This window comes from Trichocoleus sp. DQ-A2, from assembly GCF_039961915.1.
Classification (GTDB): domain Bacteria; phylum Cyanobacteriota; class Cyanobacteriia; order Cyanobacteriales; family FACHB-T130; genus FACHB-T130.
Genome location: NZ_JAMPKD010000006.1, coordinates 230,686 through 280,207, shown reverse-complemented (window position 1 = coordinate 280,207; position 49,522 = coordinate 230,686). Strand labels below are relative to the sequence as shown.

Genomic DNA, 49,522 nt, shown 5'->3' with positions numbered 1-49,522 from the left:
AACTTAATTGAAATCTTATGGAAGTTTATGAAATATGAATGGATAGAGATAGAGGCTTATCGGGACTGGAAAAGTTTAGTAAAGTATGTCAAAAATGTGCTAAAAAAAGTCGGGACCGAATATGTAATTAATTTTGCTTAAGCACTTACATCAATTTCAATGTCTATGTAGTTAGGAGCTTGAGAAATATTGGCAGGAGGTAGGCTTCCACGTCTCATCATCAGATCGAAAGTTCCTTTCAATGCAGCCCGAACCTCCGGTGACTCAAGGTATTTCTGCGGTTGTTTGAAACGTACACCAATAAGTACACAACTCGCCTCTATGGCTCGTTGATATAAAGGGGCAACCGGAAAATTGAGTAGAACTCCACCATCTACTAGCTCCTGTCTCCGGTCAAGGCGTGGTATTGGTTTGAAGAGGCCAGGAATCGAAATCGAAGCCCGTACTGCAAATGAAACAGTCGTGTGTGGTTCTGTATCTTTATCAAAAACTACCGGGTCTCCTACTGAGTTGTTCAGGTCACAAGCAATAATAGCTAAGTAGATTTCCCGAAACTGATACAAATCAGCAAAGGTAATATCAGATGGCTTCCCTGGAACATTTTTACCTAGCTGATCTCGCAGCCATCCATGAAAACGCTTCCCGTCGCTGTATGCATCTTGCTCAATAACCAATTTCCACCACTTTTGACAATTCACATACTCAGACCAGTTGAGCTGATGAAAGAGATCAATGGTATGAGCTGGATTGAATCCAGCAGCACAGAGCGCAGAAACAATTGAACCAGCAGATGTTCCGGCTGTACCAATGATGTTGAACTGTTGCGATACCTCCTGCCATGCACCGAGATGTGCCATCCCAAGTGCGCCACCACCTTGAAACGCGATGTATGCTGACGGTTCATTTGATATATCTGTCATCATCTACCTGCTATTCACGTCGCGTACTATTATGGCTTAGTACTTGCCTCATTATGCAAGTAGTAGGTAGGGTGGACAAACTACAAACTTCATGAATGATTTTGCTTTCTGCCGCGTCACTCTATTGAATGAGAATTACTGCCTCTTCTGCCTTGGTATTTAGCGCTTTTTTCAATTCTTGCCCAACTTTCCCAATCAGTTCGTCAAAAGCTTCCTGATTCTCTGTTAGTTGTTGTCTGAAAACCTTCTCTAACTCAGGTTTCATCTGCTCGCAAGTAGAGTCGATCTTGCTATCGCTCAAAAGAAGAGAACGAGTCCAACTCGGAACATCTACCTTTGTCTTAATTGCTTCTTGGGTTTTGCTGCGGGTGATCTCCACTCCGGCGGCAAGAACTGAGGCACCGTAAATTAGCACGATGGGCCAGGTCAAATGTCCAGTTAAAATTAGAGCGATGATGCTACCAACAGTCCCTCCACCAATTACCACATTGACGATAAATCCTACCGTTTCGGCAAGAATAGTGTCGCCAATCGATAGGTCAGGACTAACGACATCAGGGTCGATACTTTCCTCAAACCTTAAGCTACTTCTGGGTATCTGAAACTTTTGGCAAATCGGGTCGGTTTCTTCAGCTAATTCAGGTTGGATCTTGCTGTTAAACCAAGTGGCGCATTGAGTATTGACGATTTGCCGAGCGCCAGGACTTTCAATCCACTGCTCCGCCTGCTTTTTCATAGACTCTTCCAAATCAGCCAAAGTGCGTATTTTGTTGTTTTGCCAGTTTTTCAAACTTGGTTGAATTGTGCTTTCAATCAGCCCCTCTGATAGTGGCTTAGCCAGCAATTCGATTAACTCTGGAATATGTTTTTTGACTAAGTCTTTTAACTTCTTGGAATCAAATAGTGTATTGACCTCTTCTTTAAAGGCAGCAGCACGCAGATCCCATCTTCCTACCCGCGCTAAACCCAAGGCAATGCATCGTTCGGGTTCTGGATCGGGGCGAACTTGAGTATCTGGTTCCGGGAAGATTTCCTCGCAAATCTGGCGCGTAAATTTCATCCGGGATGCACCCCCAGTCATCAGCAAAAGTTGCGGTACAAAGCCTTGTTGATCCAGCCTTTCTTTCGCCTCGTTTACTGCTTCCCGGAAGGAATGAAGCCAACTCTTGCCACCCAATTCTGGCAAAGGTTGGTTCAAGATTTCATCCATAATCGCTTTATTAACTTGAGGCACAAAGTAAATCTGTTCGTTGATCGACTCAAAGCCGCGTGCAAAGGATTGTGGATTGCTGTATACCTGTTCGTTAGAAAAGTAATCTTCCTTAGCTTTGCGGCAAGCAAGTTCGCAACGCGCTTGGTGATGGGGATATGCCTTAAATACTCTTTCCAGTAACGCTTTCTCCTCGTGGTTAGCGAGAGTCTGGGCAAAAATCGCTTTATCGATGAGAGAAGCTCCCAGCGCATTACTTCCAAAATCTATAGGGATTTCGTGCAAACTCTTAACCAGAGTAAAATCCGTAGTTGAAGAGCCGATATCAACAATTAGCACCGACGATTTAAGTTTGTCATAAGAAAGCTTTCCGGCTTCCTTTGCTTGCATGAAAGCCGCCCGCGACTCTGGGACAACACTGATTAAAGGAATACCAGATTCCTTTAGTAACTTTTGGTATTCTTCTCGTTCTTCAACAGACCATCCTGAAGGGCAACCAACATAAAATTGGCTGGTTTCTCCACCTTCAATCTGTTTGCTTTCTTTCAAAAGACGATAGTAAGTTTCTAGAAACTTGCTGATTGTTTCGCGATAAGTTGGGTCGGTATTTGGTTTTTGTTTAAAAGCGATTTTGAGCTGAGTAACGCCAGCTTGGATTAATGCTTGTTCTCCAATTAAATAACCGATATCGGGATGCCAAGCTAGGGCTGTGATTTGAACTTTTTTATTATTAACTTCAAGCATGCTTGGCGGCTCGATACTCTCCACTCTCGCCTGAGCGACAGCGGTTTCACCGTGCCCCAGATCGAATCCGATAGTTTCTAAAACTTCCATTTTTATACTTTCCGCTAATCAACCAGGTACAAATTTCTGAATAATTCCCCTATTTTTAAGGAGGCTAGAGGGAACTTCCATCGTTTGCTGAAATTTTTGCTCCCCCCAAACCCCTATGGAAAGGGGACTACGAAACAAGGGAAATACTGTCTAAATGAAGACTTTGCGACTACAAACAGCCACGATGACAAGACATCTTACTCTCTAGCCTCAGAGTACGCTGGCTCAATCACTCGACCGCGTCGGAGCAAGCGATCGCCTTTAAACAAAGCGGGAGTTATCGTTACAGACTCTTTCGCGGCAGGATCGATACTTGGCTCGAAATCAAAATACTCGCGATGCGTATCGTCCCCTTGGTAAATCTGAACCCGAATTCCCTGCTCCATTAAAATCTGTGGCAGCAATTTGGTGAGTTGAAGCGACATCTGGGGTTTCTCCAGAATTGACGCACCCATAAGTCTCTGAAGCAGATTCAACAGTTCTGGTAGCTCTTCTATTCCACTAGCATCCAGCGGTTTTTTGACTTCCTGAGTCCGGGCGACTGCCAAATCAATGGTGTTTAGCGCATCGGTCAGGTTGTCCAGAAAGACTTGGCTATCAACGCGAACGATCGGCTGGGGCGCTTCTACAGGTTGAAGAGAAACTGAACGATTGGCGCGATCGCGTTTATCGATTTGGAACACCACTTCTAGTCCAACCAGCAGAGACACCAGCAAGATATCCATCCAAGCTCCTGGCGCATCTGAAGCCAAGGAGAATAGAGAATCTAAAATGCCTATGCAGATGAGTCCCTGTAGCACTTTCAGGATTATGGTTTTGGGAGAAACCTTTCTGGCTGGGTTAGCACTCTGCTGAGGCTCTGGCTCCGAAATTGCCTCATTAGCAGCGGTGAGAGTCCCCAAGGACTGCCGCAAAGTGTCCAGGAATAAAGAAGCCAGACGTACCTGAGCGACGCTTAACTCGCCAACGTAACTGCTCTGAATATTATCGAGTCGCTTTTGAACCAGCTTAACGACCTGCTCCGGGCTAGTTGCCTTATCTATCTCTGTCTGAACTTCGCTCCGTTCTTTGGTAAAAAGTGTATATAGTGTTTTCATCGCAAATTAAGACTTCAGCTTTGCTTAAATATTGAACAATCGGTTATTTTACTAAAATTTTATATGAATGCTGAAGCTATTTTTACAAATTAATTTTTAGGAATTTTTTTTAAGTTTAACAAGCTAATCAAGATTTTTTTGAAGAAGTCATCTTTTGAGTTTACTTAAACAGTGGCAAATTTAATTTAAAACTTTCTGTTTATCTTGATACTTTATCTATAATAACTCGGTAATAGTGGCAAATTTAATTTAAAACTTTCTGTTTATCTTGATACTTTATCTATAATAACTCGGTAAGGGATACTTCTATTTTCCTTACCAGACAGAAGTTCTAAGAAGAGCTTCCTGTATGGTACTTAACTATAAAGATAACTTTTACGGCTGATTCCAACTTCTACCCTAAGGAACAGCGCGATCGCTAGTGGATTATCAATGGCATTCTAGCGATCGCGCTCAGGAGAATTAGAGCAGAAGCAGCGGAGCGATCGCCTTGATATAGTAACGTTGAGCAAAATTAGTTAACTTAATTAAGCTTTACTGTTAAAATAGCTGCTACATATTTTTATTTTGGCTGGAATTGCCAAGCAGAGTTTGATTGCATACTTCTGGGGCAAATTTTAGCGAACTGATGAGAATGCTAAATTCTACTTTAGAGTGAAACTAATAAAAAAGAAGTCGCTCTAAGGTACGGAAAAGAGAACTCGCTTTGGACGTATAACCGAACCTACTATTTTTTGAACTCCTGTTAAGCTCAAGCCACCTTTTGAGATTGAGCATCATGGGAAAAGTAGCTGGAATTAGTTTAGGTGCAACAAATTCTTGTATTGCAGTGATGGATGGTAAGCAACCCATCGTCATCACCAACGCTGAAGGATTTCGCCTGACTCCTTGTGTTGTAGCTTACACTAAGAACGGGAACAAATTGATTGGTAGGATTGCTAAACGTAACGCACTGATGCAGCCAGACAACAGCTTTTACGCTGTTAAACGCTTCATTGGACGCAAATACGATGAAGTTATCGACGCAGCAGATAAAGTTTCTTACCAAGTTCTACCCAATAGCAATGGCGGCATTAAAATCAACTGTCATCATATAGGCAAAGAATTTACCCCTGAAGAAATTTCTGCCCAAATTCTGCGTAAACTTGTCGATGATGCCAGCAAATATTTTGGGGAAGAAATAACTCAAGCGGTTCTTACTGTTCCTCCCTACTTCAATGATTTTCAACGTCAAGCCGTCAAAGAGGCTGGCAAATTAGCGAATTTAGAAATCCTCCGCGTCATCAACGAACCGAATGCTGCTTGCCTTGCCTACGAACTAGATAAGAAAAACAACGAAACTATTCTCGTCTTTGACTTAGGCGGTAGCACGTTAGATATTAGTGTTCTGGAAGTAGGTGATGGTGTATTTGAAGTTTTGGCTAGCAGCAGCGACCCTGACCTTGGTGGTGACAACTTCGACCAAAAAATTATCGATTGGCTGATTAACCAATTTCAAAGTCAAGAAGGTCTCGACTTACGCCAAAATATACAGGCTTCCCAGCGGCTTACAGAAGCAGCCGAAAAAGCAAAAATAGAGCTTTCCCTCCTTACGCAAACAGAAGTTGACCTACCCTTTATTACAGCCACCCCGGATGGGCCAAAACATCTCAATGCTACCCTCACTAGAACTGAACTTGAAAAAATGTGTTCTGAGCTTTTAGCTCGCTGTATCGTTAACATCGAACAAGCAATTAAACAGGCGAAACTAAGCCTTAGTGACATTAACGCTGTTGTCCTAGTTGGTGGTTCTAGCTGTATTCCGGCTGTCCAAGACTTAGTGCAAAAAGTGACAAATCAAGAACCCTTGAAAAGCATTAACCCGGACGAGGCTGTAGCGATTGGGGCTGCTATTCAGGGGAAAGTAGCCAGAAGGGACAATTCCATTTATTGCATGAGGGATGTCACTTCTTTATCTTTGGGAATCGAAACTATAGAGGGGACTATGACAAGAATCATCCCCCGTCATAGTACTATTCCTGTCATCAAATCTCAAAAATTTTATACTGCCACTTATGGACAAACCAGTGTAGAAATAAATATTTTAATGGGGGAACGAGAATTCGCTAAAGATAACAAAAAGTTAGGGATTCTTCGATTAGATGGGATTCCTCTAGAGAGAACAGAAGTTCAAGTAACTTTCGACATTGATATCAATGGTATTCTGAATGTTTATGCCAAAGAAATAAGCACGGGAAAAGAGCAATCAATTAGCATTATCGGCGCTTCCACTGTCCCTGCATCTGAAGTGGAGAGGATATTGAGAGATGCAGAACTCAATGTCGAAGCCGATCGCATACTTCGTCAAAAAATTGACATTGCGAACTTAATAGAAGCTCGTAAAAGTGAAGGACAAAAACTTAAAAGTTACGCATTGAAACTTACACCCAACATTGGCGCAGATTTTAGAACTGAAGATTCGACAAAGAGCAACGATGCTTATCGGGTTCTTTTTAATTTGACGAATCAACTGGTAGAGCAAGTGCTTGCTGCCCAGAAAAGGCAAATCGAAGGGTTGTTAAAGGATTTAGAGAAAGCGATCGCTCAAGGGAATTATGATCAGATCACTTCGCTTGGTAATGAATTGCAACAACTTATGATGCAGATAGGTGATGCTGCTTCGCCAAGAGCGATCGCGACTATTGACGATGAATTCTATGAAGTGATTTGAGATGTAAAGGGTAGAATATCTACCCTTCCTCAGAGCGATCGCATCTTAATATCGCTTTCTTTTTGTGATGTTACACATCAGATTCCTCAACCCCCGCTCAATGGCGGCAGTAAACGGCTTGGTTGCAGCCATATCAACTAATATTGTCTTTCCTCCCTTAGCTGAGTAACTGGAAATTTTAGAGCCGGGATTTTATTTGCCAGATCGTTTCAAAGCTTGAAGATTCCGTGTTATTTGAGACGCAGACTTTTGATTTTTGACGATTGCTCGAAAAGCTCTTTATTGAGCTATTGGCTAATTGGAACAGCAATAGCATTCAAAACTGGCAGTAGTTTAATGCCGTACTCTGCCTCAAAAACGTCTTTTTTATAATCTAAACTCCAGATTTCTAAGGCACAATCATCATCCGGTTGAGTTGGCTTCAGGTGAAGCTGAAGTTCTTTCGTTTCTGCGTTGTATTCGCACTGCACTTGCCGAATTGCACCAATTTGCCTCCGGTCAAGAGCAACTGCTAATCTGAGCAAGGCACTCAACTGAGCAACGATCTGTCGGTGCTGTTTAGTCGGCAGATTTTGATAGTTCTCGTGCTTTTTCCTCGGCGCACTCTTGCGGTGATAGCGGGCTAAATTCGCAATCACATCAATTTCGGCTTCCGTATAGCCTAAAAGTTCACCATTGCGAATTAAGTAAAAAGAGTGTTTGTGGTGGGAAGAATGACTGATATGGTGTCCGCAATTGTGTAAAATTGCGGCTGCCCAAAGTAGTTCCCGTTCTTCTGAACCCCAGTGGTGGAGGATGCCTTGGGTTTGGTCAAATAAGCTAAGGGCGAATTCTGCAACTCGCTGAGAGTATTCCAGGTTGACACCGTATTTGCGGGCGGTTTTGATTACATTACGCTCGCGTACAGAACTTTGGTAGCGCAGCTTGTCTTCGATTAAGCCGTGAGCGAGCATCCAATCGACGATGACCCCTTCCCGGAGACTTCGTTCGCAGACTCTGAGCGATTCAAGGCCCAGCAGCGTCATCGCTTCTTGTAAAATAACCGCTCCGGCAACAATGATTTCTGACCGCCGCTCTGACATTCCTGGTATGGCGGCACGTTCTAAATAATTGAGCCTTCGCAAGCGATTAATCAAATCTCTGAGGTCATTGAGACTCAGCTGGTAGCCATTTAGCGAGAAGGGGTTGCTACCCAGTTTTTCTCGCGCGTGTATCGTCACCAGCGTCTCAATCGTCCCAGATGTTCCCACTAAACGCGGCTGTTCCCCCGGTTGGAGAACTGCCCTCAATTCATCAACGGCTCGTTCTAGCTGTCCGCGCACATAAGCTTGTAGGTACTGAAATTCGCCGTTGCTGATGGGGTCAGTGGTAATGAATTCTGCGGTTAGTCGGACTGCACCGACTTTGGTGCTGCTGAGCGATCGCGGTTCGTGACTATCCCCTAAAATTAACTCCGTCGAACCGCCGCCAATGTCAATAATGATGTGGGGTTGGTTGTTCAATTCCATGCCCGACAGCACGCCTAAGTAGATTCTCCGGGCTTCTTCTTGACCGGAAATTAGATTGACAGATAAGCCTAAATCTGATTCTACTTGTTTCAAAAAGTCTCGCCCGTTGGGGGCTTCTCTTACCGCACTGGTTGCCACGGCGAGAATCTGTTCGGCGTTGAGACTTTGGGCAATTCCCTGGAAGCGCTTTAGCGCCGCGATCGCTCGTTCCATTGCCGCTGGCGTCAGATTGCCCGTCTTTTTATCGCGATCGCCCAGTCTCACCGTGTCTTTTTCTCTGGCAATAATCGAAAAAGCAGGCAGCTTGGGTTGAATTTGCACAATCACCATGTGCAGGGAATTGGTACCTAAGTCAATCGCAGCGAGAATCCGATCTCGATCCACGCTAGGAGTTGAAACACCCGCAGAATTATCTTTAGCGTTGGCAACTAAATTGACCATTTCGATGTATCCAGGGTTGCAGAACCAGCCGAGATTTGATGAATAAGGATATTCTATAGGGGATAAAGATGTGATTAATGATATTTCTGGATACTCATTTTTCTAGACCATGCTGACCCAGCAAGAACACAACCAAACAGAACCTACCTGGCTGACAGTCGTCCGGCTTTTGAGATGGGATAAGCCAGCAGGACGCCTGATATTGATGATTCCGGCACTATGGGCGGTCTTTCTGGCAGCAGCAGGAAAGCCACCGTTGCCGCTGGTAGGCGTGATTGTACTGGGTACTTTAGCGACCAGTGCTGCCGGGTGTGTTGTCAATGATTTGTGGGATCGGGATATCGATCCGCAAGTAGAAAGAACGCGATCGCGTCCCCTCGCCTCTCGCGCTTTGTCGGTCAAAACTGGCATCGTCGTTGCCTTGGTAGCGATGAGTTGCGCTGGGGTTCTCGCACTCTACCTTAATTCCCTTACTTTCTGGTTGTGCGTGGCGGCAGTTCCCGTAATTATTTTCTATCCCACCGCCAAGCGCGTCTTTCCAGTGCCTCAGCTAGTGCTGTCGATTGCTTGGGGTTTTGGCGTGCTGATTAGCTGGACTGCTGTAACTGCCAAGCTAGAAGAACCCACCTGGATTTTATGGGGCGCGACGGTACTCTGGACACTTGGATTTGACACCGTTTATGCCATGTCAGATCGGGAAGATGATCGGCGGATTGGCATTAATTCCAGCGCTTTATTTTTTGGCAATTATGCGGCTGAAGCTGTTGGTGTCTTCTTTACTGGCACGGTTATTTTGCTTGAATGGTTGGGAATTGTGATGGATCTAAAGCTTAGCTTTTGGATCGCTTTGAGTTTGGCAACCTTAGCTTGGATTTGGCAATATTCTCGACTCAGCCAGAAAGATATCCCAACGCCAGTATATGGGGAAACTTTTCGCCAAAATGTTTGGATTGGTTTTGTTTTACTGGCTGGAATGATTGCTGGTTCTCTGTAGTCTTGAGTGAGTTTTTTGAACATAAAGAACGCAAAGATACGCTGAGGAAAATGCTAATTCATTGCACTTTTATTACTTTGCCTACCTTTGCGTAAAACTCTGCGTACCTCGGCGTTAAAAATTTCAACGCTTAGGAGTAAGGTCAGCTTGCCATGAAAAAAACCCTAATTGGCGTTATGGGACCAGGAGCCAACGCCACAGAAACTGACTTAGAAAATGCTTATAAACTCGGTCAATTCATTGCCCAAGAAGGATGGGTTTTGCTGACTGGCGGCAGAAATGCTGGTGTGATGGATGCGGCGAGTAAAGGGGCAAAATTTGCTAATGGTTTAACAATTGGCGTTCTTCCCACTAACGATACCAGCGCGGTTTCTGATGCCGTAGATATTGCAATTGTTACCGATATGGGAAATGCGAGAAATAATATTAATGTCCTTTCTTCTGATGTTGTGATTGCCTGCGGCATGGGTGCAGGAACCGCTTCGGAAATTGCCTTAGCTTTGAAGAACCATAAAAAAGTGATTTTATTAACGAATCATCCAGAAAGTAAAGCTTTTTTCCAAAGCTTGTCTGAAGACTCTATTTTGATTGCCAATACTCCAGCAGCAGCAATCGAAATGGTTAGAGGAGTTTTGAGCGATCGCCATTAATTATCCCTTTGGGTAGATGCAACAGGGAGAAATTAGTGGGGAGTCCTGCCTAAATTGGCACATAGCGTTGATTTTGGCTGTCTCTCGACTTTTAAGGTACAATCCAGTGGTTAAGTTTTATATCGCTAGCGATCGCAACCTCGATCGGACGAGACTTAGATCCTTAAGAAGAAAAAACTTCTCCCTTAGTTTTAAGCTAGAAAGCAGTTAGCAGAGGATTGAACACAATGGCATTTGAATTACCCCCTTTACCTTACGATCAAGACGCTTTAGAGTCGTCAGGTATGTCGGCGCGGACACTTGAGTTCCATTACGGCAAGCATCACGCTGCTTACGTGAACACTCTCAACAATCTAGTTAAGGACACAGAACTAGCCGACAAGTCGCTTGAAGAAATCATCAAGGCAACCTACAAAGCATCAGACAAAGCTGCTGTATTCAACAACGCTGCTCAGGTATGGAATCATACCTTCTATTGGAATGGCATCAAGCCAAATGGAGGCGGCAATCCGAGTGGCGAACTAGCGGAAAAAATTAACGCCAGCTTCGGTAGCCTTGACAAATTCAAAGAAGAGTTTAAAAATGCCGGAGGCACTCAATTCGGTAGTGGTTGGGCTTGGCTAATCAAGGATGGCGATACCCTAAAAGTAACTAAGTCTCCGAACGCAGAAAACCCGATTGCCTACGGACAAACTCCCTTGCTAACAATGGATGTTTGGGAACATGCCTACTATCTGGATTACCAGAATAGCCGCCCCAACTTCATGCAGAACTTTGTTGACCACTTGATCAACTGGGACTTTGTTGCCCAGAATTTAACGGCATCTGCTTAAATAACGGCTGATGTTTCAGCTACGTCAAATTTAATCATCTGGAAAACAGCCACGTTAGTAGTGGCTGTTTTTTTATTATCTGTAAACTTCGGCTGCCTGTATCTTTAAAGAAGATAAATTCCCACCAGATAAATCATGGATAGCAAAGAACTAGCCCAATACATTGAAGCCACAGATAGCATTTCCAAGCCTTGGCTATTAGTGCAATTGCGGCTAAAAAAACTCCAAGAACGCCGCCCGACTATCTCACCAGAGGAATATGTTCAAGAATTAGCAGATATTCATCAGGACTTGATGAATCTGGGTGAGTGGTGGCGGGGAAGGGAAGATGAGGTATTTGGTTAATAAAACTCATCGAATCGCTATCGTCAGCTGGGCAGAGGCTTGGCAAGGCGTGCGGGTGAAGTATCCAGTTAAAGGAGGGAGTAGCGATCGCTCGCCCGGAGCCTGCCTTGAGAGCATAAACCTATCGCTTTTGCATGAGGTCATGATATTTAACGCCTTTCTGTAGATAGGTTTTGGGTCATCTAAGTCAGGATACGATGAATTAATAACACAGCCAGAATTAAGATAAGCGCATTTTAAAAATGAGTGCTAAAACAATCAGCGCGAATCTGCGATCAATTCAGATGGAATTCACTGGTTGGTGTTGCAAGTAACAATGAATACCTGCCAGCCTGACTGCCATTAGAATTATGTCAAAAGCGAAAAAGACCGCAGCAACACACCATAATATTGACCTAAACCATCCGCAGTACTATTTCAACCGCGAACTCAGCTGGTTGGAGTTTAACAATCGAGTTTTGCATGAAGCGATCGATCCTCGGACGCCGCTGCTAGAACGCCTGAAATTCATGGGGATTTTTAGTGCCAACTTCGACGAATACTTCATGGTGCGCGTTGCTGCTCTTAAGCAACAGGTGGAAGCAAAAGTGAGCCAGCTGACGCCCGATGGTCGGACGCCAAGCGACCAGCTAGAAGAGATTAGCTTGGCAGCGCGACCTCTGGTAGCACAACAGCATCAACACTTTGAGAAAGCATTGCGACCCTTGATGACCGCGCAAGGCATTCATCTTCTAGACTACGTGGATCTGAACCAGGAACAGCGGGCTTACCTGCAAAACTATTTTGAAGAGCAAATTTTCCCAGTTCTGACCCCCTTAGCCGTCGATCCCAGCCATCCTTTTCCCTATATGTCTAACCTCAGTCTGAATCTGGCTGTGGTGGTGAAAGACCCAGACACGGGGGAAGAACTGTTTGCTAGAGTGAAAGTCCCAAAAGTTTTACCTCGATTTTTGCCCTTACGGTTGGAGTCCGGGCTGGGAAGTCGGTCGTCTGGACTCGAAGAGGAACGATTCCGGAATGAACGCCTGATTTGGATGGGTGTGCCCCTAGAACAGGTGATTGCTCATAATCTAGAGTCACTGTTTCCGGGGATGAATATCCAGGAATATCACCCCTTCCGAATCACTCGCAATGCAGATTTGGAGGTGGAAGAAGATGAAGCCGACGATCTGATGCTGGCGATTGAGCAAGAACTGCGGAAACGTCGGGTGGGTGGTTCGGCGGTACGGATGGAAATTCAAGCTTCAATGCCCGAATCCATGAAAGGGATGCTGATGCGAGAACTGGGGCTGTTGGAGCGGGATGTTTACGAGGTGGACGGGCTATTGGGGCTGGCAGACTTGATGTACTTCATGCAATTGCCACTCCCGGAACTGAAAGACCCTGTGTGGACGCCAGGGATACCCCCACGCCTGCGGCGGCTCAGTGAAGGAGATTTGGATGAGGGAGAAGATATTTTCTCGGTCATTCGCACCGCAGATTTGATGGTTCACCATCCTTATCAATCTTTTGGAGGAACGGTACAGCGCTTCATTACCCAAGCGGCAATCGATCCAAATGTGCTGGCGATTAAAATGACTCTCTACCGAACATCTGGGGACTCGCCGATTCTCAATGCCCTAATTACAGCGGCTGAGCATGGCAAGCAAGTAGCGGTTCTGGTGGAACTAAAAGCCCGTTTTGATGAAGAGAACAATATTAACTGGGCACGCAAGTTAGAACAAGCGGGCGTTCATGTGGTCTATGGGTTGGTGGGTTTAAAGACGCATACCAAAGTGGTTTTGGTGGTACGCCGAGAAGAAAACCAAATTCGCCGGTATGTCCACATCGGTACGGGGAACTATAATCCCAAAACCGCTCGAATTTATACAGATGTGGGGCTATTAAGCTGCCGTGAAGACTTGGGGGCGGATTTAACGGATTTGTTTAATTACTTGACGGGTTACTCGCGGCAACGGTCTTACCGCAAGTTGTTGGTGTCGCCGGTGAACTGCCGCGATCGCTTTTTGAGTTTGATCCGCCGCGAGATAGAACATTGCCATCATGGCAAAAGCGGTCGAATTGTCGCCAAGATGAATTCACTGACAGATCCCCAACTCATTGCCTCGCTTTACGAAGCTAGCATCGCTGGGGTAAAAATCGATTTGATTATCCGCGGAATTTGCTGTCTGCGACCCGGTGTGGAAGGAGTCAGTGAAAATATCCGGACGATTAGTGTTGTCGGGCGTTATCTAGAACACTCGCGGATTTTTTACTTTCAAAATGCTGGCAGTGAGGAAGTTTATATCGGCAGTGCTGATTGGATGCGCCGCAACTTGGATCGACGAGTAGAAGCGATCGCGCCAATAGAAGATCCCGAAATTTCTAAAGATTTACAAGAAATCTTAGGAATTATGCTCGCCGATAACCGTCACGCTTGGGATTTACAACCAGATGGTCGTTACATCCAACGCCACCCCGGTGACAAGGAAAGAGAACAAAGTGCCCAGAAAATTTTGATGGAAATGGCACAGCAATAGGGTAGTGGGAAATGAGCGTGTTGAGTTTTGAATTTTGAGTTTTGAATAAAAAAGAGTGCTTTAATTCAAAACTCAACACTGATTCCTTGAAACTTTTTCCGAATTATCCATAACCCCTAACATCGATTCCCCCTCCCCCCCTTGCCAACTGCTCCAGACCGTCCGACACTGGTTTTGGGAGTTGACTGGCAATCGAGAGGTTTGAAGTGAAAAAAGTTCTAAGCATTATTCTCGGAGGTGGCGCTGGCACCCGCCTTTACCCGCTGACCAAGTTGCGAGCGAAGCCAGCCGTGCCTCTGGCAGGAAAGTATCGCCTAATCGATATTCCGGTCAGTAATTGCATTAACTCAGAAATTTACAAAATCTACGTTCTGACCCAATTCAACTCAGCTTCCCTCAACCGCCATATTGCCCGCGCCTACAGTTTCGCAGGGTTCACAGAAGGGTTTGTGGAGGTGCTAGCCGCCCAGCAAACGCCAGAAAACCCCAACTGGTTCCAAGGCACTGCCGATGCTGTCCGTCAGTATCTCTGGCTGTTGGATGAGTGGGATGTTGATGAGTACCTGATTTTGTCAGGAGATCATCTCTACCGCATGGACTATCGCCAGTTCGTGCAACGCCACCGCGACACTAATGCCGATATCACCCTCTCCGTTGTGCCAATGGATGAGCGACGGGCGTCCGATTTCGGCTTAATGAAAATCGATGATACCGGACGGGTGATAGATTTCAGCGAAAAGCCTAAAGGCGATGCTCTCAAGGAGATGCAGGTCGATACGACAACGCTGGGATTGAGTGCGGAACAAGCGAAGAAAAATCCCTACATCGCCTCAATGGGGATTTATGTCTTCAAAAAAGACGTGCTGATGCATCTGCTGCAAACTAACCAAGAGCGAACCGATTTTGGTAAGGAGATTATCCCCGCTTCGGCGCAGGATTATAACGTTCAAGCTTATTTATTTAATGACTACTGGGAAGATATTGGAACGATGGAGTCGTTCTACGAGGCGAACTTGGCTCTCACCAGACAACCGCAGCCGCCTTTTAGTTTCTACGATGAGGATGCTCCGATTTACACTCGCGCTCGTTACTTACCGCCCAGTAAGCTGTTAGATTGCCAAATCACCGAGTCGATTATTGGGGAAGGCTGCATCCTGAAAGAATGCCGGATTGAGCATTCAGTTTTGGGAGTGCGATCGCGCATTGAATCGGGTTCCTTAATTGAAGACTCCCTCGTCATGGGTGCCGACTTATACCAACCCTTCGCCGAACGACAAGCTCACTGTGAAGACGGTAAAGTTCCCTTGGGAATTGGTTCGGACACCCGGATTCGCCGCGCTATCATTGACAAAAACGCGCACATTGGTTGCAATGTGCAAATTATTAACAAAGACAGGGTGGAAGAAGCCAACCGCGAAAGCGAAGGTTTCTACATCCGTAGCGGGATTGTTGTGGTACTGAAAAATGCCGTGATTCCCGATGGAACCGTCATTTAGGATGGAAATTAGTCCGGGGAGTTGCTAATTGGGAAAAAGTTGAAGTAGAGACGCGATTCTCGCGTTTGAATTTGGGTTTTGAATTAAAGAACTCTCTTTAACTCAAAACTCAAAACTCTGATTACTTACTCCCAACACCGAAACATGACTCGATTAATTCTCCTAATTGGGTTGCCCGGTAGCGGCAAATCTTCTCTGGCACAAAAGCTCGTAGCAGAATGCCCTCAGCATCGGCTGATTGCCACAGACGCAATCCGGGAACAACTGTTTGGGGATGAAGCAATTCAAGGGTCGTGGCTGTTAGTGTGGAGCGAAGTACAGCGCCAATTAAGCCAAGCAGTTGAGGAGAAAAGACAAGCGATTTTCGACGCGACGAATGCGGCTCGTAAACATCGCCGGGAAGCGATCGCGAGAAGTAGCGATCGCGGTTTTACCCACATTACCGGCTTGTGGCTGGATACGCCAGTGCAGGAATGTCTAGAAAGAAATCGATTAAGACTCCGCCAAGTTCCAGAAGAAGTTATTTTACAGATGCACCGCCAACTGGTAGACGCTCCGCCCACCCTAGCTGATGGACTCGATCGTTTAATCCGTTATTCAGCGACAAGTACGGAAATCGCGATCGCCTCAGTGCGGAAAAGCCGAACTTATATCCATTGACTGATTTGATACCCTATCTCTGAGAAGGTAAAAAATAAAACTTAAACTAAATATTTAGACGAGAGGAGGGAGGTTGATGGCTGCGACCGATTTTAAAGACTATTACGCCATCCTGGGAGTTACTAAAACCGCTAGTGCCGATGAAATCAAAAAAGTCTACCGGCGACTGGCACGAAAGTACCACCCCGACATGAACCCTGGCAACAAAGAAGCTGAAGCTCGCTTCAAGGAAGTCAGCGAAGCCTACGAAGTGCTATCCGACCCAGAAAAACGTAAAAAGTACGATCAGTTCGGACAGTATTGGAAACAAGTCGGGGAAGGATCGTCGCCCTATCCAGGCGGAGTGAACGTTGATTTTGGCGGCTTTGACTTTAGTCAGTACGGCAGTTTTGATGAATTTGTCAACGATCTCCTGGGCGGTTTAGGGGGTGCCAGTGCCCGTTCTGGCAGCCGTGCTGGACGCCGCACGACTTATCGCACTTCTACAGGCCCCACTGGGTATACAGACTTTGGCGGGTATTCTGGCTTCGATCCGCAAGCCGCCGCAGCCGCCGATCGAGAAGCGGTCATCAAACTCAGCCTATCCGAGGCTTTTCATGGCGTCCAGAAGCGTTTAGATTTAGGCAATGAAGCCATTGACGTTCGGATTCCTCCGGGTACAAAACAAGGCAGTCGAATTCGCGTCAAAGGCAAAGGTTCAGTCAGCCCCTATACTCAGCAGCGGGGTGACTTATACTTAACCGTGGAGCTGCTGCCCCACTCGTTCTTCCAATTCGATGGTGATAATCTCGTCTGCGAAGTGCCGGTAACGCCAGATGAGGCCGTGTTGGGGGCACCCGTGGAAGTGCCGACGCCGGATGGTTCTGTCACTGTCAACGTTCCCTCTGGTGTCCGTTCGGGACAATCTCTGCGGTTGCGCGGTAAAGGTTGGCCCAATCCCAAAGGCGGACGTTCCGATCAGCTGGTAAAGATTTTGATTGTGACGCCGAAAGAACTCAGTGCTACGGAACGAGAATATTACGAGAAAATCCGGGAGAGCCGCACCTTCAATCCCCGCAGCAATTTGCCGCAGGTACGGCTGTAGACGTTATCCGAGCTTTTCATCTGAACCCCACCCCTTACTCTCCCCCAAAGAGGTAAGGGGTTTCATTTAGGGGGAAGGAGTGGTTGTTTGTGCCGGTTCAGGAGAAGCAGTGGTCGTTTCAGCCGGTTCAGGTGAGGGAGCCGGAGGGTTTTCCACGCCGATATCAAGTTGATAATCAACGGGCTGGGAAGCTTCGGAAACAACGATGAATTCGTAGTAGCCTGATTGAGGCAAGGTTCCCGACCAAGTTTTTTCGGTGGAGTCTTCGAGGATTGGGGGAAATGTACTCGTTGGGGGGTAAAGGGAAAGCCGCAGTTTTGAACTCCCCGTAAAGTTAACTGCTAATAATTGATTTTGGGCAAAGTTGCCGATGTAGGCTTTTCCTTCTCCTGGTTGGAGGGTGCCGCTGACTCGTTTGCCCACTGCCCCTGGAGCAAAGCGAATTGTTTCCAGCGCCTCTTGAGATTGCACTGCTTTGACTTTCTCCCCAGCGATCGCGTGCCAGATTTGACCGACTGGCTGATTGAGAAAATCTCTGCCCCGCTGTTCTGGAAATACTTGGAAAAATGCCACATCTGCGAGATCGTAGAGGGCGCGACTGCTCAGGTTTCGCTGGTTGACTTGCCCTTTCCAGCGATCGCGATCCGCTGCACCATAGCTTCCCAAACGCTGTCTGGCTGCGCCCGGTAATTTCGCTTGATCTAGCTTATCGAGCAATTCAGTTGCGATCCGATCCCATTGCTCTCGTAATTGCTCATTTTCTGGCCCATTCCCCAGCGTGCGCCCTCGTTGATTGGGGTTTTGAGTCCAGAAAACTTCATTCACCCAGTTGACATAGAAATTGTAGTTAACGCCGAGACTTTGACGGCGATCGCGCAGCTGTTGCTTGCGTGCCTGTTCCGCAGGCGAAAACTGCGAGGAAGGATTTTCTTGATCGACGGGCGGCGAAGAACTGGGTGAGGGTGTGGCATCGGAGGTTTCTTCCCCAGACTTCGATAGTGATTGTATCCAAAGATTGCCAGCCCACCAGCCGATTCCAGTCGCGCCCGTAATCAGCAGCGACACGACCAAAGTTTTTCCCACTAAACCGAGAAAGGGAGATTGCGGTTTGGGGGCTGGCGGCGGTAATGGATTGGGGGTTGGGATCGGCTGGGTAGCGTTGGCGATTGGCTGGGGTGAGTTGGCGATTGCCTGAGGGGGCGGGGGAATTTGGGCACGAGCCACCACCATTGTCGGTGCCATCGGGGGTTTGGTGGGTGGCTGAGTGGGAGGAAGATCGGGTGCTGGGGCAGGCGAATGGGCAGATGAAAGGCTCTGTAGCACGGCGCTGGCAGATTGATAGCGATCGCCCGGTCGTCGTGAAAGCATTTTATCCAACACCGCCCCCAGACCGGGGCTAAGGTTCACGTCCCGCCGCCAGTTCCACAAAAGCGTTCCATCGTCGATTAGCTCTTGCGGCTGTTTACCAGTGAGCAACACCAACATTGTTGCCGCCAAAGCATATAAATCGCTATGGGGAAACACAATTCCCCGTTGCATCTGTTCATCGGGGGCGTATCCGGGCTTACCTAACCGAGTATGGATGGTCGCTGTTTCCATCCCTGGTGTCTCGCTAAACTCCGATTCCACGGTGGCTGCGACTTCCTTGACGCCACCGAAGTCTATCAAGACGGGCAGTTGGTCAGAAGCTCGCGAAATCATGTTATCTGGAGCAATATCGCGGTGAATGACCCCCATCGAATGGATATATTCTAGAACTGGTAAAATTTGCAGCAGGATCTGCCGTACCTCTGGCTCGCTAAACCGCGCTCCTTGATGTTTCCGACTTTCGAGAAGCGCGCGATAAGTTTGACCTTCCACATAGTCTTGGACTAAAAACAGGCGTCCGTTCCCTCGCTGGTTTACCCGAAATAACTCTCGAAAGTTGGGAATTTGCGGGTGTTTCAGCTTGTAAAGGACACCCGCTTCCCGTTCAAATAGTTCGGAAGCTTTTTGCAAAGCGTAAGTGCCTTGAACCTTGGGGGCAAATTCCTTTAAAACACAGGGTTCGTTGAAGCGGTTGAGGTCTTCAGACAAATAAGTGCGTCCGAAGCCACCGTGCCCCAATTCGCGCACAATTCGATAGCGATCGCCCAGCGTCATCCCCGGCAAAACAGTATTACTCACCACAGCAGGTAGCGGTTCGCCACAATGCTGGCAAAAGCGACCATCGATGGGATTCTCGTGTCCTTTGGTGCAATAGAGGGGCATGATTAACTTGGGGCAATTCTGTGGAAGATCCAGTAACGGTATAACAAATTGACCGAGATTCTACCAAGTAATGCGATCGATGAAAGCGATCGAAAGCGATTGAAAGCGATCGCCTTCCCTACGTTAGCCTGATCTTAAATACAAAACTGAGAGGGGGGACAATGCTAGAAGAACAACGTCAACGGGTACTCACCGCTTTTCAATCGTTCCTGGGTACTCCCCTCCAGTGGCGGCTGCAACAGTATCGCAGCACCTCCCCAGAAACCGCTACGATGCAATTATTCCACGAGGTTGCTGCGAGTGTCCCCGCCTACCAAGCTTTTGTGAAGGAACAAGGTATCGATCCGGATTCGATACAAACTTTTGAAGATTTCCAAAAACTTCCCTTCATTACCAAAGAAAATTACCTGTTGCGTCATTCGCTTGCAGACTTGTGCCGCAACGGACAATTAGAAGCGTGCGATACGATTGCTGTTTCCTCCGGTTCAACGGGAAAGCCGACATTTTGGCCTCGTTTCCTCACGGATGAACTGCAAATCGCCATTCGCTTTGAACAGATATTTCATGATAGTTTTCAGGCTGATACCCGCCGCACCTTGGCTGTTATCTGCTTTACCTTAGGGACTTGGGTTGGGGGAATATACACAGCAAACTGCTGTCGCTATCTCGCCAGTAAAGGATACCCGATTACGGTGATTACTCCTGGCAATAATAAAGAAGAGATATTTCGAGTGGTGCAAGAACTGGGTTCTGCATTTGAGCAAGTGGTGCTGCTGGGATATCCACCATTTTTGAAGGATGTCATTGATAGTGGCATAGCGCGGGGTGTGGAGTGGCAGCAATATCACATCAAAATGGTGTTTGCGGGAGAAGTCTTTAGCGAAGAATGGCGCAATCTTGTCGGAGAAAGAGTCGGTTCTCAAAATCCTTGTTATGACTCTGCTTCGCTTTATGGGACAGCCGATGCAGGCGTTTTGGGCAACGAAACCCCGCTGAGTATCCGCATCCGTCGATTTCTGGCAGAACATCCAGATGCTGCTAAGGCATTATTTGGAGAATCTCGCTTGCCAACGCTGGTACAGTATGACCCACTGAGTCGCTTTTTCGAGGTTCACGAGGGCACATTGCTGTTTTCCGGCGATAACGGGATTCCGCTGATCCGCTATCATATCTCCGATACGGGAGGCTTAATCCCTTACGATGAAATGCTCCAGTTTTTAACAGAATGGGACTTCGATCCAGTCGCGGCGTTGCAAGGTGAAAGTGCCATTCCTCATCCCGAAACCTCCGGTTTAGGGCTACCCGAACTCAATCCGGCGGCGCGGGCTACCCAAAGAGGAATTCCTCCATTACCGTTTGTTTATGTGTTTGGACGGTCTAATTTCACGGTTTCCTATTTCGGCGCAAATATTTACCCGGAAAATGTGACGGTGGGGTTAGAACAACCCAGGATTCGAGAGTGGGTGACGGGTAAGTTTGTCATGCAGGTTCAGGAAGATGCAGATAAAAACCGCTTCCTGTCGGTGGTTGTGGAGTTAGCGCCCCAAGTGGAAGCCAGTGAAGACAAGCAGGAAGCGATCGCATCTTCAATTTTGTCCCAGCTACAACGCCTCAACAGCGAGTTTGCAAACTATGTCCCCCCAACCTACCAAATGCCGCAAGTTACCTTAACTCCCACCGGCGATCCAGAATATTTTCCGATTGGGGTGAAGCATCGCTATACTCGCCAATAATTTCTGCCAATAATTTCTATAATTGCGTGCCTAATTCGTGCATTGCCTGAATAATCGGTTTCAAACTTTCTCCTAAAGGGGTCAAAGAATATTCCACTTTTGGGGGAATCTGCGGATAAACCTGACGATGGATAATTCCGTCTTCTTCCATCTCTCTGAGTTGCTGTGTGAGCATCTTTTGAGTGATTCCCTCCAGCCCTCTTTGCAGTTCCCCAAACCGTTTAACGCCTGACCATAGTTCTGCCACAATCAAAAGCTTCCAGCGTCCGCTAATTGCTTTTAAGGTAGTTTCTGCTGGACAAGTCTTCCTTTCAAAATTCTCGCTTTTAGCTTCCATAGTATCTTTTTGGGTACTATCTTACTTTAAACTGCATACTTTACACTTTATGGTTACATTTTTTAAACTATAAATATACAAAAATAAGGCACCAAAGAAAGCCAAGGACAAGCAAAATGAGTGAACCCGTCATTGTAGATACAAAACCTATCATTCTTGCGCTTGAATTGGGTACTTAAATTTTGGTGTAGTTGCGGTCAATCTCACAATCAACCTTATGGCGATGGTTCCCATCAAAACACGGAATCCCCCCCTGTAAAGTTTGTAATGAAAGACAAAAAACACGTAGCAGTATGCCAGTGTGAGTAAACCAGAAATCCACCGTTTTGTGATGGTTTGTACAGTAAACTTTAGTATTATTCATGACAAAACCGTAGCCTGTCTAAATAAAGTTTACTTGTACCAACTGGCAACAGATCCCATTTTTTTAGTCTGCGAAGGGAGACGCAATAAATCGCCTTTCTACAACCAGGATAACTCTAGGCTCTAGCCGCTGGACATTCAAGTTAAATAGGAGATGAAAATGATTGCAATTCGGAAAGCAGAAGAACGCGGACATGCCGCTCATGGCTGGCTCAATTCCTATCACTCATTCTCTTTCGCCAACTATTACGATCCCCAGCACATGGGATTTAAAACTCTGCGCGTAATTAACGAAGATAGAGTGCAAGCGAACCAAGGCTTCGGGACACATTCTCATCGAGATATGGAAATTATTTCCTACGTACTAGAAGGTGCTTTGGAGCATAAAGATAGCATGGGAACTAGCTCTATTATTCTTCCGGGTGAAGTGCAAGTTATGAGCGCTGGTACAGGAGTTACGCACAGCGAATATAACCATTCTAAAACTGACTTAGTGCATTTTCTACAAATTTGGATTACGCCAAATCAAAAGGGATTAAAACCTAGATATGAACAGAAAATGTATTCAGCTGAAGAAAAGCACGGGAATCTCCGTTTAATTGCTTCTCAAGATGGTCGGGATGGTTCGGTTACTATCCACCAAGATGCCAATCTCTACGCAAGTTTGCTCGATGCAGGACAGCAGGTTAATTATCAAATCAACCCTAACCGCCATGCTTGGCTGCAAGTTATCAAAGGCGATATCAGTTTGAATGGTAAGCCACTGGCTGCTGGAGATGGCGCTGCAATCAGTGATGAAAACCAGATAGCCATAGAAGCCAAAAATAGCACGGAATTCCTGTTGTTCGATTTGGCATGACAGCCGAAGGTTTATATACCCTTTAGGCGAAGACGATGATTCCGGTCATGGTTTTTAAGTAAACAGTTCTTTAAGTAAGAGAAATCAAGCGATCGCTTGATTTCTCTTATTTATTTTTTGGTTCTAAGGAATTCGTTTACCTCCAGGTAAAAATGGTATGATTACAGGCAAAAGTATAACTAGCGATGCAGATTACTCAATGTCTCCATGCAGCCATTCTCGTTTCTGACTTGGAACGAGCCGAGCAATTTTATGGGAACGTGTTGGGATTATCGAAGGTGGATAGAGTGCTGAAATTTCCCGGCGCATGGTATCAAGTCGGCGAGTTTCAAATTCACCTGATTGTTGCCAACTCTATACCATCAGATTTAGTCAATTCTGAAAAATTAGGTCGGAATCGGCATTTAGCCTTCTTGGTCGCCAACTTAGACGCTGCTAAGGAGAAGCTTATGGCTCACAACTACCCCCTACAAATGAGCGCTTCTGGTCGCGCTGCGCTGTTTACTCAAGATCCTGATGGCAACATCATTGAGTTAGGTGAATGAGCTGTCAACCATGAATCCTAATCAGGGCACTTTGGGAGCATCCTGCGAATTGCGAAGACCTGTCTGCACGATAGAAGCGTGGGGCTACAGAAACGAAGCCTACCTACACAAGCTAAAATTAAACTCTTCAGGCTGCTCCTGGCAGCTTGGTACATAATTCTGCAATGAAAATCATTGCATATTCCTATACTGACCCGTTGCTTGAAGTTGCACCCGATCCCTTGATGTGGGGTTGGGAAATAGATAGCGTTTATCAAGATTTAGGGGAACGTCAACAACTACGACAGCTGTTAGAAGATTGTAAAGAAGAACCCGCTAATTATTTATTAATCCGACGACTGGCAGAATTGGGAAACTCGGTGGAAGAAGTATGCGATCGCATCCTCGATCTCGAATCCCTCGGCATTCAAATTATTACTACCGAGTCAGTCGCGTATCATCAAACACCCCTGCAACTCCTGCAAGAAATTCAGAATCGGCAGCGCAGCGATCGCATCCGTCAAGGACACGCTCAGCGGCGGCTCAAAGCCTCGCCAGCACCCGGAAAAGCTCCTTACGGCTACCGACGAGGTAAAGACCGTTATATCCTAGACCGCAGCGCCGCGCCAGTCGTCAAAGATTTTTTTGAACAATTTTTGCTGTATGGTTCTTTACGCGGTGCGGTGCGGTATCTAGAAAAGAAATACGCCAAGAAAATTTCCGCTTCTACTGGACAACGCTGGCTAACGAACCCAGTCTATCGGGGCGATACTGCGTATAAGAATGGTCAGGTTCTCTCTGATACCCATGCTGCCATCGTATCTAGGGAAGAAGCCGCGCAAATTGACCGCTTGCTGCGCCGTAACCGCCGTTTGCCTCCTCGCACCGCTAGTGCAAATCGTTCTCTAGCGGGATTAGTAGTTTGTGGGGAGTGCCAGTCGCCAATGACGATTACCCGCGTCACCGCTTCCCGCAAACAGGGAGAATATCTTTATCTGCGTCCAACCAAGTGCGTTAAACAGCCCAAATGTAAGGCTATTTCTTATCAGGAAGTATTGGAGCAAACGATTGAGAGAATCTGCCAGGATTTACCCCGCGCAGTAGCGGCGGTGAATGTTCCCAATATGGATGGAATTAAGGGCACGATTACCCATGAAATTGCCGCGAAGCAAGATATCTTAGCTCAGTTGCCGACGCTTACAGAGAATGGCATTCTAGATTCAGAAACTGCCCAGTTACGCGCCTACAAGCTACGCACAGAAATCTCTCAATTGCAATCGCGGATGGCGAGTCTGCCGCCAGTAGATTTACAAGCGATCGCGCAGGCTGTATCTATCTCACAATTTTGGCTAGATTTGTCAGAATCAGAGCGACGATTCTACTTTCGAGAATTTATTCGCCAGATTGAAATTAACCGCCAGGATTCATCTTGGGAGATCCAGCTAGTTTTCATCTTTTAGCGATTAACGATAAAGTGTTGCGATCGCAATTCTATTTGAGCTGTGAGCCAGCACTTCAGATACCCCGCTTCTCACAGCAGCCAGTTATCTCGCCTTGCCGAATCGTTAAAGAGTGCGCTCGCTCTTCACAAAGCCGCAACACGTACGCTAGCAACACTTACGCGAACAGAGTAAGTCGGCGTTACACTTGCATGGTGGCGATGCTAAATGTGCCGATAGATGACTAAAAAAACTTTCCGTATGACTCTCACTACTGGTATAAATTTTATAATTCGGAACGCAACGAGCGTCTAACCGCTGTAAAACTGAGTCTAAACGCTGCGAGTGTTTCCAACTCTGAGATTGTCCTACAGGGTTAGGACAGGCATGACGAGAGTTTTCCTCGGTCCCTTTAAGATAGAAAATCCGGCTTTATTCTATAGAGTTATGCAAACTTCATAAGGACATGGAAACTTACCTTGTGATTTTAGTCAGATGATTGAGTTAGATAAATCGCAGGGAATGAAGTTGGATTGCCGCTAAATACCACGGGCTTTGTTAAATATGGATCGTCAAACTTTTGCGTGGGGTCGTTCAAAAAAGAAGATTAGAGGAGCTGACAGATGGGTGGAAAGGCTGTGGGTCTTAGGGTTATTCCTAGCGGCTATCCTGCTATTTGGAATCAATCTGGGCGTACTGCCTTTACGGGATTGGGATGAGGGAACGGTTGCCCAGGTTGCTCGTGAGATTTGGCAGGCAAAGTTTGATTCTTTGAGATGGCTGTACCCGACGTTGGGAGGTACGGAGTATTTCAATAAACCGCCTTTAATGCATCTGCTGATTGCCGGTGCCTACGCAATCGGCGGTGTAAATGAGTGGACAACGCGCCTACCTGGGGCGCTGCTGAGTGCCGCTTGTGTGCCGCTTTTGTATGGCATTGGACGGGAACTATTCCGGCGACGCCTTCCAGCTCTTTTCTCGGCTTTGATTTACTTAACGCTACTACCCGTTGTGCGTCATGGGCGTCTGGCGATGCTGGATGGGGCAGTGCTGTGCTTTTTCCTGTTCATGATGTGGTGCGTGTTGCGATCGCGTCGAAACTTGCGCTACGCTCTCGGTGCCGGTATCGGGTTTGGGTTGATTTGCCTGACTAAAGGCATGATGGGATTATTACTTTTAAATATTGCCCTGGTATTTTTAGCTTGGGATACTCCCAGACTGTTAACTTCCCTCTATTTCTGGATTGGTTTGCTCTTGGGCAGTGTGCCAGTTGCCGCTTGGTATGGTGCCCAATTTCTCCACTACGGGCAGGCTTTCGTAAACACCGGCATCTTCAGTCAATCCTTGCAGCGGATTTGGGCACCCGTCGAGAATCACGCGGGTCCCCCCTGGTACTATCTGTTGGAAATCTTAAAGTACGGTTGGCCCTGGTTATTCTTATTGCCCCAAGGATTGCGCCTTGCTTGGGAAAATCGCAATATGAGCTGGGCAAAACTGGTACTGGTGTGGATGAGTGTTTATCTAGTAGCCATTTCGGTGATGGGAACAAAGCTTCCCTGGTATGTACTGCCGATTTACCCAGCAGTGGCTTTATTGGGAGGTGCCCAGCTTGCTGAAATTTGGAATGCGCCGAGTAAGAAATCCTATCCCCGCTCTTGGGTACCGCTTTTGACAGTCATGGGTTTAGCGGCGCTAAGCGGTAGTTTTTATTTTGCTGCGTTTGGCCCCCAACCGAACTGGAATTTGCAACTGGTGTTTGCATCGGCTGCTTTGACTTTATTGATAACGGCAGTTTTGATTTATCAAAAAGACCTGCAATTTATTCCACTGCTATTTTGGGGTACGTATGTAACGCTACTGCTACTCATGACATCGCCACACTGGAATTGGGAACTCGCAGAAGCCTATCCGGTTAAACCCGTTGCCGCGATGATTAAGCGCAAAACTCCCATCAATAAGCCAATCTACACATCCTACGATCATGGTCGTCCTTCTCTGAATTTTTATAGCGATCGCCAAGTCATCCCCGCAACGGATGCCGAACTCCAGCAACGTTGGAAAGGTGACGCTCAACCTTATTTTTTACTTGACCAACCCACCTTTAAGCAGCTGAATTTAAAGCCGGTAAAAGCGATTAATCAGGCGGAGGGTTGGCTGCTAATTACGAAGCCGACAGCCGTCAAACCAGCGAAGAGTCAGAAGCCACAGATTAAGGATTAGACATTACGGCATCTAATAGTGTGTCAGCACCAAAGCGGACTGGATCGGTGCAGGGACGCTTTGTTTCTGCCTGTATCTGCTCGATCGCTCGTTGTGCAGTATCAGCGTCAAGATGGGCGGTGTTGAGGGCGATCGCAACCACAGGCACTGGCGCAAATGCACCGGCTGCCGCTGCCACTGTCTCGTAAAGCTGTATGACTTCTGGCAGGGGCGGAATCGGAACGTGGGGATGATTGCGGATGGTTGCTTGTTGCGCTCGATGTACCAGCACCAGATGCGTCGGCTGAGTCCCGCGAATCAGTGGCAGCGTTGCAGTTGAACCGGGATGCAACAGGGAACCTTGCCCCTCAACAAACAGAATCTCATGCTCTTCGCCAAACAGCATCACCATTTGCTCGATAGCACCCGCAGCAAAGTCAACCCGCACGGCATCCAGGGGTATACCATCCCCCGCTATCATTAAACCGGCTTGACCTGTAGCTAGGAACTTGGAACGCAAACCGCGCTGCAATGCGGCTTTATTGAGTTCCAAACAGGTTGACATTTTGCCGATTGCCATATCTGTGCCGACAGCGAGAACCCGTTTGCAAGCGAGCGATCGCGCCTGTCCGCTTCCTATCTTTAATCCTGCGGGTTCCTGACGCACATCCCAAATCCACTGCCCATCTTTCAACAATGTCTGGATCTCCGGATGGAACGCCATTGGAGTATGCAGTCCATTGACGATAGACAACCCCGCTGCTATCCCTTGTTTTACTTCCTGCCACCATTCGGCTGGCAGGGCACCCCCAGGCGGTGCAATCCCAATCGCCAGGATATCGGGTGTATAAGCTAGCGCCTCTTCCAGAGAAGCGACAATCGGAACCTCGCGGGGGATACCTGTCAATTCTCGCAACGACTCTCCCGCACACTGGCGATCGATGACTGCCACTACTAGCGCTTCGCCATAGCGCAATAGCGCCAGTCCGGTCTTGCCGTGGATGCCGCGAATCCCTTCATGTAGCAGAATTGCGACTCGATGTTTAGATGTCAAATGCACAGCTTTTTAGAAAATAGGGAACAGAAATTTATCCAGCACTAAGGCGCTGCTTCGCTAATATTCTCCGTCCTTCTGATAACTCCCAATCCGGGTAAATCGTTGGGTAGCAATCGCCCATCTTGTATGGATGCGCCGCTAAAAGGATCGTCGATGAGATTCAGATGACTATCTAAATCTAGATAATCCGCTAGGGGGGAGAGTTGTGCCGCCGCCGTATTCGAGATGGCGCTGTCAGAATAGCAACCGAACATTACCTGCAATCCACAAGCTTTCGCTGTATGTACCATGCGAATCGCTTCCGTTAAGCCGCCACACTTCATTAGTTTGATATTAACGCCATGAACGCGGTCTGCCAGTTGCGGGATATCCTTGCGAGTAAAGCAACTTTCATCTACAAAAATGGGTAGAGGCGATCGCGTGTACAATTCCTTAAACGACGATTCCCCCATTATCCCGACTTCTGCTTCCCGTCCCAGCGGCTGTTCCACATACTTAACGCCCATCTTTGCCAGCCAACTGCACATCATCACAGCGTCTTCCAGATTCCAACCCCCATTGGCATCGACGCTTAGCTGAGCATCCGGTACTGTCTCCCGAATTGCCATCAGCATCGCTTGATCCGCTTCAATTCCTTCGGAACTACCCAATTTCACCTTCAAAACATTTGCCCCTGTCACCTGCCGCCAATCGCGCAATCGCTGTAAAGCACCAGATGGGGAATTAATTCCAATCGTCACAGAGGTGGGAACAATCCGATCTCGATCCAATCCCCACAGACGCCACAACGGTAATCCTAGCCGCTTTCCCTGCCAATCGTGCAACGCCATATCAATTGCCGCCCACGCCGCAGAAGGGATTTGCGCTGCTTGCAATACTTCCTCAATTTTCTGCTTTTCCCAAGGGCTATATGCCTCCAACAGCGGCGCGATGCCTTGCAATGCCTCCAAGAGAATCTCCGTGGTTTGCCGCGGTTCTCCCACCCCAATGGAAAAGGGCGAAGCTTCTCCCCAGCCTTCAATCCCCTCTGCGATCGCGCGTACCCACACATTCATGGTTTGCGCTGTCGTCCCGCGACTGATGGTTAAAGGAAATCGCTTGTTTACTGTAAAGGTTTCTACGCTAATCTGCATTGTTGTATGCTTTATGATTTTTGAATCTACTTTGGATTAGTTTATGAAAAACCTTAGCAAGTGGAAAATTTTAAATTCTAAAATTGTGATAAATAATCAATGGTGTAAAGTTAGGCAAGATGAAGTCGAATTACCCAACGGGCAAATCGTCGATGACTTTTTTGTAAATATTCGACCTGATATTGCTGTTATTTTACCAATCACTCAGCAAAAAGAAATTGTTTTTGTGCGGCAATATCGTCATGCCGTCGGAGCAATTTTATTAGAACTTCCTGCGGGTGCTTTTCATCCAGAGGAAGAGGATAGTGTTGTAGCCGCCGCCAGAGAATTAGAAGAAGAAACGGGATATATTGCCGAGCAACTCATTCAATTGGCAACTTTATATGATAATCCACCCAAAGATACAAATAATATTCATTTGTTTCTAGCTGAAAATGTGCGTCTAGCCAGTCAGCAAAGGCTAGATATCACCGAAGATATTGAAGTTATATTAATTCCTATCTCCAAAGTCAAAGAAACAATCGCTCAGGGTGAAATTTGTGTTTCTGGAACAATTGCTGCTATTTTCTTAGGATTAGATTTTTTATCCTGTCAAGCTGCTAAACAAGCAAATTAAAATACCCTGAAGCTTCAAGGGTGATAATAGTAAATGTTTTTTAAATAAATTTTTAATCAACTACGCCTATTTTAGACATATTCATATTTATATAAGGTTAACTTAATTGTATTCTCTAGATTTATAAGAAGAACATTCGTGGCAAGGGCCAAACGGGTTTACTGCACAACGGATATAAGCAGAATGAGCATTAAACTGACAAGTAATATCCCCAATTAAATAACCCACGCCTTCAATGTAATGTTGATCTGAAGGCATTTGCATTCTTTGCATTTGCCGAGCTTCTATCCTCCGCATCGCTGCTTGCAAACCCGCCATGTTTCGTGCTTCTATCCTGCGAACGTGCCACACTGAAAGCAGCCCTGGTATTAGACTAACAACAAAAATGAGGAGAATTTCTAACACACGCTTATCCCTTCATCTTATCCTTATACAATTCTACCCGATTCATATAAGTAGGTAGCCGTAAGTATTTGTAAAGTCAGTTTAGCTTATGCACTACCCATTGAAACTTTGCGAATAATGGGTTTCTCTATTGTTCAAGTTAAGGCTAAATTCGCTTTGCCGTTTAAGCATCTCGATTATAACTTTCCAGACATTCTCTAGGTTGAGTGGTCTGAAACGCCACATCCCTAATTGATGGAAGTTATTAATGTCTATTCTTTAGTCTTCAGTCTGCAAGTAGCGTACCGCTACACTAACCATTCTATTTTTAAGGTTAGCGTGATTTCCCTCTATCTCGAAAGAGAGCCAATGAAGCTTAAACTTATTCAACCAAAGGTATACAAATCTCTAGATCCAAGAGCCTATTCTAGGATCTAGAATGGAACACTGCATTCGGTGTAGTGAGAGAATATCCGTGCTGAACCTCGACTCCTTCTTCCCCCAAGAAATGACGACCGCGCCCGAACATACCCTAGCAGCAAATCGAGATTTGCCGATTTCGGGACAAAGCGCATCTAAGGAAAAAATTCGTCAGATCCAACAACGCGATCGCATTCCGGGAGTCGTCAAGCGGATAGTTTCCTTAGATGCGAATACTTTCTGGGAATACTGGTGGTGTGTTCCAGGGCGCATCTTGCTACCGGAAGATGTAGAACTTTTAAGAAGCGATCGCCTCCGTGTAGAATCGATCCTGTCAAAACTGGTTTGGCTGTTTGGCGGTTACTGCTTTGGAGACGATACTCCCCAGCAGGGAGAGCAAAAACCCGTCTATGATTGGCAGCAAATCATAGAATTTGCCCGACAGCATGGGTTTGAATCTTATGTGCTGGATATCGATTTTCTCCCCAGCGCCATTCAGCTTGATAACCGAAATTCCCAGCTAACTGAAAAGACTTCCTCTACTACTCATGTTGCGGTTGAACCCGCTCATTGGCATATTGAGTTTTTTCGACTGCAACCCGCCGAAGCTGAATTTTTTGAGATTCAGGAAGTAAAAAACCTCTGTAGCTGCCAAATCTGGACTGGCAAGCCGTTCCTCAAAAACCTACAGACTGGCGAAGCCGTAACCCGATACGACTTGTGGGTTTCCTATCCGGGTCATATCACAAATACTCCCTGGATGCAATAGACTCCAATACCAAAACCTGGGTGGAAATGTGGTACTTTAACCGTTCAACTCAACCCTGTCCTGCTATTAACTAATCCAATCCATCGCGTTTAGAGCCAATATTGTCATGAAAAAGCATACCCAAGAAAAAGCCAAGACTTTAGGAGACTGGGCATACCTAGCGATTGAAAAACACTTTCAAAAAACGATTAAGCACGAATCTGATGTTATCAAAGACAAAGATCCAGAAGCGTTACACCAGATGCGCGTGGGAATTCGTCGCCTGCGTTCGGCGGTAAAGGGCTTTGCACCCGCGCTGGATCTTCCCAAGTCAGCTCAAGAAAACAAGATTGGCAAAATTGGTCATCGTCTTGGCGGTTTGCGGGATTTAGACGTGCTTCAGGACGCCCTAAAAAATCGTTACCATCCGAATTTACCCTCTAAAGAACAGAAATCTTTAAAAGAGGCGATGAATGCTCTAGATAAACAGCGCCAGCACGCGCTAGAACAAGTCCGGGATACCCTAGAGCATCAGCAATACAACAAACTCAAGCAATCGTTGCAAGGGTGGTTGAAGCATCCGACTTATCAAGAAATTGCTCAGATGCCGGTAGAGCCGGTTCTGCCAGATTTACTGTTGCCAGAGATAAGTCAGTTATTGCTCCATCCAGGTTGGTTGCTAGGAGTTGAATTTAAAGCAGGACAGATTGAAGGCAAAGAACTAAAACAATCAGCTGTATCGCGACTTTTAGCAGATGAGGGAGAAGTTCTCCACAGCTTGCGAAAAGAAGCCAAGCGCGTGCGTTACCAAATGGAACTATTTTCTGACTTCTATGGCCCTGCTTATGCAGGTTATCTGCAAGACGTAAAGTCAGTTCAGGAAACTTTGGGAAAAATTCAAGACTGCGTTGTTTTAGTAGATGTGCTGAGTGATGTCTTGCACTCCAAGCTCAAACACCAACTACCGACGCTAACTGAACAGCTAGATCAAACTGTTTATGAAGCATGGCAAGAGTGGCAACCCCTACAAGAGCGTTACTTAAATTCCCAAACAAGACAAGCCTTTCACCTGGCATTGTTGCAGCCGCGCGATGAAAGTGATATTGACAATGAACCGAAAAATGAACACACAAACGAACACAAGAATCAACAAAGTGGCTTAAAAGATGGGACTAGCGGTATCGGTTTTGGCACATAGCTTTAGGGATGCAAAAGGAGCTTTTATTCTGTAAAACGATGGGCTAGCCTGAAAGTTGGAAAAAATATTCTGATTAACGGATGCAAAAGTTCATAAGCCGACTGCGCGTGCGATACCACGAGATGGACTCCTTGGGGCACGTTAACAACGCAGTCTATCAGCATTACCTAGAACATGCAGCAGTCGAACACGATGAACATCTCGGCTTTAACCAGAAAGTCTACCAGGAACTCGGCGGCGGCTTTGTAATGCGGCGGATCGAGATAGACTATTTGCGTTCTGCTGTTGCAGGCGATCGCTTAGAAATTACCACCTGGCTGCACCTAATTCAAGGAACCCGTGCCATCCGTCGCTATGAAATCCGCAAACAGGAAGAAGCTCCGCTATTAGTGACAGCAGAGGCGTTGTGGGTGTGGGTGGATCTTGCCGCAATGCGTCCGCGAGCCATCCCTAAGCAGATCCTAGATGCCTTTGGGCAATTGTTTGAGTCTGCGGTATCCGAATAAAAAATCCCTTGTCTAAGGCTAATTAAGTCATTAGTCACCAGTCCATCGTTATGGGTCATGCATTCTTTGTTACTGACCCATGACCTATGACTTGTAACAATCTTTAATTATTTTGACTCCTTGAATATATCTTGCGGCAGAAGGGTGCGCGATCGCCATACCCGTAGAATCTCTCTGGTCTAATCAATCGACCACTGGTTCTATAAATGACCTTGATGGTCAGCGATTCTCGCGTATTGCCAGATTCTACGAAATACAACAACAAGGAGAATTAAATAATGCAGCGCATTTTTTCAGCATTAGGGCAAGCATTTCGCAACAGTATTTTGATTCTGGTTACGGTGAGTTTGCTTAGCCTCTCCAATTTATTCATTTTTGCAAATCAGCCTGCTTATGCAGCGACAAGCTCAAGTGCAAATATTAACCGTACTTCAGACCCTACTGAAGACGCTAGTTTTCGAGAAGAAGCTTACGAAGAAGCCGCAGAACAGGCTCGGAATCCAGATAAGCAGGATGAGATTTACAACGAAAGTGTAAAAGCAAACAAAGGGCCACAGGCAGAGAATGGCTTAGTTGAAGGAGCCAAAGAACTGGTTGAGAAAGTAACAGGTCAAGGCGATAGCAAATAGCTATTTGGGTAATTGATTCGTGAGTCATTAGCCCTTGCTACGGATTAATGACTCATGACAAATGGCGTAATAATTAGGGATTAGACTTAGCGCAATTTGGAACGTCAGCACCAGCTTGTCTCTTTGATAAATTGACTTCCCATCCAGGTAAGTTCCACCAGACAACACGCTTTTGCGGCTGTATCCAAAAGTCTAGATGGTTGATATCGCCGTTTTTAAACACAAGCGTTGGAAATTTTGGATAGTCGCGATCGCTCGTTTCTGAGTAATTGCGTCCGAAATAATTCATGCAAACTCTTAAGCCCTGAGCAACGCCCAATTTTTCAACTCCAGTGCCTTTTAAGGTTGAATCATCGTAGCTAAGCGTTCCACTATATGATTGTCCGGCTAATGACCCTTGAGTCACATTAACCGTGAAGTCATAGGTAACGATAGACGCTTGGGCTTGACTGGTTGCGATCGCAGCAGTACCAAGAGCGACAATAGCGATCGCTACTGAAAAGTTGGGGGACAGGTTGAGCATGGCAGTGTTGATTGATGTTTTAGAGGTTAGTCGTGAGTATCACTCATGAGATGCAATAAACAGGACAATTTCAGCGATTCTTGAGTCCTGGTGGATAGGAATGCTTAATGGACAGTTGCCGAGGTACAGGGATTTAGATAACTATACAATTGCGTTATTGAACCTAAAAAGAGAATTTCACATTAGATTCCGTTAGAAAATTGCAGAAATTCTTTCTTTTGTACCACGTTTTTTATTGAGAATTTATTTCAATACATGAAATTTTGTTTGACATCGACCTCTAGATTAACCCTTGCACTTGTAATTCAGGAATTAGCATATTCATAATTAGCCGATGATCTTCGTGATCAGCATTCGGATTTACAACAGAGGTCGCATTGTTGCCAAACTTGTTATTTTGCCCTGCCCAAGCTGCAAGTGCCTGATCTTCAGCAGATAATACGTCTGCTGCTCCACCGCTTGTAAAAAGTACAGGTAAATTGGCTCCTCCTGCCAAACTCAATATCTTTTTAAGTTTTGCTTTCGTATCCATGTCGCCTGCTAAAGCTTGACCAATACGTGCCTCTACTTCATTGCTACCCTTCGCTTTTGCTGCTTTGTAGGTGCTTGGCATTGCCCGGTCTAAAATCAAAGCTTTCACGTTTTCGCCCCGACTCTTCATAACTCGCTTCACTAAAGTAGCAGCTACTGGACTACCTAACGAATAGCCATGAACAATGATGTCAGTTGATGGGACATTCAATGTATTTCTCACATAGTCATACATAGCTTCGGCATCTTCATAGAGTCCGGCTTCGCTTGGATCGCCCCCGCCGCCACCGGGTCCATTGACGGTCTTGTAACTGTCTCCAAACCCTCGATAGTTTATAGCTAAAACTTGTGCCCCAGCAGGAACATACTCACGAGCAATCTTTGTCATATAGTCCTCTGCTGAACTCCCACTTCCCGATAAAGTCAGAACTGTTGTGTTTGCTCCACCACCAACAGGTCTGTAGAGTTTTCCTGTAAGAGTATTTCCATTGGTGCTTTGAATCGAAACCGCTTGCGTAGCGATAGCGTTAGGATTTATTAATCCCCCACCCAAGGTATTACGACGAGCGGTCTCGTCCCCAAAAAGCTCATTCCGGGCTACACCAGCTACATCATTTGCTACTGTTTTCGCACGCTGGAGTGTAGGGCTATGATTCACATGAGTAACTAACTTTCCTTTAGGCTGTGGTTGTAACTGGCGCTGAATAGCTCCCCTATTTTGCTGTACAGTTTTTCCCAGTGAAGGTTGCAAGGTTGTTGGAGAATTTAAGCGATTGATTACTTGAGCCGCAACACGATCCGCTTCCTGCTCATACTTATCTCCTAGCTCCCCAATGGTCAACTTTGCCTGTATTGGTGGTTCTGACAACTGTTGCGAAGAGTTCAAGGGCGATCGCTTTCGCTTTCCCCCCAGTTGCACTCCAGGTGTCCCTAGCCGACCCATAGGCTGGATTTGTGGGGCAGCTTGTTCCCCAGGCAAAGTAACCGCAACCTTAGAAAAGTCAAATCCGCTTCGCGATGCCCTTTCCTGGTTCTGCTCCCAGTAATCATTCATTTTCGCTTGCAACAGACCTAACTGTTCCTGCTCGACAGGGGTGATGGTGCCACGCTCTTCCTTGAGCTGAAGTCCAAAAGCTTCAAACTTGTTCTGATTAAAAGCTTGATTCGCTAACTCTTCTGGTGTCTGTTGCTCCTTCGGCTTCATCTGTATGGGAGCCGCAAACGGGCGACTTCTCAACTGAATCGTCGGCTGTGATATGTAAGACTTCTGCTTTTGGAATGAATGCGTTCTCTCAAATCCCATATCAGCCTTTGCCTCTGGTAGTGCGTGTCAAGTGGTATCAGATGCCCTTGATTATCGGTACCGCTGCGATTTCTATATCATAAAACAAGCAACAAGATACTCTAAGATTAATAAACTTGATTGTAAGTTTTGAGTCAATCCTATAATTATAAATTCTAAAATTATGTCAGCTAAATGACAGTTTGTAAGACATCTATTTCAACTTGATGGTTCAACTTGATTGAACCTGGCTAAAATTCTTATTTGGCGTGTTCTATAATCTTTTTTCTATATCTGTTGCGATAATTATAAAGATGAGTGACGGGACAAATTTTCTTAAAAACTGGCAGAAGTGTTGAAAGATAACTCAACACTTCTGGGCAATTTGGTATTTTGTGCATTACTACAACGCATCATTACCTGTTTAGGACTACCAAATTAAGTTGCAATATTCAACGCAAAGGTACGCCAAGGACAACGCCAAGGTTTGCAAACGAATATTACTCACCGTCCAAATTTGAACTCAAAACTTTGTCCTTGGGTTGTTCAGCTTTCTTAGAAGTGCGTTTTTTTTGCTTAGTTTTCGGTTGAGTAACCTTGTCCAGTGGCTTTTCTTCGGGTGGTTTGGGTGGGGGTGCGGTGCCAAAGACAGGCGACCATTCTTCTCGCAGTTTCGCGATCGCTTCTTCCTTCAGTTTCGCTTCTATCTCAATCCAGGGAACGTTGCAGTAGGCACTGGGCATCACGGTGATAAAATCGCTATGATGCGGGTCGCCAAAGGATTCCCGCCCGTTGGAGATATGGACTAGCTGCCATTCTGGGACGGGCCAAGTCGTCCGTGCTGCTGCTTTCATCTGAGCGATGCTGGGGTGTTCGTAGCTGTCCAGCTTTTCGTGAATAACGTGGTGATGGGCGTCAAAGACCATTGGCACGCCAGCTTCCTGGCAAACAGCGAGAATTTCGGCTGCGCTATAGGCGTATTCGTCGTTTTCTAGGGCTAATCTTGAGCGAATTTCATCGGGTAAATCGCGGATGACTTGGATCAGTCGCTCAGCGCGATCGCCCTTACCACCATGTATCTCCATCATCGCCCAAGGCGATCGCGGTTGCCCCAATAAATCCATATTCCGGGCGTGCATTTGCAGAATTTTGATACTGTTCTCAATGACAGAGGGTGTATCTGAACTGAGGACAACAAACTGATCCGGGTGTACGACTAATCGGATGCCAAGAACCGTTGCGCGATCGCCTGTTGCGCGCACCTGTTCCGTAAACTCCTCCAGTACCGCCTCACCCAAATCGGTATCGGCAAAGGGAAATATCCCTGAGGGAAGTCGATAAAGCCGGAGATTATTTTCTACACAGAAATCCAGCGCATTATTCAGGCGTTGCAAATTGTCAGTATACAGCTCCCGCAACACTCGCTGCTGTTCCGCTGTTTCTAGTTGCAATAGTCGTTTGCGAGTGAGGGCGCGGTAACGCACTTTGTCAGACGTTGTGATGCACACTAACCCCAATTGGGGAGGTGATTTTGTGGAATTGGAATGCGCGTTTGTCTGGTTAGGCAGATTGCTTATCATCATTGTTTTATCCTTAGTCTTCGTTTGGTTTCAAAAATTTAGATCGCCAAAGCAGTTTGTTAAAAAATCTGACAAATTCAATTAAGGCTCAATCCAGTTTTATTCGTAAAAAGACGCGAGAGTTTTCGCTGCGTAGAGACGCGATGAATTGCGTCTCTACAATCTCGCTGTTTAACGAGCCATGTTATCCGAACCTTGCATTTACGCTCGCTAAATTAATTAGAAACCGGCACGCCTTTAAATGGCTGAGTATTGGGAATATAAATGTCTAAGGTATTGATTCCCTGCGGAACTTGTAGCCAAACATAGGCATCGGCTGAGGCACCTTGTCCAATGCTGCCAAAATCCACCGAAGGAGTCGCACGTTTAGGAGAAAGCGCCTTGTAAGTCTCGTTTGTATTCGGATTGCGGGCAGTTATTGCAGATGGCAGTAAAACGTCTATATCTGGATCGGTCGGACGGGCAACTCGTCGCATCCGAAATTGCATATTTACGACATTCCGCGATCCCGTTTCTGGATCGGCAACTCGCCTTACCGAAAGTAATTCTACTTGCGCCTTGCTGTTAAAAGCCGGTTGTACAAATTGCCCTGGTTGAATTTTGGCGTTGGTGTTGGTGGCGTTAGTCGGAGTAGGCACTGGAGAGGCGGCGCTAGTGGGGCTGACGGTGGGAGTGCTGTCTGCATCTGGTGTTGGGCTAGATGTTGGCTCTCCGATAGGCGTCGAACCGCTTTTTAAATTAGCGATCGCGTTGAGTTCCTCCCGCAGTTCAAAAACTTGATAGGCACTGAAGCCACTGCCAATAATCGCCAAAATTGAAAGTACAACTGCGATGCCAGATAAAAAATTGCTCATACCGTTTTGGTAAGGGGTAATGGATCGTGAGTCAGTAGCAACGAACTCAGAACAAATAACTAAAGACTCATGATTATGGACGAATAATGACTGACAAATCTCCACGATCCATTACCGATTCCCTCCTATTTAGAAATGGGCACATTCTTAAATGCCTGTACCTCCGGCACGTAGAGGTCAATAGAATTGACGTTTTCTGGCACCCTCAGCCAGACATAGGCATCTGCTGACGCTTGTGGGCGCAGCTGGAACAAAGAAACGGTTCCCGTCGAGCGATTAATCAAGTCAACGGCTTTGTAGGTTTCGCTCGTCTCTGGATTCCGCCCAGTGGTTCCGCCCACAGTAATGATGTCACCCCCAACCACTCGATCCGCTGACAGACGTCGGACGCGCATCTGCACGTTTACCACGTCGCGGTTTCTGGAATCGGGATCTTGAATTCGCTTCACAGACAGCAACTCTACTTGCCCCTTGGTGCCCAAAGCAGGCTGTACAAATTGACCGGGTTGAATGTCAGCACTGGGCACTGGCGCAGCTGGCGCAGTAGTCACGGGTGCCTGAGCTTGGGGCGATGGCGCGATGGTGGGTACTGGGGAAGCGGGGGCGGTTCCGCTCACTGGGCTGGTGTTCGCATCCGCAATCGGCACATTTTTAAACGCCTGCGTTTGATCGACATAGATATCGAGGGTGTTGACACCTGCGGGGACTTTTAGCACAACATAGCCTTCTTGCGGTTGCCCCAGGCGCATCTGATATAAAGAAACCGTTCCTGATGAACGCTTCAAGGGATCGAGTGCTTGATAAGTTTCGCTGGTGATCGGATTCCGGGCAGTTGTCCCACCGACATTAATCAGGTCTCCTCCCACCACATCGTCTGCTAGACGATTAATTCGCATATCCACGCTGACTTCATCAGGCGCACCGAGAATTCTGCGGACAGCGATTAATTCAACCTGCCCTTTGTTGCTTAAGGCAGGCTCAACAAATTGACCGGGTTGAATGCCAAGGCTGGGCGCTGGGGCGACTGGGGCGACGGGAGCAGTTGGGGCGACGGTGGGGCTAATGGTTGAGCTGACAGTAGGGCTAGCGGTCGTCACTGGAACTTCTGCGGGAGCGATCGCATTTTCTTGCTGCATTCGCTGATACAACCACCAACCAGCAGCAACTAAACCCAATGTCGAAAGTGCGCTTAATAGAGCAACCAAAAAATATTTACTTCCGTTGTTCCGACGGGGTGCCTCTGTATGGCGATTGCTTTTCTCAAAATCGCGCTCTTGAAGTGCCATGATTATAAGTACCTATTTTTTTCGGTTGTAAATACAAAAAAAGCTATGATTATTCTGTATTTTATTCACTTTTCAAGACTCAATAAGCTCTACCATTAGAAATATTTTTATTGCTAAACCAAATTGTGTTTTTGCACCTATCTAAGGTAATATTTTCAGTAACAAATCAGTTTTATTCGGAAAAATCTGAATGGTAAGTAGGTTGTCAAAAGAAAGTATCAGCTTATCCCAGCATAAAAAAATCTGTAGTTCCAAAAAAACAAGTTTATCTATTTTTAGGTTTTTCCCGCGCCCCTACTTATTCCTAAAAATTACTAAAATCAGTAAATGCCTGAGTTTCCTGTTGCTCCTAAACACACAATTGGTATCCTGGCAGGAAGCGGCAAGGGCAAATAATCCCGCTGTTTCTCCGAATTCTTCGATAAATTCAAGGCAAGTTTCTCAAGTAGGAAAACCCCAATCCCCTGCGTTGGTTTGTCCTGCCCAACTAGGAAACGCGATTGAAGCTGTCACCAACCGTCCGGAATTTTCCCGCACTCGTTGGGGAATTTTAATAGAACCATTATCGACAACTTCAAAATTTCCAGAACGCACCCTCTACAGCCGCGAACCAGACCGTTACTTTATCCCTGCATCGAATACAAAGCTGTTGACAACAGCAGCGGTTTTAAACAAATTAGGTTCTCAGTTTCGGATTCGCACCTCAGTTTATGGCACAAACGGGGGAGAATTGCGCGTTGTCGGACGAGGCGACCCCAGTTTTAGCGATACCCAGGTGAGAAGTTTGGCACAACAGCTAAAGCGCCAGGGAATTCGTCAGGTACAGCAGCTAATTGTCGAGGATGATTACTTTCAAGGACAGGCAGTAAATCCCAGTTGGGAATGGGGCGATCTACAGGCACCTTATGCGGTACCCGTTAATAGTTTAATTTTGAATCAAAATGCTACTGTGCTGACCCTATCACCGCGATCGCCTGGGCAACCGCTACAAACCGCTTGGATCGATCCAATTGCGCTGACGCAATGGCGAATTGAAAATAATACGGTGACATCCGAAGCGAAATCACCGGCAGCGATCGCCGTTAGCGCTGTACTGGGGAAACCCGTATTACAGATTAAAGGTCAGCTGCCTGCGGGTGCCGAACCTGCATCCTTGGGTGTGGCAGTTCTCGACCCCGCCCAGTATTTTTTGCAGCACTTCCGGCGAGCTTTAGTAATTGCGGGGATTCCTATCGCACAGTCGCAGGTGGGATCTGGCAGAGAAAGGGGGGACGAACGGGAAGTAGCTGCTGTGGAGTCGCCGCCGTTGGAGACTCTGTTGATGGAGACGAACCAGAACAGCAATAATCTCTACGCAGAAGCTTTATTGCGAACCCTGGGTGCCACCGGTAAAGGCGAGGAAACCACACTTTCAGAGAATTCGGCTGCAATGGGGTTAGCTGCTGTTAAACAAGCTTTAACGGAATTAGGCGTCGATCCCAATAGTTACGTGATGGCTGATGGTTCCGGGTTGTCTCGTCATAACTTAGTGAGTCCAAAAGCACTGGTGCAGACTCTCGAAGCGATCGCCCAAACCAAAGAAGCCGCAATTTACCGCGCCTCTCTCCCGGTTGCCGGTGTCAGCGGCACCCTAAAAAGTCGCTTTCAAAATACTCCAGCCCAAGGCATTGTGCAAGCGAAGACAGGAACGATGAGTGGAACGGTTTCCTTAGCCGGGTATATGAATCACCCAGAGTATCAAACGATTGTTTTTAGCATTCTCGCCAATCAATCCGACCAATCTGCCCCAACGATACGGCAGGCGATGGACGAAATTGTGCTGCTACTCACTCGCTTGCGTCGCTGTTGAGTGCGATACATCTGTAGGGGCATGGCAATCAAAAAGCCCCGACCAAGCCCAGTTCGCCGGGTCGGATTTGGAGATCCCCCAACCCCCTTAAAAAGGGGGCTATGAGCAATTTCCCTAATTTATCGAGAGTTTTAGTTGGGAAAAACTCGAACGCTATCACCGGCAATCGACAGCTGCACTCGCGTTCCTACCGGCAAGGCGGTATCAGTCATCGTGCGAGCGTGGAGTTCTTTACCAGAGGGAGTTTGGAGGCAATATCGGTACTCGCGCCCTAAAAAGCGCCGGGTTCGGATGACAACAGGTGCATCAGGAAATGGCTGTAAGATCAAGTCTTCCTGGCGAATCATGAGTTCGCCGGTGAGGCTAGAAATGGGGTCTTGCCGTCCGTTAAGGGCGACATCAAAACAACCGACTTCTGTCTCCCACAGATGACCTTGGCGTTGGGCGGAAAGGAAGTTGGCTTGGGTGACAAATTCGGCAACAAACCGCGAGGCGGGGTGGGTGTAGATATCTTCCGGTGTGCCCAATTGCTCTAAATGTCCTTGACGCATAACACCCACCCAATCAGAGATGGCAAGTGCTTCTTCCTGGTCGTGGGTGACAAAAATTGCTGAAGTGCCAATTGCCTTGAGAATCTCTCGCACTTCTTCGCGCAACCTCAAACGTACTTGGATATCGAGATTGCTCAGAGGTTCATCGAGGAGAACCAACTTGGGTCGCGGTGCTAAGGCACGGGCGAGGGCAACCCGTTGCTGCTGACCGCCAGAGAGTTCGTGAGGATAACGCTTCTCTAATCCTTGCAGACCGACAAGCGCGATCGCATCTTGCGTGCGTTCCTTGACCTGCTGTTTACTCAACTGTTGCAACCCAAAAGCAACATTCTCCGCCACACTCAGATGAGGAAACAGGGCATAGTCTTGAAAGACAATTCCCACGTCCCGATGCTCTGGCGGCACCCAACAACGGGAATCAGCAACCGTTCGCCCCGCAATCTCCACGCTTCCGCGGTAAGGTCGTTCAAAACCTGCAATCAGCCGCAACAGTGTAGTTTTACCGCAGCCAGATGGCCCCAGCAATCCTAACAAATCCCCTGGCTGCAAAGTCAACGTTACATCTTCAACAGCCGGAACTGTATTTTGGCTAAACTGCTTCGTTACATTCTGTAAGCGTAAAATTGCCGGTGGTTGCATAACTCAAAATTTAAAATAGGCGGCTTGATTAAATATCTCTTTGGCACAACAAATAATTTCAGGACTTACACAACTGTCACATGCGATAGCGAAGCGCTGCTGCGAAGCGCAGATTGCATCTCCACAATTAGGCCAAGGACATGGCTAACGCTGGACGCCTGAGTTGAGCAACTAATTTTCTCCTGAGAACCTGAATGTCAACCCTACGACAAATATTTGCAATGGTACGGGACCTGTAGTGGTAACAACAAGCTCTGGCAGGAATGCAAAGAAGAATAAAATTCCCTTTGGATTAGTGATACTGGTGACCAATCCAGTCCAGAAAAGTCTTCGGTAAACAATTGGAGTAACCGTTTTCGATGACTGAACCTGCTGCTTGCTCATCAACATTTGTACTCCTAAGAACAAATATATAGCACCAGCGAAGCGTATTAAATTAAACAGAAGCTCTGATGCCTGTAGCAATGCTGATAGCCCCAGCAGGGCAAAACCAATTTGTTAGGTTCTTGTAAGAAGTCGTCTTCGGTTGCTAAAGCTGAAACATCAACATTTCTTATTTTCAATCCTTGCTTCAAAGTTGCCATGACGCAAATTGCTGAACAGTCTCCAAATAAATTAGTTCTCCGCCAGAATTACGTGTCCTTCGGTCGTGTGTTCGGGGAAATTCTCGTGACCGGGATAGGAGTTGGATTCCTTCTTTGGACCGGGCCTGCAAAATTGAACTGCCAACGGATAGAACCGACGCAGGTTACGTGTCAGTTAAGCAAACCGGGCTGGTTGGGGTTGGGGGTGTGGCAGAACACACCCATTCGTAATTTGCAGGCTGTGGAGTTGACAACAAATGTAGATGATGGGGTATTTTACCAAGTTCTGTTACAAACCAGTGAAGGTGAAGTTCCTTTAAGGGAATATAAAACTTCTGGGTTGGATAATACACAGGAGAGTGTTGATCGCATCAACACCTTCCTAAAAGACCCTACAGCAAATCGCTTAAGCATTGCACAGGTGGACTGGTTGCAGTGGTCTGGGTTACTCCCTGGTATGTTCTTCCTTGTGGGAATCAACGCGCTGTATGTCAGTCTTTTGAGTATCCGCTCTAAATTAATCGAGTCTTATTGCATTGACCAAACCCAGAATCGACTGACTTACCAATATGGGAGTCTGTGGAGACAACGCCAGGAACATTATGATTTTTCAGATATTCATCGGGTTATTTTAGATGTAGACCCTTGGGCAAAGGTGCGGCTCTTTGTCGAAATGCGATCGGGCGAGTTACTGTGTCTGTGTGGGCAGGCTCACCCATCTGTAAAGTCTCCCTGGGAGGGAGCAGAGTGGCAACAAGTGCAGCCAATAGCAGATGAGGTCAGTCGTAGAGTTTACTGTCCCTGGCAATTGGCACTTGGATTTGGGCAAACCTGGATTGACAAATATGTGGTTCCAAACCCATACGCAAAAGTGACCGCACAGTGGTTGAAAGCGAACGTGCAATCATCTAAAGTTTGGGTCTTCGATCAGTTAGCTGACTGTATCGTTTCCCAGGACAGTAATACGGTCAAGACCTACACGCTGAGGGATTTTGTTGATGTTCAGGTTCAGCTGACTCCTAGTAGAAGACTAGTTCCAAAAGAAGATGGTGATGGTGACAAATTCTACGATGTCAACTATCAGATCGTTTTGGTGTTGACTTCCAAGAGACAGGTTGCAATTCAGCACTATTTCAGTCGCGAGTACAACTGGGAACCCGAAAGTGGCAAGCAGGCAACCGCACAAGTTCGGGCAGAAGAGACGGCTCAACGTATCCGTCAGTATGTCCGCAAAGATTAGCACAGCGATCGCCATCATCCATCAGGAAGGCTTGCGTGCATGAGGAGAAACGCCTTGCCATACGGGGCATAGCGTAGTTTTTCTGAGCGATCGCGGTTTCGTGGTGTTCTTATGGGATCTGCGCTTCGCAGCAGCGCTTCGCTATCGCAGTGCCAGTTGCGTAAGTCTTGAATTCGATAAAAACCATCTAGATAGCAATCTTAAGTAATTCTTGAAACTCTCTTCCTTGGCGTCCTATAGCGAAGAGAGCGCATCCCTCTAGCGCATCCGCGCCGCTTCGCGAACGCTAGCGCGTCCTTGGCGGTTCGTCAAAAAAATCTCCTACAAACCATTTCCGCCTACTTATAACTCCTCACGCGCTCTTGAGATAACAGTAATAAAGTCGAGCCAATCGAAACTAATAACATAAATAGAGAGCCAGTTGCTGCCTCAGCAAACTCAACATTTTCCGTCGCTTTCCAAATCTTTACAGCCAAGGTTTCGAATCCAATCGGTGCTAATAGCAAGGTAGCCGGTAATTCTTTAATTGCCGTCAGAAACACCAACATAGCTCCAGCAATAACACCTGGGCGCACCAGCGGAAGCGTAACTTCTCTGAGAGTTTGCCACGAACTTCTACCCAAACTCCGCGCCGATTCTTCCAGCTGCGGATTCACCTGTAAAAGCGAACCCCGCACGGTTCCCACCGACTGGGGTAGAAACAAGACAAGATAGGCAAACACCAACATCGGCAGGGTTTGATACAACTGTGGCAAGTAGTTTGCCCCAAAAAATACCAGCGACAGCGCCACCACAATTCCAGGCAAGCCAAAGCCAATGTAAGAACAGCGTTCAATTATTGAAGTAATTCGCCCAGGAAACCGCACCGCTAAAATTGCCACAGGTAAGGCAAAAAGAGTGGCGACACCCGCTGTAATTCCTGACGCCAAAATGGAATTGAGTGCAGCCGGTACCAGATTCGGCAGGCTGTAGCCATTATGGAGTCCGCGAATCAGCCAGAACACGGTAATGCCAATAGGAAGCACTAAAGCGATCGCTGTCACGACCGCACAAAAAGCTACCGCAGGCCACTTCCAACGACCTAGTAGCAAGACTTTAGGCGGTCGTTGGGAGGTGGAGCCGCGACTGTAGTATGCTGCACGCGATCGCGCTCGGTACTCTAACCACAAAATCAACAGTACCAGCCCCACCAATACCAACGCCAAAGCCGCTGCTGAATTGCGGTTAAAACTTGCCTTGTACTGCAAAAAAATTGCCCGTGTAAAGGCATCAAACCGCATTAACGACGGCGTCCCAAAGTCCCGCAGCGAGTACAACGCCACCAATAAACCCCCAGCCACCAATGACGGGCGCAACTGGGGCAAGATAACCCGAAAGAAAGTAGCTTGACCGCTTTGACCTAAACTGCGGGCGGCTTCCTCCAGGGTGGGGTCAATTCCTTGCAATCCAGAACGGACGCTCAACAGCAAATAAGGGTAGGTAAATAAGGTGAGTGCCAAAATCACCCCAGGCCAACCGTAGATGGAAGGTAATTCCTGTACCCCCAAAGGTTCCAGCAACAACTGCAACAAACTACCTCGTGGCCCAAAAGTGGCAATCAGCGTAAAACTCCCTACATAGCTAGGAACTGCCAAGGGTAAGGTCGTCGCTATTAGCCAAAATCGGCGTCCCGGTAAATCGGTTCGCACGGTTAAAAATGCCAGTGGTACGGCAATCAATGCCGAACACAGGGTCACGATTGCCGCCATTGCCGCACTGTTGAGCAAAATGGTGAGAGTTCGCGCACGGGAAACTAATTCCCAAAGCGCTTCCCCACCGACACCAGCCGTCCGGATGACCAAATAAGTCAGAGGCAGAGCGATCGCGATCGCTACTGCCGCTGCTGTTAAAGTCAGAAATAAAGGGGGTCGAGCTGCTTTCTCCAATCAGTTAATCGATATGGGGATTAACAACCAGCAATTCAACAAAATTGCGGAAATAACATCACTTTTGAAGGCTGGTAATGGGTAATAAGAGTTATCAGTACTTATTCCCCATTCCCACAAACGACTTAAATTACCTGTGTCTCCTGCAAAAGCTTCAACGTTGCATCCAAGTCGTTCAGATTGCTTAAGTCAATGGCAGTCGCTTGGCTGGGAATTCCGTTCAGTGCTTTTAAATTCCCCGCCGGAGCGATTCCCGAAGCTAGTGGATACTCATAAGTCTTGGTGGCAAAGTATTTCTGAGCATCCTGAGCCAACATGAAGTCCACAAACTTCTGAGCAATATTGGGATGTTTTGCACCCTCTAAAATTGCCACGCCTGCCACGTTGACTAAGGAACCCACATCATTGGTGAAGTGATGATCCACGGGAGCTTGGGGATTTTCTTGCTTGAACTTTTCCAAGTAATAGTGATTGACAAATCCGACCGCAATTTCCCCACGGGATAGCGCTTCTACAATTGCCGCATTTTTGGGGTAAGTTTTGGGATTGTTGGCTTTAATGCCTTCTAGCCATTGCTTAGCTTTCTCATCCCCTTGCGAGACGCGCAAAGCGGTGACAAAGGACTGGAAGGAGCCATTCGTAGGTGCCCAACCAATTTTTCCTTTCCACTTTGGATCGGTAAAGCCAGTGATAGATTCTGGTAAATCTGCTGCCTTAACTAACTTGGTGTTGTAGTCTACTGTCCGCACTCGACCCGTAATTCCAACCCACTTCCCATCCGGTGAGCGGTAGCGGCTTTCTACCCGATCGAGCAGTGAAGTTGGCAACTGCGATGCCCTACCTGCCTTTTGCATTGCTCCGAGTGCCCCGGCATCTTGAGCAAAGAAAACGTCAGCCGGACTATTTTTACCTTCTTCCAAAATGGCTGCTGCTAACTCAGCGGTGTCGCCATAGCGGACTTGTACTTTCGCCCCAGTTTCCTTTTCAAACTGTTTAATCAGGTCGCCAACCAGTTTCTCGTCCCGTCCTGAGTAGACCACGAGTTCTTTTTCCAATGGGCCGGTGGCGGCAACTGGGCTGGCAGATGGACTGGCGGCAGTCGTACTGGCAGGGCTGCTGGTTGGGGAGGTTGCATTGGGAGTCGTGGCACTCTGGTTGTCAGAGCAGGCGATCGCTAACCCACCGCTCGCAGTTGCCAGTCCCATTAAAAACACAAACTTTCGACGCTTCACCAGGTTACTCCTCAATAAAATCTTATATTGACAATGTTTTTTAACTAGGTAGCTAAGAACCGTTTGTTAAGTTACCACAAACAAATTCTCCACCCACTACCTGTACAAAGGGTTGCTTTTCTTTGAAGCCATCTTCTATAGCCTGTGTTATCAACTTTTAGTAACGTAATTGACAACCTTTGAATATAGCTGCAAAAAGAGTTATTGTCAATTATTATCATTAAGCTACAAAAATAGCGCTGTAGATGCATTGGGTTCCCAGGATCGGGAGCATCCCGATGAGAGCAAATTTCCCAGAGGCGGGAATCCGGCGAGACAAACGAAGTCCATCTAGCACTGCGAGAGCCACCTCGCGCTTCACAGCCTCAATTGAGCCTGCTAACTAAGGCTTCGAGCAACTAGGCTGGGATGACACTAACACAAAGAGTTTGCAAATAAATTTCCGGATTAAAGCTGAAGTAAGCTTTAACTTACTGGTCAGCCTTTAAACCCGTTTAAACGGGTTTAAGCTATTAGCCCAAACTTTAGTTTAGGGCTGAAATCAGCGGCATTCAACTAAGCTGATGCTTTCTCAAATCGCTGGTTTACTGCATTCCAATTAACGACGTTCCACCAAGCATCTAAATAATCAGCACGCTTATTTTGGTATTTCAAATAGTAAGCGTGTTCCCAGACATCATTGCCCATAATCGGATACATTCCTTCCATCAACGGACTATCTTGATTCGCCGTACTCATCACTTGCAACCTCCCATCCTTGCCGCGAACCAGCCAAGCCCAGCCGCTGCCAAAACGCTTGCTACCGGCTTCATTAAATTGCTTTTTGAAAGCGTCAAAACTGCCAAAGCTTTGATTAATCGCTTCGGCAATTCTTCCCGTCGGCGCTCCACCAGCATTGGGTGCCATGATTTCCCAAAACATCGTATGATTTACGTGACCGCCGCCGTTATTGCGTACTGTAGTACGAATATCTTCTGGCACGCTATTGATGTCACGAAGCAATTCTTCAGGACTCTTGCCTTTGAGTTGCGAGTATTTATTCACGGCTTCATTCAGGTTTTTGACGTAGGCGGCATGGTGTTTATCATGGTGAAACCGCATCGTCGCCTCATCAATATGGGGTTCCAGAGCATTGTAGGCATAAGGTAAAGGCGGCAGTGTAAAAGTATTTGCCGTTTGCCCCTGCTGTTGTGCTTGCGGTGTCTGCTGCTGTGCTTGCTGGTTTTCACTTTTTGGAGTTGTTTGAGCTGCACAAGCTGCGGGGAAAGCCCCAATGACGGCTGCTCCGGCAGTGCCACCTAGCAGAAACAGGAAATTTCGACGATAAAGAGCCATAATTCAATCAATTTCGGTAGAAAGTTGCGCTTTCATCAAAAATTACACCTGTCTAGCGGTATAAATACCTCTATCTCAAGGAGGTAATTTCGGGATGATGACAGGATTGCGTTAAGCGATCGCTCTGACAAAAAGCAGTAAAATTCTACTCTTACCCTATCCAATACCTATCCAAAATTTTTAAAAATTGGACTGTAAGCCAACTCGTAAAGTTAAACCGGGGTGATAGATTCGATTAGCTTTCTCGTACTTTACATCAGCCAAATTTTCTAAATTCACTGTAATCCCAAAATTTTTAGTAATCGGAATCCGACCGCTCAAATCTAGATTTAAGAAAGACGGGGAAAAATCTTTGTTACTCTCGCCAGGATTATTAAAGAAAGCTCTCCGTGCCCCGTCGTGGTAACTTGCATAT

The 49,522-nt window shown here is 46.8% G+C and carries 40 protein-coding genes and 1 pseudogene (1 of these 41 cut by a window edge); 22 read left to right on the top strand and 19 right to left on the bottom strand.

Features of this window, described 5'->3' with window-relative positions; translation table 11 throughout:
* A pseudogene (locus NC997_RS08190) lies at nt 1-141 on the top strand (IS630 family transposase); the annotation flags it as partial.
* Here the strand turns inward: NC997_RS08190 and NC997_RS08185 are convergent.
* From NC997_RS08185 to NC997_RS08175, 3 genes are all read right to left on the bottom strand, one after another.
* Nucleotides 138-923, bottom strand: coding sequence for a patatin-like phospholipase family protein (locus NC997_RS08185; protein WP_190530433.1), 786 nt, complete (start codon nt 921-923; stop codon nt 138-140). The pseudogene NC997_RS08190 and the gene NC997_RS08185 sit on opposite strands and share 4 nt — an antisense overlap.
* Nucleotides 924-1,041: 118 nt before the next feature.
* On the bottom strand, nt 1,042-2,964 hold the full coding sequence (locus NC997_RS08180) for a hypothetical protein (protein WP_190530431.1): 1,923 nt from the start codon (nt 2,962-2,964) through the stop codon (nt 1,042-1,044).
* Nucleotides 2,965-3,161: 197 nt separating this feature from the next.
* Entirely contained in the window at nt 3,162-4,061 is a 900-nt protein-coding gene (locus NC997_RS08175; protein ID WP_190530428.1) for a hypothetical protein, read from the bottom strand.
* Between the two features lie 778 nt (nt 4,062-4,839).
* Between NC997_RS08175 and dnaK the strand changes: the two genes are divergently transcribed.
* The gene (dnaK, locus tag NC997_RS08170) at nt 4,840-6,771 is read left to right on the top strand and encodes a molecular chaperone DnaK (RefSeq protein WP_190530426.1); all 1,932 of its coding nucleotides are present in this window, start codon (nt 4,840-4,842) and stop codon (nt 6,769-6,771) included.
* Nucleotides 6,772-7,058: 287 nt separating this feature from the next.
* Here dnaK and NC997_RS08165 read toward each other — a convergent pair whose 3' ends face one another.
* Entirely contained in the window at nt 7,059-8,720 is a 1,662-nt protein-coding gene (locus NC997_RS08165; protein WP_190530424.1) for a Ppx/GppA phosphatase family protein, read from the bottom strand.
* Between the two features lie 109 nt (nt 8,721-8,829).
* Here NC997_RS08165 and NC997_RS08160 point away from each other — a divergent pair, with 109 nt between their 5' ends.
* From NC997_RS08160 to NC997_RS08125, 8 genes are all read left to right on the top strand, one after another.
* Entirely contained in the window at nt 8,830-9,714 is an 885-nt protein-coding gene (locus NC997_RS08160; protein ID WP_190530422.1) for a 4-hydroxybenzoate solanesyltransferase, read from the top strand.
* A 152-nt stretch (nt 9,715-9,866) separates the two neighbouring features.
* Nucleotides 9,867-10,364, top strand: a complete 498-nt coding sequence (locus NC997_RS08155) for a TIGR00725 family protein (protein ID WP_190432751.1) — start codon at nt 9,867-9,869, stop codon at nt 10,362-10,364.
* 227 nt (nt 10,365-10,591) lie between these two features.
* Nucleotides 10,592-11,197, top strand: a complete 606-nt coding sequence (locus NC997_RS08150) for a superoxide dismutase (protein WP_190432752.1) — start codon at nt 10,592-10,594, stop codon at nt 11,195-11,197.
* A 135-nt stretch (nt 11,198-11,332) separates the two neighbouring features.
* Nucleotides 11,333-11,542 (top strand): hypothetical protein, encoded by a 210-nt coding sequence (locus tag NC997_RS08145; RefSeq protein ID WP_190432754.1) that lies wholly within the window; start codon nt 11,333-11,335, stop codon nt 11,540-11,542.
* A gap of 350 nt (nt 11,543-11,892) precedes the next feature.
* Nucleotides 11,893-14,061: a polyphosphate kinase 1 gene (gene ppk1, locus NC997_RS08140; protein ID WP_190530420.1), complete on the top strand. Its 2,169-nt coding sequence runs from the start codon at nt 11,893-11,895 to the stop codon at nt 14,059-14,061.
* A gap of 206 nt (nt 14,062-14,267) precedes the next feature.
* Nucleotides 14,268-15,557, top strand: coding sequence for a glucose-1-phosphate adenylyltransferase (locus tag NC997_RS08135; RefSeq protein ID WP_190410725.1), 1,290 nt, complete (start codon nt 14,268-14,270; stop codon nt 15,555-15,557).
* A gap of 144 nt (nt 15,558-15,701) precedes the next feature.
* Complete coding sequence (locus NC997_RS08130) at nt 15,702-16,217, top strand: AAA family ATPase (RefSeq protein WP_190530418.1); 516 nt, start codon at nt 15,702-15,704, stop codon at nt 16,215-16,217.
* Between the two features lie 76 nt (nt 16,218-16,293).
* Complete coding sequence (locus NC997_RS08125) at nt 16,294-17,301, top strand: DnaJ C-terminal domain-containing protein (RefSeq protein ID WP_190530417.1); 1,008 nt, start codon at nt 16,294-16,296, stop codon at nt 17,299-17,301.
* A 66-nt stretch (nt 17,302-17,367) separates the two neighbouring features.
* On the opposite strand, the gene NC997_RS08120 is transcribed toward NC997_RS08125, so the two are convergent.
* Nucleotides 17,368-19,551, bottom strand: coding sequence for a serine/threonine-protein kinase (locus NC997_RS08120; protein ID WP_190530416.1), 2,184 nt, complete (start codon nt 19,549-19,551; stop codon nt 17,368-17,370).
* A gap of 161 nt (nt 19,552-19,712) precedes the next feature.
* On the opposite strand from NC997_RS08120, the gene NC997_RS08115 reads away from it, so the two are divergent.
* On the top strand, nt 19,713-21,284 hold the full coding sequence (locus tag NC997_RS08115) for a phenylacetate--CoA ligase family protein (protein ID WP_190530413.1): 1,572 nt from the start codon (nt 19,713-19,715) through the stop codon (nt 21,282-21,284).
* 16 nt (nt 21,285-21,300) lie between these two features.
* Here NC997_RS08115 and NC997_RS08110 read toward each other — a convergent pair whose 3' ends face one another.
* On the bottom strand, nt 21,301-21,621 hold the full coding sequence (locus NC997_RS08110; RefSeq protein ID WP_190410721.1) for a helix-turn-helix domain-containing protein: 321 nt from the start codon (nt 21,619-21,621) through the stop codon (nt 21,301-21,303).
* A gap of 523 nt (nt 21,622-22,144) precedes the next feature.
* Here NC997_RS08110 and NC997_RS08105 point away from each other — a divergent pair.
* The 4 genes from NC997_RS08105 (at nt 22,145) to NC997_RS08090 (ending at nt 27,026) form a co-directional block, all read left to right on the top strand.
* On the top strand, nt 22,145-22,843 hold the full coding sequence (locus NC997_RS08105; protein WP_190410720.1) for a pirin family protein: 699 nt from the start codon (nt 22,145-22,147) through the stop codon (nt 22,841-22,843).
* A gap of 185 nt (nt 22,844-23,028) precedes the next feature.
* Entirely contained in the window at nt 23,029-23,388 is a 360-nt protein-coding gene (locus NC997_RS08100; RefSeq protein WP_190410719.1) for a VOC family protein, read from the top strand.
* A 164-nt stretch (nt 23,389-23,552) separates the two neighbouring features.
* A complete protein-coding gene (locus tag NC997_RS08095) occupies nt 23,553-24,827 on the top strand; it encodes a recombinase family protein (RefSeq protein WP_190530411.1) in 1,275 nt (424 codons plus the stop codon).
* 543 nt (nt 24,828-25,370) lie between these two features.
* Complete coding sequence (locus NC997_RS08090) at nt 25,371-27,026, top strand: glycosyltransferase family 39 protein (RefSeq protein ID WP_190432766.1); 1,656 nt, start codon at nt 25,371-25,373, stop codon at nt 27,024-27,026.
* Here NC997_RS08090 and NC997_RS08085 read toward each other — a convergent pair.
* Both NC997_RS08085 and NC997_RS08080 read right to left on the bottom strand, forming a co-directional pair.
* Nucleotides 27,016-28,065, bottom strand: a complete 1,050-nt coding sequence (locus NC997_RS08085) for a DUF1611 domain-containing protein (RefSeq protein ID WP_190530409.1) — start codon at nt 28,063-28,065, stop codon at nt 27,016-27,018. The two genes, NC997_RS08090 and NC997_RS08085, sit on opposite strands and share 11 nt — an antisense overlap.
* A gap of 38 nt (nt 28,066-28,103) precedes the next feature.
* Nucleotides 28,104-29,195: a dipeptide epimerase gene (locus NC997_RS08080; RefSeq protein WP_190530407.1), complete on the bottom strand. Its 1,092-nt coding sequence runs from the start codon at nt 29,193-29,195 to the stop codon at nt 28,104-28,106.
* Nucleotides 29,196-29,238: 43 nt separating this feature from the next.
* Here NC997_RS08080 and NC997_RS08075 point away from each other — a divergent pair, with 43 nt between their 5' ends.
* Nucleotides 29,239-29,811 (top strand): NUDIX hydrolase, encoded by a 573-nt coding sequence (locus NC997_RS08075; RefSeq protein ID WP_190530405.1) that lies wholly within the window; start codon nt 29,239-29,241, stop codon nt 29,809-29,811.
* A 102-nt stretch (nt 29,812-29,913) separates the two neighbouring features.
* On the opposite strand, the gene NC997_RS08070 is transcribed toward NC997_RS08075, so the two are convergent.
* Nucleotides 29,914-30,216, bottom strand: coding sequence for a DUF6464 family protein (locus NC997_RS08070; protein ID WP_190410712.1), 303 nt, complete (start codon nt 30,214-30,216; stop codon nt 29,914-29,916).
* A gap of 454 nt (nt 30,217-30,670) precedes the next feature.
* Between NC997_RS08070 and NC997_RS08065 the strand changes: the two genes are divergently transcribed.
* From NC997_RS08065 to NC997_RS08050, 4 genes are all read left to right on the top strand, one after another.
* On the top strand, nt 30,671-31,384 hold the full coding sequence (locus tag NC997_RS08065; RefSeq protein ID WP_190530403.1) for a hypothetical protein: 714 nt from the start codon (nt 30,671-30,673) through the stop codon (nt 31,382-31,384).
* 106 nt (nt 31,385-31,490) lie between these two features.
* Entirely contained in the window at nt 31,491-32,561 is a 1,071-nt protein-coding gene (locus NC997_RS08060) for a CHAD domain-containing protein (RefSeq protein WP_190530401.1), read from the top strand.
* 80 nt (nt 32,562-32,641) lie between these two features.
* Nucleotides 32,642-33,067 (top strand): thioesterase family protein, encoded by a 426-nt coding sequence (locus NC997_RS08055; protein ID WP_190410709.1) that lies wholly within the window; start codon nt 32,642-32,644, stop codon nt 33,065-33,067.
* Between the two features lie 278 nt (nt 33,068-33,345).
* The gene (locus NC997_RS08050; protein ID WP_190410708.1) at nt 33,346-33,696 is read left to right on the top strand and encodes a hypothetical protein; all 351 of its coding nucleotides are present in this window, start codon (nt 33,346-33,348) and stop codon (nt 33,694-33,696) included.
* A gap of 73 nt (nt 33,697-33,769) precedes the next feature.
* Here NC997_RS08050 and NC997_RS08045 read toward each other — a convergent pair whose 3' ends face one another.
* From NC997_RS08045 to NC997_RS08025, 5 genes are all read right to left on the bottom strand, one after another.
* On the bottom strand, nt 33,770-34,219 hold the full coding sequence (locus NC997_RS08045) for a hypothetical protein (RefSeq protein WP_190530399.1): 450 nt from the start codon (nt 34,217-34,219) through the stop codon (nt 33,770-33,772).
* A 280-nt stretch (nt 34,220-34,499) separates the two neighbouring features.
* Nucleotides 34,500-36,053, bottom strand: coding sequence for an alpha/beta hydrolase (locus tag NC997_RS08040; protein ID WP_190530397.1), 1,554 nt, complete (start codon nt 36,051-36,053; stop codon nt 34,500-34,502).
* Nucleotides 36,054-36,532: 479 nt separating this feature from the next.
* Entirely contained in the window at nt 36,533-37,615 is a 1,083-nt protein-coding gene (gene uvsE, locus NC997_RS08035; protein WP_242031520.1) for a UV DNA damage repair endonuclease UvsE, read from the bottom strand.
* Between the two features lie 212 nt (nt 37,616-37,827).
* Nucleotides 37,828-38,466 carry a hypothetical protein gene (locus NC997_RS08030; RefSeq protein ID WP_190530395.1) on the bottom strand — a complete coding sequence of 213 codons (639 nt, stop codon included), beginning with the start codon at nt 38,464-38,466 and terminating at the stop codon, nt 37,828-37,830.
* Nucleotides 38,467-38,591: 125 nt separating this feature from the next.
* Nucleotides 38,592-39,752, bottom strand: coding sequence for a hypothetical protein (locus tag NC997_RS08025; RefSeq protein WP_190530393.1), 1,161 nt, complete (start codon nt 39,750-39,752; stop codon nt 38,592-38,594).
* A gap of 361 nt (nt 39,753-40,113) precedes the next feature.
* Between NC997_RS08025 and dacB the strand changes: the two genes are divergently transcribed.
* Nucleotides 40,114-41,601, top strand: coding sequence for a D-alanyl-D-alanine carboxypeptidase/D-alanyl-D-alanine-endopeptidase (gene dacB / locus NC997_RS08020; protein ID WP_242031519.1), 1,488 nt, complete (start codon nt 40,114-40,116; stop codon nt 41,599-41,601).
* A 131-nt stretch (nt 41,602-41,732) separates the two neighbouring features.
* Here the strand turns inward: dacB and NC997_RS08015 are convergent, their stop codons facing one another.
* On the bottom strand, nt 41,733-42,791 hold the full coding sequence (locus NC997_RS08015) for an ABC transporter ATP-binding protein (RefSeq protein WP_190530389.1): 1,059 nt from the start codon (nt 42,789-42,791) through the stop codon (nt 41,733-41,735).
* Between the two features lie 582 nt (nt 42,792-43,373).
* Here NC997_RS08015 and NC997_RS08010 point away from each other — a divergent pair.
* Nucleotides 43,374-44,615 (top strand): hypothetical protein, encoded by a 1,242-nt coding sequence (locus NC997_RS08010; RefSeq protein WP_190530385.1) that lies wholly within the window; start codon nt 43,374-43,376, stop codon nt 44,613-44,615.
* Nucleotides 44,616-44,953: 338 nt separating this feature from the next.
* On the opposite strand, the gene NC997_RS08005 is transcribed toward NC997_RS08010, so the two are convergent.
* From NC997_RS08005 to NC997_RS07990, 4 genes are all read right to left on the bottom strand, one after another.
* Nucleotides 44,954-46,540, bottom strand: coding sequence for an iron ABC transporter permease (locus NC997_RS08005; RefSeq protein ID WP_190425308.1), 1,587 nt, complete (start codon nt 46,538-46,540; stop codon nt 44,954-44,956).
* A gap of 125 nt (nt 46,541-46,665) precedes the next feature.
* Nucleotides 46,666-47,772 carry an extracellular solute-binding protein gene (locus NC997_RS08000; protein ID WP_190410698.1) on the bottom strand — a complete coding sequence of 369 codons (1,107 nt, stop codon included), beginning with the start codon at nt 47,770-47,772 and terminating at the stop codon, nt 46,666-46,668.
* A gap of 555 nt (nt 47,773-48,327) precedes the next feature.
* Complete coding sequence (locus NC997_RS07995; protein ID WP_190410697.1) at nt 48,328-49,107, bottom strand: superoxide dismutase; 780 nt, start codon at nt 49,105-49,107, stop codon at nt 48,328-48,330.
* Between the two features lie 180 nt (nt 49,108-49,287).
* Nucleotides 49,288-49,522 carry the 3' portion of a TonB-dependent receptor gene (locus NC997_RS07990; protein WP_190530383.1) on the bottom strand. The gene runs 2,123 nt beyond the window's last position, so 235 of the gene's 2,358 nt are visible here — the last part of the coding sequence; its start codon lies beyond the right edge, outside the window; it ends in the stop codon at nt 49,288-49,290.

Excerpts from the sequence above, each read along its gene's own strand:
- NC997_RS08060 (WP_190530401.1), top strand. The coding sequence starts at position 31,491 with ATGAAAAAGCATACCCAAGAAAAAGCCAAGACTTTAGGAGACTGGGCA.
- uvsE (WP_242031520.1), bottom strand. The coding sequence starts at position 37,615 with ATGATGATAAGCAATCTGCCTAACCAGACAAACGCGCATTCCAATTCC.
- NC997_RS08165 (WP_190530424.1), bottom strand. The coding sequence starts at position 8,720 with ATGGTCAATTTAGTTGCCAACGCTAAAGATAATTCTGCGGGTGTTTCA.
- NC997_RS08145 (WP_190432754.1), top strand. The coding sequence starts at position 11,333 with ATGGATAGCAAAGAACTAGCCCAATACATTGAAGCCACAGATAGCATT.
- NC997_RS08150 (WP_190432752.1), top strand. The coding sequence starts at position 10,592 with ATGGCATTTGAATTACCCCCTTTACCTTACGATCAAGACGCTTTAGAG.
- NC997_RS08105 (WP_190410720.1), top strand. The coding sequence starts at position 22,145 with ATGATTGCAATTCGGAAAGCAGAAGAACGCGGACATGCCGCTCATGGC.
- NC997_RS08180 (WP_190530431.1), bottom strand. The coding sequence starts at position 2,964 with ATGGAAGTTTTAGAAACTATCGGATTCGATCTGGGGCACGGTGAAACC.
- NC997_RS08080 (WP_190530407.1), bottom strand. The coding sequence starts at position 29,195 with ATGCAGATTAGCGTAGAAACCTTTACAGTAAACAAGCGATTTCCTTTA.
- NC997_RS08115 (WP_190530413.1), top strand. The coding sequence starts at position 19,713 with ATGCTAGAAGAACAACGTCAACGGGTACTCACCGCTTTTCAATCGTTC.
- NC997_RS08185 (WP_190530433.1), bottom strand. The coding sequence starts at position 923 with ATGATGACAGATATATCAAATGAACCGTCAGCATACATCGCGTTTCAA.
- NC997_RS08090 (WP_190432766.1), top strand. The coding sequence starts at position 25,371 with ATGGATCGTCAAACTTTTGCGTGGGGTCGTTCAAAAAAGAAGATTAGA.
- NC997_RS08040 (WP_190530397.1), bottom strand. The coding sequence starts at position 36,053 with ATGGGATTTGAGAGAACGCATTCATTCCAAAAGCAGAAGTCTTACATA.
- NC997_RS07995 (WP_190410697.1), bottom strand. The coding sequence starts at position 49,107 with ATGGCTCTTTATCGTCGAAATTTCCTGTTTCTGCTAGGTGGCACTGCC.
- NC997_RS08155 (WP_190432751.1), top strand. The coding sequence starts at position 9,867 with ATGAAAAAAACCCTAATTGGCGTTATGGGACCAGGAGCCAACGCCACA.
- NC997_RS08055 (WP_190410709.1), top strand. The coding sequence starts at position 32,642 with ATGCAAAAGTTCATAAGCCGACTGCGCGTGCGATACCACGAGATGGAC.
- NC997_RS08015 (WP_190530389.1), bottom strand. The coding sequence starts at position 42,791 with ATGCAACCACCGGCAATTTTACGCTTACAGAATGTAACGAAGCAGTTT.
- NC997_RS08045 (WP_190530399.1), bottom strand. The coding sequence starts at position 34,219 with ATGCTCAACCTGTCCCCCAACTTTTCAGTAGCGATCGCTATTGTCGCT.
- NC997_RS08050 (WP_190410708.1), top strand. The coding sequence starts at position 33,346 with ATGCAGCGCATTTTTTCAGCATTAGGGCAAGCATTTCGCAACAGTATT.
- NC997_RS08175 (WP_190530428.1), bottom strand. The coding sequence starts at position 4,061 with ATGAAAACACTATATACACTTTTTACCAAAGAACGGAGCGAAGTTCAG.
- NC997_RS08125 (WP_190530417.1), top strand. The coding sequence starts at position 16,294 with ATGGCTGCGACCGATTTTAAAGACTATTACGCCATCCTGGGAGTTACT.
- NC997_RS08120 (WP_190530416.1), bottom strand. The coding sequence starts at position 19,551 with ATGCCCCTCTATTGCACCAAAGGACACGAGAATCCCATCGATGGTCGC.
- NC997_RS08075 (WP_190530405.1), top strand. The coding sequence starts at position 29,239 with ATGAAAAACCTTAGCAAGTGGAAAATTTTAAATTCTAAAATTGTGATA.
- NC997_RS08010 (WP_190530385.1), top strand. The coding sequence starts at position 43,374 with ATGACGCAAATTGCTGAACAGTCTCCAAATAAATTAGTTCTCCGCCAG.
- NC997_RS08095 (WP_190530411.1), top strand. The coding sequence starts at position 23,553 with ATGAAAATCATTGCATATTCCTATACTGACCCGTTGCTTGAAGTTGCA.
- NC997_RS08110 (WP_190410721.1), bottom strand. The coding sequence starts at position 21,621 with ATGGAAGCTAAAAGCGAGAATTTTGAAAGGAAGACTTGTCCAGCAGAA.
- NC997_RS08030 (WP_190530395.1), bottom strand. The coding sequence starts at position 38,466 with ATGAGCAATTTTTTATCTGGCATCGCAGTTGTACTTTCAATTTTGGCG.
- NC997_RS08025 (WP_190530393.1), bottom strand. The coding sequence starts at position 39,752 with ATGGCACTTCAAGAGCGCGATTTTGAGAAAAGCAATCGCCATACAGAG.
- NC997_RS08100 (WP_190410719.1), top strand. The coding sequence starts at position 23,029 with ATGCAGATTACTCAATGTCTCCATGCAGCCATTCTCGTTTCTGACTTG.
- ppk1 (WP_190530420.1), top strand. The coding sequence starts at position 11,893 with ATGTCAAAAGCGAAAAAGACCGCAGCAACACACCATAATATTGACCTA.
- NC997_RS08160 (WP_190530422.1), top strand. The coding sequence starts at position 8,830 with ATGCTGACCCAGCAAGAACACAACCAAACAGAACCTACCTGGCTGACA.
- NC997_RS08130 (WP_190530418.1), top strand. The coding sequence starts at position 15,702 with ATGACTCGATTAATTCTCCTAATTGGGTTGCCCGGTAGCGGCAAATCT.
- dnaK (WP_190530426.1), top strand. The coding sequence starts at position 4,840 with ATGGGAAAAGTAGCTGGAATTAGTTTAGGTGCAACAAATTCTTGTATT.